Below are 57,671 nucleotides of genomic sequence, written 5' to 3'. Positions count from 1 at the left end.
ACGACGGTGACTATCAGTCGATCGAACAGTTAGCCCATCGCTACGTCGAAGAGGTGGAGGCCGTTTCGCCGGACGGGCCGTACGACTTACTCGGGTGGTCCCTTGGCGGAGTCATCGCGCACGCCATGGCCGTCGAACTGCAATCGTCCGGCCGCGACGTCGCCACACTGGCGATCATGGACAGCTACCCCGACAACGGCGATGCCCCTGCGTCAGCCGAACTCGACGTCCGAGACATACTGCGAGGACTCGGCCTCGAGATCGAGACCGACCGAGATCTGACCTTCGACGAGGCGGCGGCCGTGTTGGCCCGGAGGCTCGGGCCCGAGACGGGAGTCGACGGTCGGGACCTCGAACGGATTGCCCGAGGGTACGAGACTTCGCAGAGAATCACGCACCAGTTCGTTCCCCAGGTCTACGAAGGAGATCTGCTGATCTTCCTGGCATCCGGAGACGACGACACGATTCCGCGCGACAGGTCGCCGCAGGAATGGAGCCCACTCGTGACGGGCCGGATCGTGGAGGTGCCCGTGCGCTGCGAACACAACGAGATGATCGAACCTCCGGCCATGGCGGTCATCGGACCGGTGCTCGCCCGGGTGCTCTCGATGTTTTCCGGATACCCCGAACGGGCATGACAACTTCAAGCCACCAAGCCGCACGCCCGCGAAGCGAGCGCCACCGAGCTGTTGCCGGGCACCGCAATCGAGCACGAGGAGCGGCAATGAGAAGAATCGGACGTACTCGGGCCATGCTTGTCGTCGCCCTCGTCGCGTGGACGGGACTGTTCGGCGAAGCAGCGTTGGCCTCGGCTGACCCGGCCCCGACATCCCCTTCAGGCGGTTCAGCTCTCGATCACGTCGAGGAGATCAACGCCCGTCAGCTGACTATGTACGTCTACTCGGCTGCGATGGACAAGGTGATTCCGCTCGAGGTGATTCGGCCGGCAGACACAAGTGCGCCCCGGCCGACCCTCTATCTACTCAATGGCGCCGGCGGAGGCGAGGACACGGCGACGTGGCAGACACGGACAGACGTCGTCGACTTCTTCGGCGACAAGAACGTCAACGTCGTCAACCCGATCGGCGGTGCCTACAGCTACTACACCGACTGGGAGAAGCCCGATCCTGTTCTCGGACTGAACAAGTGGACCACCTTTCTCACCCAGGAGTTGCCACCGATCGTCGATGCCACGCTCGGGACTACGGGTACGAATGCCGTTGCCGGATTGTCGATGGCAGGTACCTCGGTTCTGAGCCTGGCCGAGGCGGCGCCATCCGTTTACCGTGCCGTCGGTGCTTTCAGCGGGTGTGCCGAGACGAGTACTCAACCCGGTCAGGACTACGTGAGATTCGTGGTCGGATTCCGCGGCGGCAACGTGGACAACATGTGGGGTCCTCCCGGCGGTCCGGGCTGGGTAGCCAACGATCCTGTGGTCAATGCCGAGAGATTGCGGGGGGTCGACCTCTACATCAGCAATGGATCGGGCCTGCCCGGCCCACACGAGAATCTGGGCGGACCGATGGTCAACGGCGACCTCGGCGTTCTGGCGAACCAGGTGATCGTGGGTGGAGTCATCGAGGCCGGGACGAACCAGTGCACCCAGCGTTTGGCCGAGCGGCTCGACTCCTTGGGCATCCCGGCCACCTATGATTTCCGGGCAACTGGCACTCACTCTTGGGGTTACTGGCAGGACGATCTTCACAACTCGTGGTCGATGATTGCCGCGTCGATCGGTGCGCGTTAGCCGGCGAACCCTGGGGTCGGTGGCTGAGTTGTTTCTCACTCCGGGACACTCTTGCCGAACCTAGCCGACCGAACTGCAGGTCAGCGGCGTTATAGTCGCCTCATGAGTTCAGAAACACTCGCTCCCCTCGACACCGACGTACTTGCGCGCAGGTTTGCGTGCCTGGGTGATCCGACGCGGCTGCGAGTGCTCCGACTTGCTGCCGGCGGTCCGATCGACGTCGACACGATTGCACACGCCGCATCACTCGAGCCGTCGGCGTTGAGTGCCCACCTCGAGGCCTTGATCGAGGTCGGTTTTGTCGAGGCTTCGGTGCGTGAAGGCACTTCGGTTGTCAGTGTTGCCGGAACGGCATACTCCGATCTGATGGCAGCGGCCGCCGTCGTGGCTGCTCGTGGTCCGGTCGAAGACACACTGGGAGTTCTTCCCGATGACGTGGTGGTGCGCCGCATGGAATCCGGCGACTGGGATGCCGTCCGCTCGATCTACCGCGAAGGAATCGACACCGGAACCGCGACGTTCACCACCTCGGTGCCATCCGCCGAGAAGCTCGACGCGCAATGGTTACCCGATCATCGATGGGTGGCCGAGATCGACGGCCGCGTCGAAGGCTGGGCGAGCCTCAGCCCGGTGTCCTCGCGAGACTGCTACCGCGGGGTCGCCGAGAACTCCATCTACATCGGTAGCGGCGCTCGCGGGCGCGGCGTGGGCAAGCTGCTGCTTCGCCGACAGGTGCAAGCCGCCGACGCCAGTGAGATCTGGACAGTGCAGTCGTCGATTTTCCCGGAGAACCGGGCAAGCGTCGCCTTGCACCAGGCCGTCGGATTCCGAGTCGTCGGCACTCGGTCGCGTATCGCTCAACTGGGTGGGCGGTGGCGTGACACGTTGTTCCTCGAACGTCGCAGCGAGGACGCTGACATCTGAGAAGAGACGCTCAGCCCTTGGCAGCGCTGACTCCGGCGCGTCGCCCGTAGAAGCTGCCGTCACCGAGGGACGTTCCGGAGGCGTATCCACCGGCGCAGACGCCGGCGGTGCAGCGTCCAGCGGCAAACAAACCCGGGATCGGTTCGCCGGAGACGTGGATGACCTCCGAGTTGATCGACGTGCGCAGGCCGCCGAGCGTGAATCCGGCGGTGAAATTGCGAAGATCGAGCGCAGCGACGGGTGAGCCGATCGGCTTGACCCACTCCTTCTTCTTACCGAGTACCGGGTCTTCACCACGGGCGGCGTGCCGGTTGTAGACCTCGACCGTCGACTGAAGGGTGCCTTCCGGCAGGCCCATGTCGGATTCGAGTTCCTCGACGGTCTCGGCCACCCACTTGGGCTGGAATCTGAAGAACGGTGTGGAACTGTCGGCGGCGCAGCCCTCTTCGTAGGAAGCTTCGTCGATGATCAGGTAGGCCTGATTCTCGTTGCGCAGCAGCGTCTCCTGGCCGATTCTTCCCGGATACGTGTCCTCGTTGACGTAGCGCTGGCCGCGTCCGTTGACGAGAATGCCGCGGATCATCAACTGGGGGTCGCCGAAGAATGCGACCTCGGTGGCGTCCATGTGCGCGAGGTCGGCCCCGAGAGCCTGCGCCATCTGGATGGACTTTCCGTCGTGCTCTTCGATAGCCGCACCGGGGCGCCCGATCAGCCGTGGGGCGTACGACTGAATCATCGCTTCGTTGTAGGCGAAGCTTCCCGTCGCCAGTACGACACCCGTGCGTGCTCGAACTGCCACTTCCTTGCCGTACTGCTTGGCGATGATGCCGACCACTCGATCTCCGTCGACGACCAGGCGCTGGACTCGCATGTCGTATTCTGCTCGTACGCCGAGGCTTTCGGCCGTCTCGATCAGTGGCTTCATCAACATGAAACCACCGCCCTTCTCCCCGGTGCGCTTGCCGCTCATCTGTGGAACGTGCCCGCGAGGGGCCGGTGTCGCGATCGTGTTGAACGGTGCCGAGTTCTCGCCGCCGGAATACATGAGTCCGTCGTCGAAGGGTGTTTCCCAGCCGGGTTGGCCGTAGAAACTCTCCTTGAACGGCACACCGTTGTCGACGAGCCAGTTGTAGTGCTCGACGCTGCCTTCGCAGTAGTCGGTGATCTTCTCCTCGTCGGCGCCGGGACCGAGTGCGGCCATCATGAACGATTTCATGTTGGCGGGGGAGTCCTCGAACCCGAGTGCCTGCTGCAACGGGGTCCCGCCGCCCAGATAGATGAATCCGCCTGCCAGCGCCGCAGCGCCGCCCCAGCCGCTCGTGCGCTCGAGCACCAACACGTCGGCGCCCGCTCGCGCGGCCTCGATCGAAGCACTCACTCCGGCAATGCCGTAGCCGGCGACGACGACGTCAGCCTCGAAGTGCCACTGCTCGATGTTTGCGGAGGACTGCGGACGGATTGAGCTGGCCTCGGCCATGGATTCGGATCCTTCGTTCTTCTGGTTGGTTGGTGGGGGAATCGGTGGGTGTGATCGATGCCCTGATGGCAGTATCTCGACCGAAAGTCAGTCGGTGTCCGTTTTCGCGGAATCGGCCGCGGCCTTCTCCTTGGCGCGCGCGGCCTTACGTCTGTCGGCCTTCACGGCGATCAGCGCATTGTTGAGCCCGGTGGCCAGCGGCCAGCCGACGTAGTGGCACAGGAAGATTGCGGCCTCTTCGAACTGCTGCTCGGTCAACTCCTCGTTGTGGAGAGCAGCGTTGATCTGGATCTTCGCCACATCGTTCTGCCCCTGGGCGGTGATGGCACCGATCAGGAGTAGTCGTCGATCACGTACCGACAGTCCCGGTCGCGTCCAGATGTCGGCAAAGAGGTGGTCGGCGGTGACCGCGAAGAAGTCGCCGGGAACGTCGGCGGGAAGCTCCCAGCCGTACACCTCGTTCATCTTCGCGACGCCACGAGCACGGGCCTCGGAGATGCGGCTTTCGTCGGTTCCACCGGCATCGGTCATGTGAGTGGTGTCGGTCATGCGTGCTCCCGAATAGTAGATGCCGTTGAAGGTTCGGCCGACCTGTCTTCGCTGTCATTCCCGACGCCCAGACCGGCACCGAGTCCGGCGAGCGCAAGGTGCGCGAGCGGCAGGTCGAGATTCAGCCGATCACCGAGGTCGATGGCCAAGGCCAAGTCCTTCTCCCCGAGATTGCGAACATGCCGCAGTATCGAGAACCACGGGTCGTCCTCCGAGACCGGTGCGGTGGTGTCGCGGAGCATGATCGCGCCCGCGCCACCGGTGATCGCATCGGTGTGCCTGACGACCTTTCCGAGCGTGCGGAGATCGAGTCCTGCTGCTTCGGCGAGTCGCGCGGCCTCGGTCGTGGCGGTGAACGAGACGAAGTGAAGAAGGTTGCGTGCGAGCTTCATTCGCGTTCCCGCGCCGACGTCACCGGCGTGAACCACCAGCTCGGCCCAGGATCCGAAGGGCTCGCGGACGGCTTCGAACGCCTCGTCGGAGCCGCCGATCATCACTGCCAGCCTGCCCTGCGCTGCGCCGCCGGCACCGCCACTGATCGGCGCGTCGACCAGCAGAACACCACGCTGTTGACAGATGTCAGCGAGTTCCACCGCCGTGGTGTCCGAGATAGTGGAGTGAATCGCGACGACAGTGCCTGGCTGTGCGGTCGACAGAATCCCGTGCGGCCCGCACACAACCTCGCGTACCTGCGCGTCGTCGAGCACCGTGACGGAGATGATGCTCGCCTGCGCTGCAACGTCGGCGGGCGTCGATGCTGCGCTCGCGCCCGCAGCGGTGAACGGTTCGAGCGCTTCTGCGCGGGCATCACACACCACCAGTCCGCCCGGCCAGTCCAGGAGGCGCTGCGCCATCGGCGCGCCCATGTTGCCTAGGCCGATGTATCCCAGTCTGGTTTTCGAAGCGCTGGCTTTCGGCGCCGATTGCGTCATGACCGGTACACCTGGCCTCCGTCGACGTTGAAGATCTGCCCGGTCACCCAGCCTGCGTCGTCGGAGAGGAGGAACAGGCACATGCCGACGAGATCGTCCGGTGTTCCCATGCGCTGCAACGGGATTCGTTTCACCATGTCCTTGACGATGTTGCCGGGGGTGACGGTTCGAGTCGCCTCCGTGTCGATAGGGCCGGGAGCGATGGCGTTGATCCGGATGTTCGACCAGCCGAGTTCGGTCGCGAGTTGTTGTGTCAGGCTGTTGACGCCGGCCTTCGCGAGTCCGTAGTAATTCGAGTACAGCCAGGCTGCTGTGGAGGACTGGTTGACGATCGAACCGCCCTTCGCTCGCATGTGAGGTACTACCGCCCGGCACACGTGCAATGCGCCGTCCATGTTGACGCTCATGAACTTTCGGTAGTAGTCCCAGTCCACCGTCAACAGGGAATCGATCTTCATTCCGCCGTAGATGGCAGCGTTGTTCACCAGGTGCTCGATGCTGCCGAACTGCTCGATCGTGAAGTCGGCGAGTGCCGCAGTCGACTCCCCGTCGGCGACGTCGACGTCCTTGAACACGGCATTTCCGCCGTCCGCGTTGATCTGCTTGGCGACTGCTTCACCGAGTTCGCGATTGAGGTCCGCCACGACCACGTTGGCCCCCTCCGCGGCCAGAGCGCGGGCATACGCCTCTCCGATACCCTGCGCTGCTCCGGTGACTATCGCGGTGCGACCGTCGAAACGTCCCATGTCGACCTACTTTCGTGGTGATCATTCTGTGGTGAGGGTGTGGGGTGAGGGTGTGGAATGTCAGGAAGGTGAAGCGACGAGCTTGGTTTCGAGGTATTCCTCGAAACCCGCGAGGCCCATTTCGCGGCCGATCCCGGATTGTTTGTAGCCGCCGAACGGTGCGTCGGCCGAATACCAGACGCCGCCGTTGACGCTCAGCGTTCCGGTTCTGACACCGGCAACGACGTGCGCGACGCGATCGGGATCGGTGCCCCACACCGACCCGGACAGGCCGTATGGGGAATCGTTGGCAATCCGGATAGCGTCGTCGTCGTTGTCGTACGGAAGGATCACGAGGACGGGCCCGAAAATCTCCTCCTGCGCTACGCGAGACGAGTTGTCCAGCCCGGCAATGAGAGTGGGTTCGACGAAGAAACCCCTCTCGCGATCGTCGGGACGGCCCCCACCCGTCACGATCGTGCCGCCCTCTTCGACCGCGAGGGCGAGGTAGCTCTCCACCCTGGCGCGCTGGCGCGCCGAGATGACCGGGCCACACACCGTTCCGCGCGCGCTGGGGTCGCCGGCTCGGATACCCGCCATCGCGGCAGATGCCGCGGCCAGAGCATCGTCGTACCGAGAGCGCGGCACCAGAAGTCTGGTACTGAGCGCGCATCCCTGACCGGCATGAACGCAGACGGAGAACGCGGCAACCGAGCATGCACCCTTGATGTCCGCATCGTCGAGGACGATGAATGCGGACTTACCCCCGAGTTCGAGGAAGACCTTCTTGAGAGTTTGCGCGGCCGTGGCCATCACTGTGCGTCCGGTGGCGGTGGAACCGGTGAAGGACACGAGATCGACGCGCGGATCGCTGCACAGCTGCGCGCCTAGGGAGTGATCCGTCGACGTCACGACGTTGACTACGCCGGCCGGGATCTCGGTTTCTTCTGCAATCACCTTGGCGACCAGCGCGGCGCACCAGGGCGTGTCCGGCGCGGGTTTGAGAACGATGGTGTTGCCGGCTGCGAGGGCGGGACCGAGCTTGGCGAAATTGATCTGGTGCGGAAAGTTCCACGGTGTGATTGCGCCGACGACGCCGACGGCTTCCTTGAGCAGTCGGCGATGGGTCGGAATCCCCATGGGTGACGCGTGCCCGAGATCTTGTTCCCACGAATAGGTTTCGATCAGATCGGCCCAGTAGCGAAGATCTTCGATCGGGCCTTCGAGTTGCGGACCGCTCGTCAGCATGACCGGTGCGCCGACCTCGGCGACGGTGATCTCACGCAACTCCTCGATGTGGGACTGGAGTGCATCGCACAGTTGGCGCAGGCAGCGAGCGCGAAACCCGTGATCGCGTGCCCATTCGGTGTCGTCGAACGCACGGCGCGCAGCGGCGATGGCCGCGTCCATGTCCGCGGCGGTGCCTTCGGCCGCACGGCCGATCAGTTCCTCGGTCGCCGGGTTGAAAACTTCGAAGGTCCCGCCGGATCCGGGAACCAGTTTTCCGTCGACGAGAAGTGCAGAACTGTCTGCGGGTCGAAGCGTCATAGCGCAAACCCTCTCTTTCTGGACATGTGTCTGGACTCTAGTTCACACTTGTGGTTGAGGCAATGGTTTTTGGGGCATAAGAGATTTCGAGAGCCCAGCAGTCTCGAGAGGGTCTCGGATCTGCTTCGACGAAAAGCGCCTCGTGTCCGGTGCGGCGCCGCTACGGTTCACCGCACATTCACAACCACGTCTTCACATCCACAGGAGAGAGGTCGAAATGAACAGAGTTGACGGAAAAGTGGTGTTGGTGACCGGCGCTGCTCGAGGTCAGGGGCGCAGTCACGCCGTCCGTCTCGCGCAGGAGGGCGCGCACATCATCGCCTTCGATCTGTGCGCAGACATCGCCAGCAACGAATACCCGCTCGCCAGTCCAGCCGATCTGGAGGAAACCGCTCGCCTGGTAAAAGAGGCCGGGCAGCAGGTGGTGACGGCGCGTGTCGACGTCCGTGATCGCGCCGGACTCGAAACAGCACTTGCCGAGGCGGTAGGGCAGTTGGGCGGATTGCATGTCGTCGTGGCGAACGCCGGTATCTGTCCGCTGGGCAAACACGTGTCGACCGCCGGTTTCGTCGACGCCTTCGATGTGAACTTTCTCGGTGTCGTCAATACAGTGCACGCGTCGATGGAATACCTCGGCGAAGGGGGTTCGATCATCGCGATCGGCTCTGTTGCCGGTTTGGTGCCGCAGACCGGATTCAACGGGCAACAGGCGCTCCAGGGTCCGGGTGGCGACGGATACGGGTTGGCCAAGAAGCTGATTCAGGCCTACACCAGTTCGTTGGCGCTGACCCTCGGGCCGAGTTCCATTCGCGTCAACGCGATTCATCCGACCAATGTGAACACCGACATGTTGCAGAGCATGCCGATGTACCGGACGTTCCGTCCCGACCTCGAGAATCCGACCGCCGAGGATGCGGCTGTGACGTTCCCGTTCATGCAGGCGATGCCGATCCCGTGGGTCGAACCCGCGGACATCTCGCATGCAGTCGTGTACCTGTCCTCGGACGAGTCGCGATTCGTCACCGGCCAGCAACTGCGCGTGGACGCTGGTGCCGGGATGAAGATCGGTCTGTAGTAGAACTTTTCGCGTCGCTGCTGCCTGTTCGTGGTGAATTTTCCAAGTTTCCCCATTTCGTTGCCCTGGACAGGACGCTGTAGTAACGTCCAGACACGTGTCCAGCAAACGGGGCGATTCAAGTGGCGGGGGATCGATTGTCTACGAATCCACTCGCAGGCGCCTCACGGGCAAACAGGCGGAAACTGTGGCCAGGCTTGCCGAAGCAACAGTGAAAGTTCTACGCAAACAAGAGTTTTCCGGACTGACTGTCCGTTCGGTTGCGGCCGAAGCGGGCGTAGGAACTGCGACCGCCTACACGTATTTCGCGTCCAAGGAGCATCTCGTCGCAGAGGTTTTCTGGCGAAGACTTCAGAACTCGTCGGCGCCTGATGGCTCAGGGTTGGATCGCACCGCGCACGTGCTGTCTGTACTTCGAAATATCGCGCTGCTTCTCGCGGACGAACCGGAGGTATCGGCCGCCGTGACCAATGCACTGCTCGGATCCGACCCTGAAGTGGAACATCTTCGCGGCCGGATCGGGCTCGAGATCCATCAACGACTCGCCTCGGCGTTGGATCCGAATGGCGAACCCGAAGTGTTGGAAGCGCTCGAAATGCTTTATGCCGGGGCGCTTCTGCGGGCAGGGATCGGCTACGGAACCTACGCGCAAATCGCTGGACGCCTCGAGGCCTCAGCTCTACTGATCCTGGAGAAATCATGACAGAAGCTTTGATCGATCCGGTGGTCTTCAATCCGTACGACTACCACTTTCACGACGATCCGTATCCGACGTACAAGCGTCTGCGCGAAGAATCACCCCTGTATCACAATCCGGACGTGGGCTTTTGGGCATTGTCGCGATATGCGGACGTGGTCGACGGATTCAAGGACAACAAGCGTCTGTCGAGCGCAAACGGAGTATCACTCGACCCCGCTGCATACGGTCCACACGCGCATTATGTGATGTCGTTTCTCGCTATGGATGATCCCCGCCATATGCGGTTGCGCCAGTTGGTTTCTCGCGGATTCACACCGCGGCGTGTTGCGGAGCTCGACGGCCGGATACTCGAACTGACGAAGCAACATCTGATACCCGCGCTGGGCGCGGGGGAGTTCGACTGGATTACGGAGGTGGCGGGAAAGCTGCCGATGGACGTCATCTCCGAACTCATGGGTGTCCCCGAACCCGACCGAGCCGAACTGCGGCGCAAGGCGGATCTGGTGGTGCATCGAGAGGCGGGTGTTCTCGACGTGCCGCAACCTGCGGTGGAGGCTTCGATCAGTTTGATGGGCTACTACAAGGAGATGATCGCGCAGCGTCGCCGATCGCGGACGGACGATCTGACCTCGGCCTTGCTCGACGCCGAGATCGACGGAGACAAGCTTTCGGACCAGGAGATCCTCGGATTCATGTTTCTGATGGTCGTGGCCGGAAACGAGACCACGACCAAGCTTCTCGGAAACGCTCTGTACTGGGGTTCGCACCACCGGGAGCAGATCGCACCGGTCCTCGACGATCCCGAACGAGCCTCGGAATGGGTGGAAGAGACTCTTCGCTACGACACGTCGAGTCAGATCGTGGCTCGGACTTCGGTTGTCGACCTCGAATACCACGGGCGCACCATTCCAGCGGGGGAGAAGGTCCTGCTCCTGATCGGATCGGCCAACCGAGACGCCGACGTCTTCGACGATGCCGACAGCTTCCAGATCGGCCGGAGTTCGTCGGGAAAACTCGCGAGTTTCGGTGGTGGCGTGCACTTCTGCCTCGGTGCCCACCTTGCCAAGCTCGAAGCCAAGATCGCCCTGGCGGAGTTGGGGCGTCGGGTCAGCGACTACGAAGTCGTCGAGTCCGGAATCGAGCGTGTTCATTCGACAAATGTCCGGGGCTTTGCGGCCCTGCCGGTGAAAGTGCAGGTGCGCTGATGCCTCGTTTCGAACCCAATCCTGTTCGCCGGCCGGCACTGATCAGTGGTGCGTCGTCGGGAATCGGCACAGCCACCGCGTATGCCCTGGCCGAACTCGGGCATCCGGTTGCACTCGGTGCGCGTCGAGTCGCCGAATGCGAAGCCATCGCCGAGAAGATCCGCAGCAACGGTGGTGAAGCGTTCGCCCACTTCCTCGACGTCACGGACGGTGATTCGGTCGACGGGTTCGTCTCGGCCGCAGAGGCAGTCCACGGCCCCGCGGAAATCGTCGTCTCCGGTGCCGGAGACCTCGAATTCGGGGCTGCGGACGAGATGAATCCTGAGGCGTTTCTACGGCAGATCCAAGTTCACCTCGTCGGTGCGCAGCGATTGGCGCATCGCGTACTCCCCGGCATGAGGCAACGACAGCGCGGTGACTTCGTACTGATCGGCTCGGATTGTGCCGAGCGCCAGCGTCCACTCATGGGTGCGTACGACGCGGCGAAGGCCGGGCTCGAGGCAATGGGGCGTCAGATGCGAATGGAGCTCGAGGGAACAGGCATTCGCGCGTCGATCGTGCGACCCGGGCCGACACTGACCGGCATGGGGATGGACACGACGCCGGAGATCATCGGACCGGTCGGGGAATCGTGGAGCAAGTGGGGGTTCGCCCGCCATGGTTACTTTCTGCGCGCCTCGGACATCGCCAATGCCATCGTCGCCGTTGTGTCGGCGCCGCGAGGAGCACACATCGTGCTCGTCGAAGTTCAGCCCGAGGCGCCACTGGACAAACTTCCCACTGCGAACTCACAGGAGACGACATGACGCACGGAGTGCAAGAGACGTCGCGAACACTGCCAGAGCCGCCGCGGGTGTCCGGCGGGGATCTCCCGCACGGGCATCTCGAGGAACTGCGAACCGACCCGATAGCGCTCATGCGCCGGGTGCGTGAGGAATGTGGTGACGTCGGCGCCTTTCAACTTGCCGACCGCACAGTGATCCTGCTGTCCGGAGCCGAGGCAAACGAGTTCTTCTTCCGCTCCACCGACGAGGATCTCGACCAACAAGCGGCTTACCCCTTCATGAAGCCGATATTCGGTGAAGGCGTCGTCTTCGACGCCAGCCCGGAGCGGCGTAAAGAGATGCTGCACAACTCGGCTCTGCGCGGCGAACAGATGCGCGGGCACGCCGCCACGATCGGCCGGGAAGTCGAGGCGATGGTCGCGCAGTGGGGAGACGAAGGCGAGATCGATCTGCTCGACTTCTTCGCCGAGCTGACCATCTACACCTCGTCGGCGTGCCTGATCGGCAAGAAGTTCCGCGACGAACTGGATGATAGCTTCGCCAAGCTGTATCACGAGCTCGAACAGGGAACGGATGCATTGGCTTTCGTGGATCCGTACGCGCCGATCGAGAGTTTCCGCCGCCGCGACGAGGCCCGGTTGGCGTTGGTCGCTCTGGTACAGGACATCATGAACGGGCGCATCGCGAATCCTCCGCAGGGCAAGGATGACCGCGACATGTTGGACGTGTTGGTCTCGGTCAAGGACGAGAACGGCGACCTCCGGTTCAGTGCCGACGAGATCACCGGAATCTTCATCTCGATGATGTTCGCCGGCCACCACACGACTTCCGGCACGGCAGCGTGGTCGCTGATCGAGATGTTGCGGCATCCCGACACCATGACGGACGTCGTCGACGAACTCGACAATCTGTACTCCGACGGCGCCGACATCAGTTTTCATGCCCTGCGCCAGATTCCGGTTCTGGAGGCTGTGGTCAAGGAAACCCTTCGACTGCATCCGCCGTTGATCATCCTGTTGCGGGTGGCACGTGGAGATTTCGAAGTGGGCGGCTTCGAGATCCGAGAGGGCCATCTTGTCGCCGCGACACCCGCGATCTCCAATCGAATCGCCGAGGACTTTCCCCGGCCGGACACCTTCAATCCCGGGAGGTACATCGACCCGAATCAAGAGGACATCGTCAACCGCTGGACGTGGATTCCGTTCGGAGCCGGCCGGCATCGCTGCGTCGGCGCTGCGTTCGCCCAGATGCAGCTCAAAGCGATCTTCTCGATCCTGCTGCGGGACTTCGAGTTCGAGATGGCGCAGCCGTCGGAATCCTACCGAAACGACCACAGCAAGATGGTCGTCCAGTTGCAGCAGCCGTGCGCGGTGAGGTACCGGCGCAGAACACGTCCCGGGCGTGAGGGGTGATCATGCACGTCGAAGTCGACCTCGACCTGTGCCAAGGCCATGCGGCATGCGAGCTGGAGGCACCGGAGATCTTTGTCGTCCCGAAGCGGGGGAAGGTCAGTCTTCTGGACTCCGACCCACCCGAGTCGCTCCGCGGTGAAGCCGAGATGGCGGTCAGGTACTGCCCGACCGGCGCCCTGAGAATTGTCGATTGATTGCAGCGAATTCATGTGCTCGAGGGAGGAAGTTCAGATGACGGGTTTCGACCGCGCAGAGCTCGACGAGATGGTCCAACGCTGGATCGAGGCGAACAAAAAGGCCGAAGCCGCCGGCGATTGGAAACCGTTGGCGGACATGTATACCGAGGACGCCACGTACGGGTGGAACTACGGCCCCAAGCAGGATTTCATGGCGGTGGGGCGCGGGGAGATTCGTGAAGTCGCGCTCGGTCTCGAGATGAAGGGCCTCGAAGGCTGGGAGTATCCGTATCAAGACTTTGTGATCGACGACCGTAGCGGAAACGTGATCGGCTTGTGGAAGCAGATTTCCGATGCCAAGCGTGAGGACGGTAGCAACTACTCCGTCTACGGTATCGGTGGTAGTTGGTTCCGCTACGGCGGGGATTTCCAATGGTCCTGGCAGCGTGACTTCTTCGATTTCGGGAACGTGTCGGCACTGTTCATGGAGATGATCGGCAACAATGCTCTCTCGAAGGGGATGCAGGGGCGGATCCAGCGATCGATCTCGGGCGACCCGCTACCGGGCTGGTATCCGGTGGGCACCGCGCCGGTCCCGCTGTGGTGAGTCCGATGACGGTGCGCGATTCCTTCGAGACACTCTCGCAGCGCGACCTTGCCGTGTTGGTGCCCGAGTTGCTCCTGTGCGGGCAGCTGATCGATCGCTCGGGCATGGCGCATCTGATCGTCGAATTCGGACGCGAGGGTATGGCGCAGGTGGCCGTCGAGGAGTGGGAATCGGCCAGCCCCTGGTACACCCGCCGCATGCAGAAGGCTCTCGGATACGAGGGCGACGACGTCGTGACGATCTTCAAAGGGTTACAACTCGACATCGGCGCTCCGCCACAGTTCATGGACTTTCGATACCGGGTCGACGATCCGCTGCACGGTGAGTTCTGGCTCGATCATTGCGGAGCACTCATGGACGTCGAGCCGTTGGGTGATGAGTTCGTGACCTCGATGTGTCACGACATCGAGGATCCGACTTTCGATGCGACAGCCATCGCGACCAACCCGCACGCCCAGATCCGGCCGATTCACCGACCACCGCGCAGGCCCGCGGACCGACATCCGCACTGCGCCTGGACCGTTTCCATCGACCCGTCGCACACGCCTCCCGTGATGACCGCGCACACCGAGCAGATCGGACGCACCGCCGCGGTGACGGTCGAGCTGAGCCCGATCGATCACGGTGGGGACGGTAGGGCGGACTACTCGGGTCCGTTGTTGTCCGACCTGAGGTTTTCCGACTTCTCGCGATCAGCCTTGGTTCGCATCGCAGAGGAGATCTGCGTGCAGCATCATCTATTGGCGTTGGGCTTTCTGGCAGCGGTTCGCCGCCGTGCCGACGAAGGCAAGGCTCGCGAGATCACGCGAAAGCAATTGACCGGAATCGCGGGAGTTGCGGCACAGCGTATTCGAGATGCGCTCGGGCTTCCTTCGACGCTGGAATCGTTGGCATTGGTCCTGTCCGTGCATCCCTTGCTGAATCCGAAGCAGTATGTGGAGAGCGAGGTCCGACAGGACGGCGGTGCTCTGGAGCTGCGGATCTCGCGAGAAGCTCTTGTCGACCGCGACGGCGGTTGGCCGACCTTGCTCGGCAGCGAGCACCTCGATCCCCTCCAGGCTTTGGTCCGCGGCGTGAATCCGCACTTCACCGTGAGAGTGGTGGCCGAAGATGCCGCGGGGCTCCTTCTGGCCGTCGACATCACCGAAGCTCCCGCTCCGGAATGCGTCGAAGTCGCCATCACGAAGGTCAGTACCGGCGCGGCATTCGTATTCGAAGATCGCGGAATCCCTTTGCCTCTCTTCGTCGTCTGACCGGCCGAACCCGAAGGACTCAACCTATGGCGTACACGTTTGCAGACCTGTTCGAGCATTCCGTCGATGCGATGCCCGATCGCCTCGCGCTGATCGTTTCCGGCGAGGAGGTGACATACCGTGAGCTCGACGAGCGGGCCAACCGATTGGCGCATTACTTCCAGTCCGTCGGGTTAGGTGTCGGTTCGCACATCGGTATTCAACTGCACAACTCGATCGAGGCGATGGTTGCTGTCCTCGCGGCCTTCAAGATCCGCGGGGTTCCCATCACGGTGAACTACCGCTACACGAGCGACGAATTGGTTTACCTGTACGAGAACGCGGATCTCACGGCGTTGGTTTTCCATCGTGGTTTCGCTGAGCGGGTCGCCGAGGCGTTGGTGGCCACGCCGCGGGTCAAGTACGTGATCGAGGCGGCGGACGAACTCGCTCTCGGGAACGAACCGTCGATTCCGGGGGCAGTGGCGTACGAGGATGCGCTCGGCAACCAATCCCCGCTGCGCACAGGTGAACATGCATTTCCCGAGCGTTCCGGCGACGACGTCTACGTTCTCTACACCGGCGGAACAACCGGACGACCGAAAGGCGTCGTCTGGCGGCAGGAAGACATCTGGCGCGTATTGGCCGGCGGTTACGACTTCTATTCGGGTGAGCCGATCGCCGACGAGTACCAGCAGTCGCGCGGTGGCGCCGCGGCAGCCGAACCGATGCGGTGGTGCATGCTTCCACCGCTGATCCACACCTCGGCACTGATGCCGACGTTCAACGCTCTGTTCTCTGGTAACACCGTCATCTTCGAACCTAAATTCGATGCGGCACAGGTCTGGAAGGTCGTCGCCGAATATCGCCCGCAGGTCATGGTCATCACCGGCGACGCCATGGGCCGTCCACTGGTCGAAGCCCATCACGAATTGCAGCCGGACGCGTCGAGCCTGGCTGTGCTCGCCTCCGGCGCTGCGCTCTTCTCCGGATCGGTCAAAGATGCGTTCTTCGACGTCTTTCCGAATCTGATGATCTCCGATTCGGTTGGATCGTCCGAAACAGGCTTCGGCGGAATCGGATTCGCAACCAAAGGGTTGGAGCAGCGTGGCGGACCCAAAGTGGGTGCCAACAGATTCACGGTCGTCGTCGACGATGACAACCGAGTGTTGGAGCCGGGCTCGGGCGCCGAAGGATGGCTGGCGAAACTCGGAAACGTTCCACTCGGCTACTACAAGGACCCGGTGAAGTCGGCCGAGATATTCCGAGAGGTGAACGGCGCACGGGCAGTGGTGACCGGAGACCGGGCGCGGATCGAGGACGACGGCTCGGTCACCCTCCTCGGACGGGGAAACATGGTGGTCAACACCGGCGGCGAGAAGGTCTTCGTGGAAGAAGTCGAAGCCGTGGTGAAGGCCAATCCCGACATCTACGACGCGACAGTGATCGGTGTTCCGGACGAGCGGTGGGGCAATCGGGTGGCGGCGGTGCTTCGCATCCGCGACGGTGTGGAACCGGATTTCGAATCCATCGAGAAGCACGCCCGCAGTCACCTCGCCGGCTACAAGATTCCGCGTTCCTTCTGGATCGCCGACGAGGTCGTTCGAGCGCCGAGCGGCAAGCCGGACTACCGCTGGGCCAAGGAGTTCTCACAGAACAGCGACCCGGTCCACCGGATCGACTAGCGCTCACACGCAACACCCGGCACCCGGCACCCATCCGTAAAGGAGCATCTGCAATGCCTGAGATCGACCTTCCCGACGGGTTCGACGTGACCGACCCGCATCTGTACGGCGAGCGCGTCCCGCTTGCCGAGTTCGCCGAACTACGACGATGCGCTCCGGTCTGGTGGAACGCCCAGGAACCGGGTACCGGCGGATTTCACGACGGTGGTTGCTGGGTTGTCTCCCGCCACGCAGACGTCCGCGACGTCTCGTTGCGCAGCGAGGAGTTCTCGAGCAACGTCAACGGCTGCATTCCGCGGCATGAAGACAACATCTCGGCGGAGGAGTTGGAGGCGACAAAACACGTCCTCATCAACAAGGACGCCCCTGAGCACACACAGCTGCGCAAGTTGGTGGCACGCTTGTTCACTCCGCGGTCGGTGGAAGCGATGCGGGCCGGGTTGGAAGCGCGGGCAGAAGACATAGCGTCGGCTGCCGTGGCGGAAGGTAGCGGTGATTTTGTCAGCCAGGTCGCCAGCGAGTTACCCATGCAGGCGATCTCGGAGCTGATCGGTGTACCGCAGGACGGGCGCCGTCAGCTGTACGAATGGTCGAATCAGATGACGGGATACGACGACGAGTCACTCGCCGGCGAGTCTCGGATGGCGTCGGCGCAGATATTGGGCTACGCCTATCAACTGGCTGAGGTGAGACGGGAGGAACCGCTCGACGACATCATCTCGCGCTTGGTGCATGCCGACATCGACGGGCAGAAACTCACCCCGGAACAGTTCGGTTTCTTCGTCATCATGTTGGCTGTCGCAGGCAACGAAACGACGCGAAACGCAACGACACTCGGCATGATGGCATTCCTCGAGCATCCGGATCAGTGGGAACTGTACAAGCGCGAGCGTCCGCGCACCGCCGCGGACGAGATCATCCGCTGGGCTTCGCCACTGACGTCGATGCAACGAACAGCAGTGGTGGACACACAGATTGCCGGCACTGCGATTGCGAAGGGGCAGCGCGTCGTACTGCTCTACGGCTCGGCGAACTTCGACGAAACCGTCTTCGGGAACCCCGACGTCTTCGACATCACCCGAGACCCGAACCCGCACCTCGCGTTCGGAGGAACCGGGCCGCACTACTGCGTCGGCGCCAACCTGGCCAGAATGGAGGTCGATCTGATCTTCGGCAAGATCGCCGATCACATGCCCGACATCAGCAAGCTCGGCGATCCGAGCAGGCTCTCGTCCGGTTGGCTCAACGGGATCAAGCAATTCAAGGTCGACTACGGCAACTCCACGTCATGCCCTTCGGGGCATTGACGTGTACAGCGGAAGAGTTGCACTTGCGGGCCCGATGCGCGAACTCGGCCAGTTCTACCGGATGGGCGCCGATGTCGCAGTGGGCTTGTTCCGCACCCGCTTTCAGGTGCAAGAGTTTCTCGAGCAGAGTTGGATGATCGCCCGGGTGTCGATCGTGCCGACAGTGTTGGTAGCCGTGCCGTTCACGGTCCTGGTGAGTTTCACCCTCAACATCCTTCTCCGCGAGATCGGTGCCGCCGACCTCAGCGGCGCCGGGGCCGCGCTCGGCGCCGTGACTCAGGTCGGTCCGGTGGTGACGGTGCTGATCGTGGCAGGTGCGGGCGCGACAGCCATCGCCGCCGATCTGGGATCGAGAACGATTCGTGAAGAGATCGACGCCATGGAGGTGCTCGGGATCGATCCGATCACTCGGCTGGTGATTCCTCGGGTGGTCGCGTCGACCGTGGTGGCTTTGCTGCTCAACGGACTCGTCTGCGTCATCGGCATCGCCGGCGGTTACGCCTTCTCGGTGTTTCTCCAGGGCGTGAACCCTGGCGCCTTCGTCGAGGGAATCACGTTGCTGACCGGCCTGCCCGAGGTGGCGTTGTCGATGGTCAAAGCTGCACTGTTCGGGATGCTGGCGGGATTGGTGGCCTGCTATCGCGGACTGTCGGTACGGGGTGGGCCGAAAGGCGTGGGGGAGGCCGTCAACGAAACGGTGGTGTACGCATTCATGGCGTTGTTCGTCGTCAACACCATCGTCACCGCGGTCGGCATCCGATTGACGGCGGGGTGATCGAGGTGACGCTGTCGGATTCGCTGGCACAAATCGGCAAGTTCGGACGCACGCGGGCGCGGGTGGCTCGAACGTCACGCTCGATCGACGACGTCGGGCGACAAGCTGTCTTCTTCGCGCGCGCCATCGCTCACATCCCGTGGGCAATTCGCAAACACCCTAAGGAAGTGTTGAGACTGGTAGCCGAGATCAGCATGGGCACCGGAGCTTTGGCAGTGATCGGCGGCACGGTTGCGGTCGTAGGATTTTTGACTCTCGCCTCGGGCGGCACCATTGCGATCCAAGGTTTCAGCTCACTGGGAAATATCGGAGTCGAAGCGCTCACCGGATTCTTCTCCGCCTTCATCAACGTTCGTATCGCTGCGCCGGTCATCGCGGGAATCGGCCTGTCGGCCACGATCGGCGCAGGTTCGACCGCGCAGATCGGTGCCATGCGCATCAGTGAGGAAATCGACGCCCTCGAATCGATGGCGATCAGTTCGGTCCCGTACGTCGTCAGCACCCGCGTCACCGCAGGGATGATCGCGATCTTGCCGCTGTACTCATTGGCGCTCGTAGGATCTTTTCTGGCCGGAAGGTTCACCACGGTGGTGCTGTTCGGTCAGTCCTCCGGTCTTTACGACCACTACTTCACGACGTTCCTCGATCCGGTCGATGTCGCATGGTCCTTCGTTCAAGTGCTCGTGATGGCACTACTGGTGATGCTGATCCACACGTACTACGGATACAACGCGTCCGGGGGACCGTCGGGCGTGGGAACTGCAGTGGGCCGCGGGGTTCGGCTCTCGCTGATCTGCGTCGTGGCGGTGACCCTGCTCGTCTCACTCGCGCTCTACGGCGGTTCCGGCAACTTCAATCTGTCCGGTTAGGGGGACTGCGTGCACAGATACGGCTACAAGTTGGCTGCTCTGGGCTTGGCTGCGGCGATCGTCGGGGTCATCGCGTTGTCGGTCGCGTCTTTCAACCAGGTGTTTGTCGCTCGCGTCCCGATCACGGTGATCGCGGAGCGCGCGGGGCTCGTGATGGATCCGGGCGCGCGGGTGAAGATGGCCGGGGTGACCGTGGGCTCGGTGGAGTCCATCACGCCGACTGACGACGCCACCGCACAACTGTCGTTGTCGATCGATCCCGAAGCGCTCGAATCGATTCCGTCAAACGTGAATGTGGCGATCACGTCGAACACGGCCTTCGGCGCGAAGTTCGTCAGCCTGTCCTCGCCGGAGCAGCCGAGTAGTGCGCGACTTGCCGCCGGAGCGACGATCGACGCATCCCGGGTGACCGTCGAGCTGAACACGGTGTTCGAGAAACTCACCACCGTGCTCCGGACGGTGGACCCGGGCAAACTCGATTCGACATTGGGTGCCCTCTCGACTGCTCTGCAAGGACGCGGCGAACGGCTCGGGGTCGCACTCGAACAAGCAGATTCCTCCTTGCTCGAATTCAACACTGCACGTGAGGCTCTCGATCATGTGTTGACGGACCTGCCAGCCGTCACGCAGACCTACCGCGACGCTGTTCTCGACTTGACGGACACCCTCGACTCGCTCACGACGACGGGATCCACTGTTCTCGACGAGCAGCAGAATCTTGATCTCCTCTTGCTCAACGTGATCGGGCTGGCCCGCACCGGCGAGGACATACTGGGAGCCAACGCCGACGGCGTCGACACCGTTCTGTCGTTACTGCGGCCGACCACCGCACTGCTCGAGGAATACTCCCCGGTGATTCCCTGCATGTTCCACGGACTGCAGGAGAGCAAGAAGATCGGCGACGGCGCCTACAACGGACAACCAGGAATCAAGATGTCGATCGGTCTGATCGCCGGAACCGAACCGTACCGATATCCCGACGACCTCCCGAAGGTCGCGGCAACAGGTGGCCCGCAGTGTATGGGCCTTCCACTGCGCGACCCGAACGTCAATGCTCCGTACCTGGTGACCGACACCGGGGTGAATCCGTTTGCGCCCGAGCGTCAGCCGAATGGTGGGCAACCGATGAACACGGTCCCGGATCTGATGAGCTACCTGTTCGGGACGGAGATCCGATGAAAGTTCGTGGGTACACCGTCAAGTTCGGAATTTTTGTTCTGGTGATGATCCTCGTCAACGCCGGGCTGATCCTCGTGTTCGGCCAGATGCGAGGTGGCGACGCGAGGTCGTACTCGGCGGAGTTCGTCAACGCCTCCGGGCTCAGAGCCGGCGACAAGGTGCGCATCGCCGGTGTGCCGGTCGGTTCTGTCGGCTCCGTCGAATTCGGTGGGAATCACCGTGCCCACGTGAGTTTCAGTGTGGATACGGGTGACACCGTGACCGTATCGACCAGAGCCGCTGTTCGATATCAGGATCTGGTGGGTAATCGATACCTCGAATTGCTCGACGATCCGGGGATCGCGGAACCGCAACCGGAGGGCGAGAGCATCCCCGTCGATCGCACCGCACCGGCACTCGACCTCGATGCGCTACTCGGTGGTTTCAAGCCGCTGTTTCAAGCCCTGGACCCGGAGCAGGTCAACGCGTTGTCGATGTCCTTGCTCGAGGTGTTTCAAGGCCAGTCCGGAACTGTGGCATCGGTGCTGGCGCACACCGGATCGATTACGAACACTCTCGCAGACCGCGACCAACTGATCGGTCGAGTGATCGGCAACCTCGACGGTGTGCTCAGCGAATTGCGCAGCCGCGGTGGTCAGTTCAGTGACACTCTCGATCACCTACAACAGCTGGTCAGCGGGCTCGCGGCGGACCGGGAGATGATCGGGACTGCCGTCGAGAGTGTGAACACCGCATCAGGCACCTTCGCCGATCTCCTCGCCGGAGTTCGCCCGGACATCGCGGGAAACCTGTCGAAGCTGGACGCAAGCCTGAATCCGCTGATCGAGCAACAGAGTGAGCTCGATCGGATTCTCGCGTCCATGCCCTCGAACTACAAGCAGCTGATCCGAGTCGGCTCGTACGGGTCGTTCTTCAACTTCTATCTGTGCGGAATCGCACTGAAGGTCGACGGTGCCGACGGTACGCCGCTCACTGTCGACCTGGTGGATCAGACGACCGGAAGGTGCGCACCACGATGAGAGAGATGGCACAGAGCCAGGCCGTACGCGTGGGGGTCGTGGGATTGGTCGTCACGGCCGCCGTCGTATTGGCATCGCTCCAGTATCAGAATCTGCAGTTCCTGAAATCGAGTGTCGGGTACAGCGCGGTGTTCGCCGACGCCAGCGGTCTCGCGCCGGGAGACGAAGTCAACGCCGCCGGAGTGAAGATCGGAACGGTGGATCGGATCGAGGTCGAGCACGGACTCGCGCGCGTGGATTTCACACTGGAAGGCTCGATCGGTTTGGGAGAAAGCACATCGGCGGCCGTCACCACGATGTCGTTGCTCGGCAAGCGAGCGGTATCGCTCGATCTGGACGGTCCGGGAAGGATCGCGGTCGGCGGCGAGATCCCGGTCGAGCGAACAAGATCGGCGTACTCGCTGCCCGACGTGCTCGGTGACCTCACCACGACGGTCGAGGACATCGATCTCGACCAACTCTCCGAATCGCTCGACGCAGTGGGGCAGGTGATGTCCGACAGTGCGCCGAACCTGAGGCCGGCGCTGGACGGTGTCGCACGGATCTCCGACAGCGTCAATAGACGCGACGACATGTTGCGCACCTTGCTGTCCGATGCAAACGACGTCGCCGGGACGCTGGCCGAGCGTGGACCACAGGTCAACGCGCTACTCGTCGACGGCAACGCCTTGTTGGGAGAACTGGATCGGCGACAGGCGGCGCTGGGGGAAGTGATCACGAACATCTCGGCGTTGTCGACCCAGCTGAGCGGACTCGTCCACGACAACGAGGCGCAATTGCAGCCGGTCCTCGGCAAACTCGACACGGTTGTCGGAATTCTGCAGAACAACAAGGACAACCTTTCTCAGGGAATCGACGGTCTCGGTACGTACGTGGGCACGCTCGGTGACACCGTGGCCAGCGGCCCCTTCTACTACGCCTACGTTCAGAACCTGGTGCCAGCGCAATACACCCAACCGTTGATCAACGCGATGTTCGGGCTACCACCTGCGCCGCTACCGATTCCGGAGGTTCGATGATGGGTGCCTTACGAGTTCGCAAACCGGTGAACTGGCGTCGAATCGCCGTCGTTGGTGGAAGCGTCATCGGTGCGGCGATCGTCGTCGTGTCGGGATACCTTGCGGTGCAACATCTGCGCTACTACAACGTGACGGCCTACTTCACCTCGACGACCGGTCTGTATGTCGGTGACGACGTTCGTGTCGTGGGAGTCGACGTCGGCCGCGTCACCGCGATCGCCCCACAGGGAGATCGAATGCGCGTCGAACTGAAATTGGCGCGCGAGGTTCCCGTCGCCGAGGACGCGAAAGCGGTGATCGTTGCCCAGTCGCTGGTCTCGGCCCGCTTCGTGCAGTTGACGCCGGCGGTGACGGACGGCGCCGACGCACTGAATGACGGTGCGGAGATCCCACTCGACAGAACGGCCGTCCCGGTCGAGTGGGACCAGATCAAGGAACAGCTGGGCCGGGCTGCCGATGCTTTGGGTCCCGTCGGGGACGATCGCGGTCCCGCCGCCAACTTCCTCGACGGTGCCGGATCCGCACTGGCCGGCAACGGGGAAGCGCTGGGGCGCTCGGTGACCGAACTCTCGGAGGCTATGAGCACACTCGACGAAGGCGGAGCCGATCTGTTCGGCACCATCCGCGGCCTGCAGACCTTCACGACCGCACTCGCCGCAAGCGACGAACAGATCGTTCAGTTCCAAGGACGACTGGCAAATGTCTCGAGTGTGCTCGCCGAGAGCCGGACGCAATTGGCTCCGGCTCTCGCCGATCTGGACGCCGCCGTCGTCGACGTACAGCGGTTCGTCGAACAGAACCGAACCGGCTTGACGGAGCAGATCGCGAAGTTGGCCGACGTGTCCCAGGTACTGGTCGACAAGCGCGCAGGCCTCGAGAAGGTACTGCATCTGGCTCCGACAGCGTTGTCGAACTACTACAACGTCTACCGGCCGGCCCAAGGAGCGATGGTGGGTGTGCCCGCATTCCAGAACGTCGGCAACCCGATCGACTTGATCTGCGGCGGAATCGCCGGCCTGGCCAACGACACCTCGAAGAAGGGCGCGGATTTGTGCATCGAATACCTCGGCCCGTTGCTCAACACGATCAAGGCCAACTACCCGGACCTGAGCATCAATCCGACCCGGGCGCTCGGCGCTCTTCCGGACCAACTGGTGTACAGCGAGCCTGATCTGGAACCGACTGGCGCCTTGAGCTTTCCGATCATGCCCCCGGCGCCTGACCTGGCCGGACTGCTCATGCCGTCGACAGGATCACGATGACTGGCCGCCGGTGGGGAACAGTGTGTGTGGCGGCGAGCACCGTGCTCGTTCTGGCGGGTTGCCAATGGAGCGGGCTGAATTCGGTTTCGCTGCCAGGCGCGGCCGGGCGCGGTGAGGGGAGTTTCGCAGTCGTGATCGAGATGCCGGACGTCACGTCGATCAGTCCCAACTCTCCGGTCATGGTCAACGACGTGACAGTCGGAAGTATCAGTGCGATCGAGACCGACAACTGGCACGCACGGGTGACGGTTGCGCTCGACGGCTCGGTGTCGCTGCCGGCCAACGCGACTGCCACGATCGGCCAAACCAGTCTGCTCGGATCCAAACACGTCGCGCTCGCGCCGCCCACCGAGGTGGCGCCGGAAGGGCGGTTGTCGGAGGGATCCGTGATTCCCCTTGCATCGGCCAGTGTCTATCCCACCACCGAGGAAGCGTTGACCGCACTGTCCTTGGTGCTCAACGGCGGTGGGCTGGCCCAGATTCACAGCATCACCACGGAACTGAACACTGCTCTCGGCGGACGGACGGATGCGGCGCGCGACCTGCTGAGCCAGATGGACACCGTGACCGAGACACTCGACCGTCAACGCGAGGCGATAGTCACGACCATGGAGAATCTCGACGTGTTCGCCGGCGAGATCACGGCTCAGCGAGACGTTCTCGGTGAGGCGTTGGAGACCCTCGATCCAGCCTTGGCGGAACTGAGCGCCCAACGAGTCGACCTGACCACCGCCCTCGATGCGGTCGGCAGGTTCGGGGACGTCGGGACCGATCTGGTCGACCGGACCCGCGACGATCTGAAAGCCAATTTGAGCTCCTTGGAATCGACGCTGCAGAAGGTGGTCGAAACAGGACCGGACCTGATCAACAATTTGGGCAACCTGAGTACCTTCCCCTTCCCCCAGACGACCATCGACGACGGAATGCGCGGCGATTACACCAATCTGTGGGCGCTGATCGACCTCACGAGTAATCGTCTCCAGTCGGGGCTCGGCTTCGGCACTCCGTTCGGGGCGCCGCAAACACCCGTGGAGAGCGGAATCCTGGTAGATCCCTTGACCGCCCCACTCGGCACAGGGCAGCCCGGCCCACTTGGCACAGCGCAGCCCGCCCAGGGAGGTGGACGATGATTCTCACGAAGCTGGTGCGAAGGCAATTGACGATCTTCGCGATCCTGGCGGTGATAGGCATGAGCGCAGCGGCTATCTCGTACCTGAGAGTTCCGACCATGCTCGGAATCGGGCGCTATTCGGTGACAGTCGAACTGCCGGACGCCGGTGGCCTGTATCGGAACGCGAACGTGACCTATCGCGGCGACACCATCGGTCAGGTCAGGTCGGTGCGTCTGTCTCCGGGAGTGGTACGCGCCGAATTATCTTTGGAGAGTGCGGTTCCCGTTCCCTCCAGCGGGCTCGCAGTAGCGGTGCGAAGTGTGTCGGCCATCGGCGAGCAATACGTCGACATGCAACCGAGAACCGCGGACGGACCCTTTCTGGCCGACGGAGACGTGATCGGCCCTGACGCTGTCACGATCCCGACCGAGATCGGACCGGTCCTCGATCAGGCGCAGGCGATGCTCGCATCGGTACCGCAGGACAAGTTGCGGTCGGTGATCGACGAGTCCGCGGCAGCATTCGGTGGCAGGGGAGAGGACCTGGCTCGTCTGCTGGATTCGACCACCTCGTTCGTCGATCAGATGTCTGCTGCCACAACCCCGGCCACGACGCTCGTACAGCAGTTGGATCCGCTCCTGCAGACACAGGTGGTGACGGGCGATCAGATTCGCCAGTGGGCGTCCAGTGTCGCTCAACTCAGTGGACAGTTGGAGGTCGCCGACGGGTCCGTGCGCAATATCCTCGAGACCGGACCGGGCTTCGCGACTGAAGCCGACCTGCTGTTTCAAGGCCTCAAACCCACTTTGCCTGTGCTGCTTGCCAATTTCACCAGCACCGCTCAGGTGGCTTTGACGTACAACGCCGGTTTGGAGCAGGTGCTCGTCATCTTGCCGCCACTGGTCGCGGCACAGGAAACCGTCGTACAACGCGGGCAGGTGGACGGCGCCGCGAACGTCAACTTCCATCTCCAAGCGCAGGACCCTGCGGCGTGCTCGACCGGTTACCTTCCTGCCGATCAGCGACGGGACCCGACCCAGACGAGTGTGCCGGACACCCCGGCTGATCTGTACTGCAAAGTGCCACAGAAGTCGGTCTTCGCCGTTCGTGGATCTCGGAACATTCCCTGCATGGAGGTACCGGGCAAACGAGCACCGAGCCCGGAGATCTGCCGGAGCCCCGAAGCGTACGTGCCGTCGGGGACCAATGCGCCCGGCGAGTTGTACACCGGGCCTGACGGAGTCGACTATCAACACACGGAGTTGGCTCCGGCTGACTCCGGCCCGGGGGAGGGTGAGCCGTGGCAACAGTTGCTGACGCCGACGAATCGCTGAGAGGTGAGGTGCTGGATCCGGTCGGAGGGAAGCGCGGTGTACTCACTGCCCTGGTCTGGATTGCACTCGCGGCTCTGAGCGTCGTTGTCGTCTTCGGTTGTCTGGCAGTTCGATCGGACCGCGCGCGAGAGTCCCAGCGTCAAGAGTACGTCGACGGTGCGGTCGCAGGAGCCCTCGCTCTGATCGACGTTCACTCCGCCACAGTCGACGAGGACCTCGAGACACTGCAGTCGCTGAGTACGGGAACCTTTGCCGACGAACTGAAGTCCGGCGAATCTGCGTTCGTCGCGTCCATCCGTGATTTTGCCGTCGATTCCGACGGGCGTGTCGACACCGCAGCCTTGGCATCGGAATCCGGTAACTCGGGGGTGGTGCTGATCGCGGCATCTGCTCAGGTCGGCAATTCAGCGGGAGAGTCTTCGGCGCGCACCTACCGTCTGCGCGTCGGTGTCGAGGACGTCGACGGGCGGGTACTGATGTCGAGTGTGGAGTTCGTGCCGTGAAGCGCATGGTCATAGCGCTTGCAGCGTTGGTCTTGATGGGAGTCGGCGGCACTGCGATCTGGAGTCACCACCGTTCGGGGGACGCTGAAACCGCACGTGCCGAGGTGATCGGTGTGGCGCCCACGCTCGTCGAGAAGCTCTTGAGCTACAACAGCGATACCGTCGACGACGATCTCGCACGAGCGGCCGAAGGCGCCGGCGGATCGTTTCAGGACAGTTTCACCGAATTCGGATCGAAAACAGTTGCCCCACAGTCGAAGGAGCAGGGAATCAGCACGAAAGCCCGAGTCGTCGATGTCGGTGTGCTCTCCGTTGCCGCGGACCGCGCGGAAGTGCTCGTGTTCGTCGATCAGATCACGACGAGTACCGCGCGGCCGGCACCAGCGTCGACGTCGAGCCGAGTCGAGGTGACACTCGATCGAGTCGACGGCACATGGCTGGTGAGTGCCATGACCCCCATCTAGTGAAGGTTGTCGCGGCCCGCCATGATCAGCCTGGCAGTGACTTCGAGCCGGTCTGCGATCTGCGAATAGGACTCGTAACCCATGCCGGCTCGAACAAGCGCTCCGGACCAGGAGATTTCGAGTGCTTCGAGTACGTCGGGATCGTATGACGGCCCCAGCGCCTCGATGAGCCGCTCGCGGATGTTCTTGCCGATACGTCCCCGAAGGTGTTCGACGTCGGGATCATTGCCCATCATCGCCGTGGTCACGGCCGCGGCCAGCTCCGGTTCGTCGGAAACGAGGAGTGCGACGCTTCGAAGGACCGAGCAGACCTGCGCTTCTCGTTCCGCCTCGGGGGAGGGCTCGTGCGGTACCGCGTCGAGTCGGCGCCAGAACAGTTCTGCCACAAGGTGACTCTTGGACGAAAAATAGGTGTATGCCGTGGCTGCGGCGACACCGGCTTCCGCTGCCACCATTCGTACAGTCAGATCGGCAAACCCTTTGTCGCGCAGGACCGTGATCGCTGCCGCGGTCAATCGATCGACGGTTTCGGCTTGCTGCTGTGTGAGCCGTCGACGAGTGGACTCGAACTTGGTCTTACCAGACATGTGTCCAGACACTACGGGATCAGACCGGTGCGAGCAAAGTGTGCGCTATCGCTGCTCGTTCTCGCTCCCGCTCGGTGTCATGTCTCGCTCCCGCTCGGTGGGACAGAATTTCGAACCCCCGCGATCGCTAAGTCCATGTGTTAGAACGATTTCTAGAACATGTTCGGAAACTGTGCCCAGAATCAGAGAGGCTGACGATGACGAAGTGGGACGAGACGTGCGACGTACTCGCTGTGGGATCAGGCGGCGGACTCACCGGCGCGTACACGGCAGCCCGCGAAGGCCTCGACGTCATTGCGATCGAAGCAACCGACAAGTACGGCGGAACAACGGCGTACTCGGGCGGCGGCGGAATGTGGTTCCCGTGCAACGCCGTTCTTCGTCGGGGCGGGGACGACGACACCATCGAGGATGCGCTGGAGTACTACCGATCAGTGGTGGGTGATCGTACGCCCGCCGACGTTCAGGAAGCCTACGTTCGAGGTGGCGCCGGGTTGATCGACTACCTCGAAGAGGACTCGAACTTCGAGTTTCAGATACTGCCGTGGCCCGACTACTTCGGTGAAGAGCCCAAGGCTCGAGCGAGTGGACGGCACATTGTTCCCAAGCCGATGAACGCGAACAAGATGGGTGCCCTTCGTGATTCGCTTCGTCCGCCGCTGGCGACGGAACGGCTGGGGGAGAAGTTGCCGAAGTACCTCGTCGGCGGCCAGTCGTTGATCGGTCGATTCCTGTTGGCTCTTGCGGAACTCCCGAACGCCACCATGCACCTGAAGACCACTCTCGAAGAATTGGTCGTCGAGGACGGATCGGTCGTCGGCGCGGTCGTCGACCGAGATGGTCGGCGTCGAACCATTCAGGCACGCAGAGGAGTGATCCTCGCCGCCGGTGGATTCGAGCAGAACGAGACCATGCGTGCCGAATTCGGTGTCCCCGGATCCGCTCTCGACACGATGGGCTGCCCCGGCAACCTCGGGAAGGCACACCAGGCGGCCATCGCCGCGGGCGCCGACACCGACCTCATGGGAGAGGCCTGGTGGTCGCCGGGACTGACCCATCCGGATGGCCGCTCCGCGTTTGCGCTGTGGTTCACCGGCGGAATCTTCGTGGACGACGACGGTCGCCGATTCGTCAACGAATCAGCGCCGTACGACCGCTTGGGTCGCGCGGTCATCGAACACATGCGGGCAGGGAAAGTAACCACGCCGTACTGGATGATCTACGACAACAGCGAAGGCGCAGTGCCGCCGGTGAAGGCGCCCAACGTACCCATGGCACAGACGGAGCAGTATGTGGATGCGGGGTTGTGGAAGAGTGCACAGACACTCGAAGACCTCGCTGCCCAGATCGATGTTCCCGCAGCGGAACTGGTGGAGACCGTGAAGCGATTCAACGCGTTTGCGGCGACTGGCGTCGACACGGACTTCGGTCGAGGAGACGCTGCGTACGACCGCGCCTTCTCCGAGGGGGCTTCGCCGCTCGTACCGATCGACCAAGGGCCGTTTCACGCTGCCGCGTTCGGCATCTCCGACCTCGGGACCAAAGGTGGTCTACGGACCGACGCGACCGGGAGGGTGCTCAAAGCCGACGGTACGGCGATTGCCGGGTTGTACGCGGCGGGGAACACGATGGCAGCGGCCAGCGGGACTACGTACCCCGGCGGTGGAAACCCGATCGGAGCGAGCATGCTGTTCAGTCACTTGGCTGCTCTCGACCTCGCGAAGCTGCCGTCTTGATCATCAGTCGCGCGTCTCGGGGATGGGGTCAGGCCTTGCCGAGTCCGGCGGCGATTCCCTTGTCCAGTTGGGTGAGCATTGCTGTACCCAACGACGAAAGCTGGGCGACCTGGCGATCGTCGAGGCCCTCGAAGAGGAGACCTTGAACTGAGGCGACGTGCGGCGGTGCGGCCGCGACCACCTTTGCCATTCCCTCGTCGGTGAGCACTGCGTTGGAGCCGCGGCTGCCACGAATGACTTCCCGTTTCACCCAGCCGGCCTTCTCCATCTTCGTGATCACGTGCGAGAGGCGGGACAGGGACGCGTTCGCGCGCTGGGCCAGTACCGACAACTGGAGCTTGTGGTCGGGGGCGTCCGAGAGTGCCGCGAGTACGAAGTATTCGAAGTGTGTGAGTGCCGAATCGCGTTGTAGTTGAGTGTCGAGTGCGGCAGGCAACCGTGTCACGAGAGCGATCAGTGTCAGCCATGCTTCTTGCTGCTCGGCTGTGAGCCACTTCGTCTGAGACTGCGCGTCGGGCTGCGCGGTCGGTTCACTCATCGGTGACTTCTCCTTCGGGTCGAGCATTCTTCGTGCACGGAGCGTGCTTGTGTACAGCGTCTCAGACGCATGTCCAGAAGAATCCTGCGGGGAATAGTTGCGGGACGCAAGTGTTGAGTTCTATATTAGGTTGAACCTTCAACTTACGACGAATGTCTATCCCGAGGAGTCCGTATGTCCACCACAACCATGCCTGCGCTGTATCTCAGCCACGGTGCTCCGCCGCTGGTGGACAGCGCGTTGTGGGTCGACCAGTTGGGGGCGTGGGCCGGCGATCTTCCGCGGCCGACGGCAATCCTCGTCGTATCGGCGCACTGGGAATCAGCACCGCTGACGATCGGATCGACGACCACGGGCACCCCGCTCATCTACGACTTCGGTGGTTTTCCCGAGAGGTTCTACCGCGCGAAGTACAACTCTCCCGGCGCTCCGGAACTCGCCGCCCAGGTTGCCGCGTTGATGCCGGACAACGAACGCGTGGTTCAGCAGCCGAATCGGGGCCTGGATCACGGTGCCTACGTGCCGCTCACGGTGATGTACCCGGACGCAGACATCCCGGTACTGCAAATTTCGCTGCCCACCCTCGATCCCGAGCGTTTGCTCCATCTCGGACAGCGCCTACGGCCACTCCGTGAGCAAGGTGTACTGATCGTGGGATCCGGATTCACCACGCACGGGCTACCGTTCCTGCGCGATCCGTCACCGGAGGCGCAGGCCCCGGGATGGTCGGCGGAATTCGACGCGTGGGCAGGGGAGAGGTTCGCTGCCGGTGACGTCGATTCCTTGATCGACTTCCGCGCTCAAGCTCCCGGGATGCCGTATGCGCATCCGACCATCGAGCACTTCGCCCCGTTGTTCGTCACGCTCGGTGCGTCATCCGATCCGGAACAGGTGCCCACCCAGGTGATCGACGGATTCTGGATGGGGCTTGCGAAGCGCTCGATTCAGGTCGCGTAGAGATTTCAAATCGCGCAGAGAATCAGGTCGCCCAGGTGGGTCAGCTTCGATTGCGAAGGAACTCGAGCGCCTGGTCGCCGTGGGTGTTGGCGCGTAGTTCACTCGAGATGACTTTGAGGACGGTGCGGTCGGTGTCGATCACGAAGGTCGAGCGTTTGACCGGAGCCAACTTGCCCAGGAGTCCGCGCTTGACGCCGAACTGTTCGGCTACCTTGCCGTCGGTGTCGGCGAGTAGGGGGTAGTCGAAGGATTGTGCGGTGGCAAAGGTGGACTGAGCTTCGACCGTATCGGTGCTGATGCCCGCTCGCGAAGCGCCCACCGCGGCGAATTCGCTGCCGAGGTCACGGAAGTGGCACGCCTCGGCGGTGCACACCGGCGTCGAGGCTGCCGGGTAGAAGAAGAGGACCAGGGGTCCGTTCTCGAGCAGGCTCGTCAGCGAGCGCGGAGTCCCGTCCTGGTCGGGCAGTGAGAAATCGGGAGCGAGTTGGCCTGGTTTCATTCGGCCGAGGTTACCCGCGCACGACGGCCACATGGGGGAGCCTGGGATGATGGAGGCATGCACGGCGAGCCCACCTCCATGTCCGCACGGTCATCCGACACCGCGATCGTCGGTGACGCGTCCGATTCCACCACGACCCGGGAGCAGTTCCGAGCTCTCGCAGCTGAGCACCGGGTCGTTCCGGTCACTCGGAAAGTGTTGGCGGACTCCGAAACTCCGCTCTCGGCGTACGAGAAGTTGGCCGGCAATCGTCCCGGCACCTTCTTGCTCGAGTCGGCCGAGAACGGTCGTTCGTGGTCGCGGTGGTCGTTCATCGGCGTCGGGAGTCCGGCTGCACTGACCGTCGTGGACGGAGAGGCGGCCTGGTACGGCAACGTTCCGGCCGGCGCTCCGGCCGGCGGCGACCCGATCGACGCGCTCGGTGCCACCCTCGAGCTGCTTCGTTCGGAGCGGCTGCCCGACCTGCCCCCGCTGACCGGCGGAATGGTCGGATTCCTCGGCTACGACGCGGTGCGGCGCCTCGAGAGATTGGGTGACTCCGCGGTCGACGACCTGCAGATCCCCGAGATGGTCATGCTGCTTGCCGCCGACATCGCCGCAGTCGATCACCACGAAGGGGCGATCACCCTCATCGCCAATGCCGTCAACTGGGACGGCACGGACGAGCGCGTCGACACGGCGTACGACGACGCAGTCGCCAGGTTGGACGCGATGACTCGTGCTCTCGCGGCGCCGGCGAAATCGACGGTGTCGACATTTTCGAAAGCGACTCCGAACTACCGTCGTCAGCGCACCACCGAGAGCTTCGGTGTCGATGTCGAAAAGTTGATCGGCGACATCGAAGCGGGCGAGGCATTCCAGGTAGTTCTCTCGCAGCGATTCGAGATCGATTGCACTGCAGCACCGATCGACGTGTACCGGATGCTGCGAGCGTCGAACCCCAGCCCGTACATGTATCTGCTCAACGTGCCGAACGGTGATGGAGAGACGGCGTTTTCGATCGTCGGTTCGAGCCCGGAAGCACTGGTAACCGTCGCCGAGGGCGTCGCGACAACACACCCGATCGCTGGAACCAGATGGCGCGGTGCCACAGAGGAGGACGACATCCTGCTCGAGAAAGATCTCCTCGCCGACGAGAAGGAAAACTCCGAGCACCTCATGCTCGTCGATCTGGGGCGAAACGATCTGGGTCGTGTCTGTCGCCCGGGCACGGTGAAGGTGCACGACTACCGGCACATCGAGCGGTACAGCCACGTGATGCATCTCGTATCGACGGTCACCGGACATCTGGCCGAGGGAAAGCACGCTCTCGACGCCGTCACCGCATGCTTCCCCGCTGGAACCCTCTCGGGGGCACCCAAGGTCCGAGCGATGCAGCTGATCGAAGAACTGGAACCGACCAGGCGCGGTATCTACGGCGGCATCGTCGGCTACCTCGACTTCGCCGGCGACGCCGACACCGCGATCGCGATCCGAACGGCATTGATCAAGGACGGGATCGGATACGTCCAGGCGGGCGCCGGCGTCGTCGCCGACTCGGATCCGGTCTACGAGGACACCGAGGCCCGCAACAAGGCGATGGCAGTGCTGAGCGCGATTGCGTCGGCGCACACCCTGCGCACCATCGGAGGTGACGATCAGTGAGTGAGAACGAGTCGAGTGCAGCGGAGCCTACAAGCGCGTCTCGTGGCACCGCCGTGCCGAGAACGCTTCTGCTGGCGTTGTCGGCAGCAGCTCTGTGGGGCAGCTCACGAATGACGTGGGTTCATCTGACCTCGAGCGACGGCAAGACGCTGGAGAGGACGACGGATCTCGACGGCAGCACCTGGGCGGCGGCGATGACTCCGCTCGCGCTCGCGCTTCTGGCGGCGATCGCGGCGTCGTTTGCGGTGCGAGGTTGGGCACTTCGGGTAGTCGGACTGTTGGTTGCCCTCGTCGCCGTCGCGGTAGCGGTTCCGGCAGTGCAGTTGTTGGTGTCCGGAGCCTCTGCGGACCGAGCGGTGGAGTTGGCCGAGTTGTCCGGTCACCCGGAAGATCTCTCGACGACTGTTTCGGTACTGCCTGCCTTGCTTGCGTTGCTCGGAGCGGTGGCGGCGCTCGGCGCGGCAGTACTTCTGATGCGCAAACCTCCAGTGCGAGGCGGGTTGTCGTCGAAATACGACAACCCTGCCGCGCGCCGCGAGGCCGCGGCCAAGCTTGGTCAGGGAGACAAACCTGCATCGGACGAGCCTGTGACACAACGGATGTTGTGGGATGCGCTCGACGCCGGAGAGGACCCGACAGCGACTGACAGGGACGACGGAGTTGGGGGAGACAACGGCGCGAAACCGGGGTCGTCCCACTGAGTAAGACTGAACCCTCACCTGCGTGGGTACCCCGACGGAGTAGCAAAATTTCGTCCCACTAGGCTGAGACCACCCTGATGACGTATCTCACATCGGGCTCTTGCCCAGAAAGGATTCGGGCCACGATGACCGTACTCGACTCGATTCTCGACGGGGTGCGCGCTGACGTCGCCGCCCGCGAAGCCGTACTCGACTTCGCTGCAGTCAAGGCTGCTGCGGCCGCTGCACCGCCTGCACTCGATGCTGCAGCAGCACTTCTGGAATCGAGCATCGGCGTCATCGCCGAGGTCAAGCGAGCGAGCCCGTCAAAGGGTGCGTTGGCCGACATTGCCGATCCCGCTGAGCTTGCCGCGGCGTATCAAGCCGGTGGCGCACGCATCATCAGTGTTCTCACCGAAGAGCGCCGTTTTCACGGCTCGTTGGCCGACCTGGACGCAGTCCGTAAAGCGGTCACCATTCCGGTGCTCCGCAAGGACTTCATCGTGGGGCCGTACCAGATTCACGAGGCTCGCGCTCACGGCGCCGACGTCATCTTGCTGATCGTCGCGGCACTCGAGCAGCAGGCGCTCGCCTCGTTGATCGATCGCACCGAATCTCTGGGAATGACTGCCCTCGTCGAGGTGCACACCGAGGAAGAAGCCAACCGCGCGCTCGAAGCCGGCGCCAAGGTGATCGGTGTGAACGCCCGCAATCTCAAGACTCTCGAGGTGGACAAGAACACCTTCGGTCGCATCGCTCCCGGTCTTCCGACCGAGACGATCAAGATTGCCGAGTCCGGTGTTCGCGGAACTGCCGATCTGTTGGCGTACGCCGGGGCGGGCGCCGACGCAGTGCTCGTCGGTGAAGGCCTCGTGACCAGCGGCGACCCTCGCAAGGCCGTCGCAGATCTGGTCAATGCAGGTGCGCACCCGTCCTGCCCCAAACCGTCTCGATAAATCGCTTCACCCGCCCGGCGTGCTTTGATGCACCCGGGCGGTGACCAGCGACACCGTTGGGGCAGACTGGTGGGGTGACTTCACGTACTCAGGAACCAGGCTCCGGTGCAATATTCAAGGGCGGCAATCTGCCGCCGGCCAGCGCGGGACTCACCGAGCGCTCCCACGATCCCGACGCCGGAGGCCATTTCGGCGTCTACGGCGGACGGCATGTGCCGGAAGCCCTCATGGCGGTTATCGACGAAGTCACTGCGGAGTACGAAAAGGCTCGAGCGGACGACACGTTCTTGAACGAACTCGACCGCTTGCAGCGCGATTACACCGGGCGCCCGTCGCCGATTTTCGAGGCAACGCGAATGAGCGAGTTCGCCGGCGGTGCGCGCATCCTTCTCAAGCGTGAAGATCTGAACCACACCGGTTCTCACAAGATCAACAACGTTCTCGGTCAGGTTCTGCTGGCAAAGCGTATGGGCAAGACCCGCATCATCGCCGAGACCGGAGCGGGCCAGCACGGTGTGGCATCGGCCACCGCCTGTGCACTGCTCGGTCTCGAGTGCGTCATCTACATGGGTGCTGTCGACACCGAACGTCAAGCACTGAACGTCGCGCGCATGCGACTTCTCGGCGCGGAGGTCGTCTCGGTCGAGACCGGTTCGCGCACGCTCAAGGACGCGATCAACGAAGCCTTGCGCGACTGGGTTTCCCACGCGGACAACACCTATTACTGCTTCGGTACCGCGGCAGGCCCGCACCCGTTCCCCACCATCGTTCGGGACTTCCAGCGAGTGGTCGGCCTCGAAACACGCGTCCAGGTTCAGGCACTGACCGGCCGCCTGCCCGATGCAGTCACAGCCTGCGTCGGAGGCGGCTCCAACGCAATCGGAATCTTCCACCCGTTCATCGACGATCTGTCGGTACGGCTGGTTGGCTACGAAGCAGCCGGCGACGGTGTCGAAACCGGAAGGCATGCAGCAACGTTCGCCGGCGGTACCCCTGGCGCATTCCAGGGTGCCTACTCGTACCTGCTCCAGGACGAAGACGGTCAGACCATCGAATCGCACTCGATCTCTGCTGGTCTGGACTACCCGGGCGTCGGACCCGAGCACGCTTACCTGAGCGATATCGGGCGCGCGACCTACGAACCCGTCACCGACAGTGAAGCCATGGATGCGCTGCTGCTGCTCTCACGCCGCGAGGGCATCATCCCGGCCATCGAATCGGCCCACGCCGTCGCCGGCGCACTCCGACTGGGCAAAGAACTCGGTGAGGGCGCGATCATCGTCGTCAATCTCTCCGGTCGCGGTGACAAGGACATGGACACCGCCGCAAGCTGGTTCGGTCTTTTCGACGGCGCCTCAGGTCAGGCAGCCGCTCCGGATGATGCAGCAGACGAGAACGACAACACGGAAGGCTCGGACAAGTGAGCGAACGACCATCACGCCTCGCACCCACCTTTGCCGCGTGCAAGGCTGACAAGCGTGCCGCCCTCGTCGGTTACCTGCCTGCCGGTTATCCGACCGTTCCCGAATCGATCGACGTGTTCAAGGCGATGGTCGACGGCGGCTGCGACATCATCGAAGTCGGTGTCGCGTATTCCGATCCGGTCATGGACGGTCCGACCATCCAGCGTGCAGCCGAAACCGCACTCACCAACGGCGTTCGCCTTCGCGACATCTTCACCGTGATCGAGCAGATCAGTTCGGTCGGCGGCAAGGCCGTCGTGATGACCTACTGGAACCCGGTACTGCAGTACGGCGTCGACAAGTTCGCACGAGACCTCGCTTCCGCCGGCGGGCTCGGACTGATCACCCCCAACCTCATTCCGGAAGAAGCCGGCGCCTGGATGGAAGCATCCGAGGAGCACCACCTCGACCGGATCTTCCTTGTCGCTCCGTCCTCGACGGAAGAACGACTCGCGATGACACTCGATGCGAGTAGTGGATTCATCTACGCGGCCTCGACGATGGGTGTCACCGGCGCTCGCGACGCCGTGTCTTCGATGGCTCCGGAACTGACCGCACGAATCCGCGCGCATTCCGACATTCCCGTCGGCGTCGGATTGGGAGTTCGCTCCGGCGCACAGGCTGCCGAAATCGCGGCATACGCCGATGCCGTCATCGTCGGCTCGGCTCTGGTCTCCGCCGTCGAGAACGGCCTGGGAGCGGTTCGCTCGCTCACCGAAGAACTCGCCGAGGGCGTCCGCTCGGCTACCGTGGCGTCGTGACCTCAACTGTGGACCTGCTGGCCTATATCCCCAGCCCGCCCCAAGGCGTCTGGTACGTCGGACCGGTGGCGCTTCGCGCCTACGCGCTCTTCATCATCCTCGGAATCATCGTCGCGATCGTGTGGGGAGATCGTCGTTGGGTCGCCCGCGGCGGCGAGAAGGGGACCGTTCTCGACATCGCGATCTGGGCCGTTCCCTTCGGTCTGATCGGTGGCAGGCTCTACCACGTTTTGACCGACTGGCCCGCTTATTTCGGCGAGAACGGTCAGCCACTCGACGCACTCAAGGTGTGGCAGGGAGGCCTCGGAATCTGGGGAGCAGTGTTCCTCGGCGGCATCGGTGCGTGGATCGGCTGCCGTCGACGCGGCATTCCGGTGTCCGCGCTCGGTGATGCGATTGCGCCCGGAATCTTGCTCGCGCAGGCCATCGGTCGTATCGGCAACTACTTCAACCAGGAGTTGTACGGTCGCGAGACCACCGTCCCGTGGGGCCTCGAGATCTTCGAGCGTGTGAACTCTTCCGGCCAGCTCGATCAACTGGCAGGTGTCTCCAACGGAGAAGTCATTCGGGTCGTTCATCCGACGTTCCTCTATGAAGCTGTGTGGAACGTCCTGATCGTGATCCTGCTGGTCCTCGTCGACCGCCGATTCAAGATCGGCCACGGACGCCTATTTGCTCTGTACGTCGCGGGCTATTGCCTGGGCCGGTTCGTCGTCGAACTGATGCGCGACGATTTCGCCTATGAGATCGCCGGCATTCGCGTCAACACATTCACTTCGGGGATCGTGTTCTTCGCCGCACTGGCCTACTTCTTCCTGGCGAAGAAGGGTCGTGAGGATCCGGCTGATTTGAAGTCGAAGGACTACGTCGCTGCGGTAGCTGCCGGCGAAGCAGGAGTCGCGGCGCCAGTTACCGAAACTGATTCGGCGAAGGCCGATGCTGAAGATTCTGAATCCGATGCTGCTGAATCCGCTTCCAGTGAGGCAAGCGCCTCCACGGCAGCGTCGGATGAGTCGTCGGACGCGGTGAAGCTGTCGAAGAAAGACAAGCCGTGACAGGTCCCTATTCGCAGGGGGGATTCCCCGAGGATCAGGGACCGGTCTACGGCGCGCCCAATCCGTACGGATATCAGCAGCCATTGCCGCCTCCATCGATGTACGGGTTCGGAGATCCCTACGCCCCGTACGGTCGGCACCCGGTAACCGGGGAACCGTATTCCGACAAGTCGAAGGCCACCGCTGGACTGTTGCAGATCTTGCTGGGCTTCTTCGGAATCTGTGGAGTCGGGCGCCTCTATATCGGAAGTGTCGGCATCGGATTGTGCCAACTGCTCGGCATGTTCTTCGCGCTGTTCATGTCGGCGTTCCTCATCGGAATTCCATTTGCGATCGGAATCTGGATCTGGGCGTTCGTCGACGGCATCGTGATACTTTCGGGCAATGCGCGGGACGGTGCTCGCCGGCCATTGCGAGGATGAGTCGCGAGCGCGAACCGAGGAAACATGTGTGGGGGACTGGCCTCGAGAAGGTCGAACCTTCTCGAAGTCCGATAACAAAAGCTATTACGTACCGTCGTCGAATCGAAGGAAAGTACGTTGCCTAACTTGAACAAGAATCCGGAACCTTCCGAGTCGGGGGACTCGTCTGGATCACAGCCGCCGGTTCCACCGCAGTTCGGGTCGCCGTTCGACTACGACGCGACGGCGGATGCGTCGTTGACGGAAACCTCGGCACCCACCGAAAAGACGCCGTCGACGGAGACCACCGGCACCGGTCCAGGCTGGGACACGTATTCGGGAGTCGGAAACGGTCCGGGGTGGGGAAACCACCCCATCTACCCGCCGCCGACCGGAACCGAATCGACCACAGCGTTTCCCGCTGCCGATTCTGATTCCACCCCGAATCAGCCGACAGCGCCGTACACGTCGCAGGAAAGTTACGCCGCCCAGAACTATCCGGCGCCTGACTACTCGAGCCCGACCCAAACCCCGACGGACGGTCCCGTCTACGGTGCACCGGCAGATCAAACTCCGAATCCCTACGCGGCTCCGCCGCAGGGCTACCCCCAGCCGGGATACTCACAGCCGGGATACTCACAGCCGGGTTACGGTCAGCCTCAGGGGTACCCACAAGCTCAGGGTTATCCTCAGCCTGGCTACGGCCTGGTCGACCCGTCCGCACCATACGGACGTGACCCGATGACCGGTGAACCGTACTCGGACAAGTCGAAGACGACTGCCGGATTGCTGGGCATTCTGCTCGGCGGATTCGGTGCAGGACGTTTTTATCTCAACCAGCCCGGCATGGCTGTCGCACAGATCGCGGTCACTTGGTTGACGTGTGGAATCGGTGGCATCTGGCCGCTCATCGACGGAATCATGATGTTGACCGGCAGTGTGCGCGATCAGTACAACCGCCCTTTGCGTAGCTGATCGAAACGACCGTCGGCAAGTGTGACCCCCTGATGCCTCGGTATCAGGGGGTCACCGTTTTGCTCTCGCGACCTGCGGTTATGGGCTGATAAACTAGCGCACGTCGGCTGCATGTCCGCGTGGAGGTCGCCGAGTGCCGTTTTCTCGAATACCTGAACCTCGGGGCCTGTACGACCCCGATCAGGAAACCGATTCGTGTGGTGTAGCCGTGGTAGCAGACACCTCTGGACGCCACCTGCATTCCATTGTCGACGATGCGCTCGCGGTCCTGGGCAATCTCTCCCATCGCGGCGCAGTTGGGCGCGAATCCAACAGCGGAGACGGCGCGGGCATTCTGATTCAGCTGCCGACGGAGTTCTTCGACGCGGTGACCGAGTTCGAGCTTCCACCACCCAACGCGATGGGTGAGAACACCTACGCGGCCGGAAACTGCTTTCTCCCGGTGGATCAGGAAGCACGTTGGCGCGCGGTAGTTCGAATACACCGGTACGCAGCGGCAGAAGGACTGCAGATTATCGGGTGGCGAGAGGTGCCGGTCGACCGAGACTGCGTCGGAACCGTTGCCGCGCAGTGCGCTCCGTACATCAGTCAGTGTTTTGTGACGTGCGCCGAGTCGCGAGATCGTAGTGTGGGCGGAATTGCCTTGGACCGACGAGTGTTTGCGCTCAGGAGACAAGTCGAGCGAATTCATTCGGCCGATGATGCGGTGTATTTCCCCTCGTTGTCCGCCCGAACCATCGTGTACAAGGGCATGCTGACGCCGGCGCAGTTACCCGGTTACTTCACCGACCTACGCGACGACCGAATGCGAACTGCGTTGGCAGTCGTGCACAGTCGATACTCCACGAACACATTTCCGTCGTGGCCACTCGCTCAGCCGTATCGCTGCATCGCCCACAACGGCGAGATCAATACGATTGTGGGAAACAGGAATTGGATGCGCGCTCGCGAGCCGATGCTGCGGAGCACACTTTTAGGTGGGGACATCGATCGCCTGTTTCCGATCTGCACCCCGGGAGGATCCGACTCTTCGTCGTTCGACGAAGTACTGGAGTTTTTGACGCTCGGGGGCCGCAGTGTGCAACACGCCATCGCGATGATGATTCCCGGAGCCTGGGAGAACGATTCTTCGATGCCCGACGAGATAAAGGCCTTCTACCAATTTCACGGTTGTCTGATGGAACCGTGGGACGGTCCTGCGTCCGTGACGTTCAGCGACGGCATTGTTGTCGGGGCCGTGTTGGATCGCAACGGTCTTCGCCCAGGGCGATGGTGGCGGATGAAGAACGACCGTATCGTGTTGGCCAGTGAGAGCGGCGTGTTCGACGCTCCCACGTCCGAGGTGTTGGAGAAGGGGCGCCTCGAACCGGGACGCATGTTTCTCGTGGACACCGCTCGCCATCGCATCGTTTCCGATGCGGAGATCAAGTCCGAACTCGCGAGCACAGCCCCCTACCGGGACTGGCTCGACGGGGGATTGGTCGACCTCGAGGACATCCCCGAGACTGCGCCTGCCCGAGGCGATCCGGCTCCGCTGTTGCAACGGCAGTTGCTCTTCGGATACCACGCCGAGGACCTGCGGGACATTCTTGTCCCGATGGCAAGCTCAGGATCGGAGCCGTTGGGGTCGATGGGTGTCGACACGCCTCTCGCCGTTCTTTCGGATCGGCCGAAGCTGTTGTACGACTACTTTATTCAGCTCTTTGCTCAGGTGACCAACCCGCCTTTGGACGCGATTCGCGAGGAAGTCGTCACTACGCTTGGTGTCACCCTCGGCGCTGAGCAGAACTTGTTCGAAGCGTCGGCGCTGTCGTGCCGAAGGATTGTTCTCGACAAACCGGTGATCGGACCGGGAAAGATGGCGAAGGTCGCCGAACTATACGGCGCAAGAACTCCGAGAAGCGCTGTCCTTCGCGCAGGTTTCGATCCGAGGGGCAGTCTCACCGAAGGCGTCGAGAGGCTTCGTGAGTCCGCGCGAACAGCCGCCGCAGCCGGAATCGAGATTCTGGTGATCTCCGACCGTGGATCAGGCCCTGAGCAGGCTCCCATTCCGTCATTGCTCGCAGTATCAGCCGTGCACCACGATCTGGTTCGTGATGGCCTGCGGACCAAGGTTTCCCTCGTCGTCGACTCGGGTGACGCGCGCGAAGTTCATCACATCGCGCTGCTGATCGGCTACGGTGCGGCGGCTGTCCACCCGTATCTTGCTCTCGAATCTGTCCAAGCCCTCAGCGAGCAGGACGAACTTCCCGGGATAGATCCGAAGACTGCGTCGGACAACTACCTGAGAGCAACAAATTTCGGCGTGCTCAAAGTGATGTCGAAGATGGGAATCGCTACGGTTCACTCCTACACGGGCGCACAGGTATTCGAGGCCGTGGGCTTGGGTCGAGAGTTGGTCGACGAATACTTCTGCAACACACGGAGCCGGATCGGCGGGATCGGTATCACCGAAGTCGCGCGCGAAGTTCTGATGCGCCACACGGCTGCGTTCTCGTCGTCCGCAGTGCAGCATCGTCAGTTCGACAATCGTCAGTTGACCGACAGCGGACAGTACCGGTATCGCCGCGATGGTGAATTGCATGTGTTCACACCCGAATCCGTGTTCTTCCTTCAGCACGCGACCCGGACGGGGCGAAGTGAAATCTTTCGCCGCTACAGCGCTGAAGTCGATCGACTGAGCGCGCAGGGCGGAACACCGCGGGGATTGTTTCGATTTCGGTGTGAGGTTCGTCCGCCGATTCCGCTCGATCAGGTCGAACCCGTCGAGATGATTCTCGCTCGATTCAACACCGGTGCGATGAGCTACGGCTCCCTCTCTGCGGAGGCGCACGAGACGATGGCGGTTGCGATGAATGCTCTCGGCGGGCGTTCCAACACCGGTGAGGGCGGAGAGTCGCCGGAGCGGTTGCGTGACGACAAGCGTCGAAGCGCAGTCAAGCAGGTCGCGAGTGGGCGCTTCGGGGTGACCAGCGATTACCTGGTCAATGCCACCGACATTCAGATCAAGATGGCCCAAGGTGCCAAGCCCGGTGAAGGAGGGCAGCTTCCGGGGTCCAAGGTGTACCCGTGGATCGCGGAAACCCGGTACTCGACGCCTGGGGTCGGGCTCATTTCTCCGCCCCCGCACCACGACATCTATTCGATCGAGGATCTCGCCCAATTGATCTACGACCTCAGATGCGCAAACGATCGTGCGCGGATACACGTGAAGTTGGTCAGCGCAGTCGGAGTCGGGACTGTTGCGGCAGGTGTGGCCAAAGCGCACGCCGACGTGGTGCTGATCTCCGGTCACGACGGTGGGACGGGTGCTGCGGCACTCTCGTCCATCCACCACGCGGGTACGCCGTGGGAGATCGGGCTGGCCGAAACTCAGCAGACCCTGGTGCTCAACGGGTTACGCGATCGGATCGTCGTCCAGTGTGACGGGGGTTTGCGCACGGCGCGGGACGTCGTCGTCGCCGCGTTGCTGGGGGCGCAGGAGTACGGGTTTTCCACGGCGCCACTCATCGCGGCCGGGTGCGTCATGATGCGGGTATGTCACCTCGACACCTGCCCTGTCGGAGTCGCGACGCAGAATCCCGAACTGCGCGAGCGATTCACCGGCCGGCCCGAGTACGTCGAGAACTTCTTTCGCTTCATCGCCGACGACGTACGACGGCTGTTGGCAGAACTGGGGTTTCGAAGTATCGACGATGCTCTGGGGCACGCAGACGTATTGGAAATGTCTCCGGCGGTGGCACATTGGAAGAGTCGCACGTTGAATCTCTCACCACTCTTCGACGTTCCGGCCGCGCCGGCCGGCGCGGCCTTCCAACCGTATGTACCTACTTCGAGCGAACTCGAACACACCCTGATCAAGTTGGCTGCGAACTCCCTCGAGGACGCTCGACCCGTGCATATCGAACTGCCAGTACACAATACGGATCGAGCGGTGGGAACGAGGCTGGGCGCTGAGGTGACCAGACGCTACGGCGCCGTCGGGCTACCTGACGGCACCATCGACGTCGTGCTCCGTGGAACGGCAGGCCAGTCACTCGGTGCGTTCCTGCCACCGGGCATCTCGCTGGTCGTCGTCGGCGATGCAAACGATTACGTGGGAAAGGGGCTCTCGGGTGGACGAATCGCGCTTCGGCCGAGTGAGGACGCACCCTTCGTGGCCGAGGAGCAGGTGATTGCCGGCAATACGCTGCTGTACGGCGCTACGAGCGGTGCGCTCTATGCCCGGGGGCGTGTCGGGGAACGATTCGCGGTGCGCAACTCGGGTGCGGTCGCTGTGGTGGAAGGCGTCGGCGACCATGCGTGTGAGTACATGACCGGGGGTCGCGTCGTCATCATCGGCCCAACTGGTAGGAACCTTGCTGCGGGAATGTCGGGCGGAATTGCCTTCGTACTCGATGTGAAGGCAGAGAAGGTCAACCGCGACATGGTCGTGCTGGAGCGGCCTTCGGCGGAAGACTGTCGTCAGCTGGTCGACATTCTCGGCGAGCATTTGGCTGCGACCGGCTCGCCGGTGGCTGCGAAACTTCTCGACGACTGGGTTGGCCAGAGTCCGAGATTCACCAAAGTCTTGCCTGTCGACTACCGGAAGGTCGTGGGAGAGAACGAACTGGTGGAGCCGGCTCATGCCTGACGCACGCGGGTTCCTCAACGTGAAACGATCCGACGCACCGACCAGACCGCCCGATGTGCGTGTCGGCGACTGGGCGTCGGTATACGAGTCGCTGGATCCCGTCGTGCGAAATCGAGACGTATCTGCACAGGCCTCGCGTTGCATGGACTGCGCTGTGCCGTACTGCCATTCGGCCGACGTAGGGTGTCCGCTCGGCAATCTCATTCCGGAATGGAACGACCTGGTTCGGCGTGGACGGTGGTCCGAAGCCTCGGAGAATCTGCATTCCACCAACAATTTCCCCGAGTTCACCGGACATCTGTGCCCCGCACCGTGCGAAACGGCGTGCGTTCTCGCACTCGACGACGAGCACACGTCGGGGGGTGTCACCATCAAGCGCATCGAACAGGCGATTGTCGACAACGCCTGGGAGTCGGGTTGGTTGGGGCCGCAGGCTGCGGTAGTTCACAGCGGAAACCGTGTTGCGGTTGTCGGTTCGGGACCGGCGGGACTGGCCGCGGCTCAACAACTGACACGAGCCGGACACAGTGTCACGGTGTTCGAGCGGAGCGATCGGATCGGGGGACTGCTTCGCTACGGAATTCCTGAATTCAAGTTGCCCAAGGCCCTCATCAACCGGCGGCTGGACCAACTGACCGCCGAGGGGACCCGATTCGTCACTGACTGCGCCGTCGGAGTGAACGTGAGCGCGCACGACCTCCTGACGGATTTCGAGGCGGTAATCCTGGCGGTCGGGGCTGATCGTGTCAGAGACACCGACGTACCGGGTCGTAGTCTTCGCGGAATCCATCCTGCGATGACGTACCTGCGGGCGGCCAACCTCGAATGCGAGGGTGATGGTGCGTCGAGCATCTCGGCGCGAGGTAAAAACGTCGTGATCATCGGTGGCGGCGACACGGCCGCCGACTGCCTCGGCACGGTGCATCGCCAGGGTGCGCTCTCGGTGACGGAATTGGACTACCACGTCCCACCTCCGGCACGCCGCGATCGAGATCGCGACCCATGGCCGTTGTGGCCGCGGGTCCTGCGCACCTCGCCGGCGGACGAGGAGGGCAGTGACAAACGATTCCGATGGGCGGCGCAGGAATTTCTCGACGACGGTGGGGGTGCGGTCCGCGCAATCCGGATGGTTCCAGTAGCCGTGTCACGAGCGAAGGACGGACAACGGACCCTGGTGGAGACCGGCGACACGACGGATCTGGTGTGCGAGATGGTCCTGCTCGCTCTGGGTTTCGACGGCGTCGAAACCGCTCCACTGCTCACCGACCTTGATGTCGGCACCGATCCACTCGGCAGAATCGAGTGTGATGTCGGGTGGCAGACCCGGACACCCGGCGTATTCGTCTGCGGCGACGCGCATCGCGGGGCGTCGCTGGTCGTGTGGGCGATTGCCGAGGGACGGTCGGCCGCACGTGCCGTCGACATGTTTCTCACAGGCGAGTCGGCGCTTCCGGCTCCGGTTCATCCAAAGGCATTTCCGCTGTTCGTGAGCTGACCAACTGAATCGAGTAAGTACAGAAAGTGCAGGTCGCAAATGCCGGATAGAAGTGCGGTGGGGTAGCGACTAGGCTCGAGCCGTGAACCGACGGACAAAAATTGTATGCACACTTGGACCTGCGACAGCTTCTGGCGACCGCATCCGTGAGCTCGTGGAGAGCGGCATGGACGTGGCGCGCCTCAACTTCAGCCACGGCGAGCATGCCGATCACGAAGAAAACTACATTCGCGTCCGCGCCGCGTCGGACGCCACCGGAAAGGCCGTCGGTGTTCTCGCCGACCTTCAGGGGCCCAAGATTCGCCTCGGCCGATTCAAGGACGAGCGGACCACCTGGGCCAACGGTGAAGAGGTTCGTATCACCGTCGACGACGTCGAGGGAACGCACGATCGCGTCGGCACCACGTACAAGGAATTGGCGCGCGACGCCAAGGCCGGCGATCGACTGCTGGTCGACGACGGAAAGGTCGGCCTGGTCGTCACGTCCATCGACGGCAACGACGTCGTCTGTCGGGTCACCGAAGGCGGTCCGGTCAGCAACAACAAGGGCCTCTCACTGCCCGGTATGAACGTCTCCGTTCCAGCCCTGTCGGGCAAGGACATCGCCGACCTCGAGTTCGCTCTCAAGTTGGGCGTCGACTTCATTGCACTCTCCTTCGTTCGCTCACCGGCGGACGTGGAATTGGTTCACGCCATCATGGATCGAGTCGGGCGCCGCGTTCCCGTCATCGCGAAGCTCGAGAAGCCCGAGGCCATCGACAATCTCGAAGCCATCGTGCTCGCGTTCGACGCCGTCATGGTCGCCCGCGGTGACCTCGGTGTCGAGTTGCCGCTCGAGCAGGTCCCGCTCGTTCAGAAGCGCGCAATCCAGATTGCTCGTGAGAACGCGAAGCCGGTCATCGTCGCGACGCAGATGCTCGAGTCGATGATCGAGAACTCACGTCCCACTCGCGCAGAGGCATCCGATGTCGCCAACGCCGTTCTCGACGGCGCCGACGCAGTCATGCTCTCGGGCGAGACTTCGGTGGGCAAGTACGTCATGGAAACCGTTCGCACCATGGCCCGCATCGTCGAGGCCGTCGAGAACGAATCAACCCGTGTCCCACCGTTGACCCACGTCCCGCGCACCAAGCGCGGTGTCATCTCGTACGCAGCACGCGACATCGGCGAACGTCTCGACGCCAAGGCCTTGGTTGCGTTCACTCAGTCCGGTGACACGGTGCGTCGACTGGCTCGTCTGCACACGCCGCTGCCGTTGCTCGCCTTCACACCGCTGCCCGCGGTGCGCAGTCAGCTGACGCTGACGTGGGGAACCGAGACGTTCCTGGTCGATGCGGTGGCCACCACCGACGAGATGGTGCGTCAGGTGGACAGTGCGTTGCTCTCCCTCGGGCGGTACGTCAAGGGCGACCTCGTGGTCATCGTTGCCGGATCCCCTCCGGGAACTGTCGGTTCCACCAACCTCATTCACGTCCACCGTATCGGCGAAGAGGACCACTGAGTGACCCACGCGAACGCGTCCACCGACCTCGGTACTCTCCTCGGTTTGTTGGATCTGGAGCAGATCGGTGAAGACGCGTTCCGTGGATACCACCCGAAACAGGTAGGTTCGCGGACGTTCGGCGGTCAGTTGGTGTCTCAGGCACTGATGGCCGCCGGGCGGACCGTCGACGGTGATCGCCCCATCCATGCGGTGAATGCCCATTTCATTCGCGGCGGAGATGTCAAGGCGCCCATCGAGTATCGGGTGGATCGTCATCGCGACGGGCGGGCGTTCGCCAACCGTCAGGTGACTGCCTATCAGGGTGAGAACGAATTGTTCGTGATGCTCGCGGCGTTCCAGGACTCCGGCAAGGGGCTCGACCATGCTGTCGAGATCCCGGATGTTCCACTTCCGGAGTCGTTGCCTCCCATCGGCGATCATCTGGTGGGGTACGAGGAGAAACTGCCGCATTTCAGTGCGGCGCTCAAGCCGATCGACATGCGGTACGCCAACGATCCGGCGTGGATCCTCAAGGGCACCGGCGAGAAACTCAACCACAATCGGGTGTGGATGCGCCCCGACGGTGATCTGCCGGACGATTCGCTCATTCACGCTGCGACGCTGGCATATTCGTCCGACACCACCGTGCTCGATTCGATTCTGACCACTCATGGTTTGTCCTGGGGTCATGATCGTATCGTCGCGGCGACGGTCAATCATTCGATCTGGTTCCATCGCCCGTTCCGGTTCACCGACTGGGTCCTGTACGCCACCGAATCGCCGGTCGCCGCAGGTTCGCGCGGTCTGGCAACCGGACGGTACTTCTCGGTGGAAGGACTGCTGTTGGCGACGGTGGTCCAAGAAGGAATGATCAGGCATTTCCCGCGTAAAGGGGAATGAGATGCGGGCCCGAGACTGAACTCGGGCCCAGAATCAAGCAGACTTGCGATATTGCGGTGAGAGTTCGTCGGCGCGGTCCCACGGAGACCAGTCGACTTCGCGTCCATCGAGTTGGGCCGCAACAACTTCCAAGCCCGCGTGCCAACCGGCGGCGTGCGCGTACGCGGACTCTTCGTCTTCCATCGTGTGGGTGAGAGTCAGCCAACAGCCGCCGGTGCCGTCCGGTGCCAGTTCCCAATGCAGAGTATCTGCGTCCCAGAGGAATTCGAGAATTCGGTGCGGGTGGACGCTGATGACCGTCCCGCGCGTCACGTGATCTGCGGGCAGTCCGAAACGCTCGACTTGTTCCGGTGTCACCTTGAACAGTAGATCCGCGCCGGGAGTGAGATCGAAATCGACGTCCGCCGGGAACCAGGCGTCGAGGTACTCGCGTTCCGTTATCACTTTCCAGACCTTGTCCGGTGCGTGCGGAATCGCCAGTTGGAAGCTCAGTGACACCCGACCGTCATAGGTCAGGTTTATCTTGCCGTTGTCCATCGGTGCCTCCAATGCTTGGTGCCCGTGCGGTTGCCCCCATCGTGCCATCTAATTGCACAGGATGGAATAACTGCAGGTCAGATCGTTACCTATTGATAGGTTATGTCGATTTGTCTCGTTTTGTGAGTTGCGTTCTCGATGCGTTTCGTGGCGCTGAAAGAACCGCGCGGTACGCTGACCACGCACGACTGGCGCGGGTGGGGATTACCACCGGGGAGTGCACATCGCGAGGCATCGACCGCCTGGGTGCTTCACACATCTTGTGTGAAGGGGATCCATGTCTACCGAGAATCGGCCTACCGAAAACGTCTCTACCAAGAATCTGTCGACCCAGACCGCGCCCGCTCGAATAATCGACGGACGCGCAATTGCCGATGCTGCGCTCGCGGACCTGTCAGTGCGCACCAGGCAGTTTCGTGATGAGGCGGGGCACGTTCCTTGCCTGGCCGCCGTCATCGTGGGAGCGGACCCGGCCTCGAAGGCGTATGTACAGATGAAGGTCAAACGATCTGTCGCGGCGGAATGACGTCGCGGACGGTCGAACTCCCGGTGAGTACAACCACCGAAGAACTGGTCGACGTGCTGAGAGCGTTGTCGGCGGACCCTTCGATCGACGGCATACTGCTGCAACACCCGGTGCCAGGCCGCATCGACGAACGGGCCGCGTTCGATGCCATCTCGGCCGACAAAGACGTTGACGGCGTTACCTCGGCAGCGTTCGCGGCAATGGCGTTGACCGGTGGGGGATTCGAATCATGTACACCGAGTGGCATCCTGCGCCTCCTCGACGCCACAGGCGTCGAACTCTCCGGAAAGCATGCCGTCGTGGTCGGCCGAAGCCCGATACTCGGATTGCCGATGGGAATGCTCCTCCTGCGTCGAGGCGCAACGGTGACATACTGCCATTCGCGCACCGTCGACCTGGCCGCACACGTCGCCTCGGCAGACGTCGTCATCGCGGCCGTCGGTGTTCCGGAACTGATCAAAGGGACGTGGATCAAGCCTGGGGCAGTGGTGATCGATGCGGGGTACAACGAGGGCAACGTCGGAGATGTGGAGTACGCCGCTGCGCTCCCACATGCCGGTGCGATCACACCGGTGCCGGGTGGCGTCGGCCCCATGACGGTGGCAGTCCTGCTGGAACAAACACTGGCAGCAGCAGTTCGAGCAGCGGAAGTTCGGGCATGCAGTGAGAATCATGACAGTCGTGTTGAACCGGACCCCGCAATCGCCTCGGATCGATTGTGAGACCTCGGTTTCGAGACGGAGTATTCATCCGCCCCGCGATAACCGAATTACCGCGTCGAGCACCGCTGCGCTGGAATGGCTGAGCTGAGCGCGCAATTGGGTATTCGACAGTCAGCTGTCTGCCTTGGGGATGTCGATCGTCAACTGGGACGGTGAATCGGATGTCGATACGGTGTATGCCGGACGGATGTCGACCGTGCCGACAAACGACTGCAGGATCGCACTGTTCCTGGCTGCACTGTCTATGCGCGTGATGTTTTCGCCCTCGTGAGATACGGAGTTGAGCGACGAATCCGATTGGACTCCCATCAGGTCGACTTGAAGTATCGATCGACTTCCGACGTCCACGACTGTGCTGTCACCCGCTCGGATTGCTTCACTGACGTATTCGGTTTTCCAGAACACAGATCCGCTTCCGTCGAAGCGATAGGTGATGCGGGTGAAACCATCGTGATCGATCACGTCGATCTCGGTCACGTCGACGCGCGGAGTCGGTGAAGGGACCTCCGTGTCGTTCGGGAGCGGAGCAAGCGTGGAGATCTCGGTGGATGGGGCATCGATCGGGGGAGAGCCGACCTGAAGGGTGCCGGTCTGTGTTGCAGCATCGAGCGCGGCCTGGGTGGAAGATTCGCCGGCAGCGCTGGATTCGCCGGCAGTATTGGATTGGCCGTCTGTTTGACACCCGGTGAGCAGCGCGAGAATCGATATGGCTCCGAGCAGAGCAATCAGCCGGTGACCGTTCATGGATCGAATCTAACGGCGGTCGATCTGGGGTACAGCCGAATGCCGAAACCTTGCAGTGCGGCCAGCTGCGGCAGGTGGTGCCCTCGGTGAGACTCGAACTCACACTGGACGGGTTTTGAATCCGTTTCCTCTGCCAATTGGGATACGAGGGCTTGTTGCGATGACTACATTAGAAGATGCGATTTCAATGTCAAACACCGGTACCCTCTAATCGTTCGCGTCTCGTGTCGGGGCGGTTCGATGGAGGAGGATGGTGGCCATGAATTCGCCGCAGCCGCAAGGCAATCAGCTCGCACCCCGTCGTGTTGTCGTCGCTGAAGACGAGGCGTTGATCCGCATGGATCTGGTCGAGATGCTCCGCGAAGAGGGCTACGACGTCGTCGGTGAGGCGGGTGACGGGCAGGTCGCGGTGGAGTTGGCCGAGTCGCTCAAGCCTGATCTGGTCATCATGGACGTGAAAATGCCCAGGAGAGACGGCATCGACGCCGCTTCGGAGATTGCCGCCAAACGCATCGCTCCTGTTGTCATTCTCACAGCGTTCAGTCAGCGCGAGTTGGTCGAGCGCGCACGCGATGCCGGCGCCATGGCTTACTTGGTCAAGCCGTTCTCGATCAGTGACCTCGTTCCCGCTGTCGAATTGGCGGTCAGTCGTTTCCGCGAGGTGACGGCGCTCGAGCGTGAGGTCGCTGATCTTTCGGACCGGCTCGAAGCGCGCAAGCTGATCGAGCGAGCCAAGAGTGTTCTGATGGTGCGCCAAGCGCTCACCGAACCTGAGGCGTTCAAGTGGATTCAGCGCGCCGCGATGGATCGGCGCTCCACGATGAAGGCGGTCGCACAGGTCGTACTGGAAACTCTGGGCGGTGAACCGGACGCTTGAGCAAAGTGTCCGGGTTACCCGGTTGCTGCGTCGACCGTCGAAACGTCGCGCAGCGCTACAGCCGTGTAAACACTGTGCACCTTCAGATAACAGTCAGGTCACAGGGCTTTCTTGAAGGATCGCGAAACGGTTCCAAGGTCTAGCGTCTGATCCCACAGCGAGCGCCAGTTCGGGTGGCGCGAGCACCGGCTGATCTTAGGAGCGTGGGATGGCTAGACGAACACTTGTGCGTACTGCTGCAGTTCTCGGCGCGGCATCACTGGCACTTGCAGGCTGTAGCTCGGACAAGTCGGATGACTCGTCTTCGAGTGGCTCTACGTCCGGCGCTTCTGCCGCGACGACATCCGTCACGACTGATTGCACCCCGGAGCAGGCCAAGGCCGGCGCCACCCCGTCCACGGAAGCGCTGCGCATCGGCACGCTTCTTCCCGATACAGGCAGCTTGTCGTTCCTCGGGCCGCCGATGGTCGCGGGCACCCAGCTGGGAGTCAACGACGTCAATGCAGCCGGAGGCGTTCTCGGCCAACCGGTCCAGCTGATTCCCGGCGATTCGGGTGACACCACAACGGACACCGCCAATACCACCGTCGACCGCGAATTGGCTGCAGGCACTCAGGTCATCGTCGGCGCCGCGTCGTCTTCGGTCTCGCTCAAGGTGATCGACAAGATCGCCAGCGCAGGCGTCGTGATGTTCTCGCCTGCCAACACCTCGGACCAATTCGTCTGCTACCCAGACAAGGGCATGTACTTCCGCACCGCTCCGACGGACGTACTGCAGGCTCAGGCCGTCGCACAGCTCATTTCGGACGACGGTGGTCAGCGCGTAGCGATCATGGCCCTCAACGACCCGTACGGGACGGGTCTGGCGGACAACATCGAAAAGAATCTGATCGATTCGGGTGTCCCCTCCGATCAGATCGAGAAGATCATCTACGACCCGAACGCGCAGTCGTTCAACTCCGAAGTCGATCAAGTCAAGAACTTCAATCCGGATGCAGTGGCACTGGTGGGCTTCGAAGAGTCGGCGAAGATCATCACGCGCATGCACGAAGTGGGCATCGGCCCGTCGGACGGAATGGCGATGTACGGCGTCGACGGCAACATGGGCAACGCTCTCGGCGAATCCGTGGCGAAGCCGTTGCTCGACACCATGCAGGGAACGACGCCCCTGACGGACGTCGGAGCTGCCTTCCAGGATCGTCTGAAGGCTGTGAACCCCTCTCTGATCGACTTCAACTACGCCGGAGAGTCATACGACGCGGTGGTGATCTCAGCGCTCGCTGCCGAGCAGGCGAAGTCGACGGCCGGTACCGACATCGCGGCCAACATCAACAGCGTCACCGAAGGCGGCACCAAGTGCACGTCCTACGTCGAGTGCCTGCCGTTGGTGAAGGCGGGAACCGACATCGACTACGACGGCATCACCGGTGAGTTGGACTTCAACGATTCGGGGGAGCCGTCCATCGGTTCGTACGGAAAGCTCAAGTTCGGCCCTGAGAACACCCTGACCACAGAAGGATTCGTGGTGGTGGGCAAGTAAGTCGTGGGCAGGTAAGCAGCCAACGAGAATGGGCCAGGGTCTCGCGACCCTGGCCCATTCTCGTGTCTGTACTACTTCTCTTTGCTTCCAGCGAGCGTTCCCAAGTACAACTCGATCACCTTGGGGTCGTTCATCAGATTGGCGCCGGTGTCGGTGTACGCGTTCTTACCCTGATCGAGTACGTAACCGCGGTCGCAGATCTGAAGGCAGCGGCGCGCGTTCTGCTCGACCATGATGACCGAGACACCCGCAGCATTGATCTTCTTGCAGCGGATGAACACCTCGTCCTGGAACATGGGGGACAGGCCCGCGGACGGTTCGTCGAGCAGCAGCACCGACGGATCCATCATCAGGGCCCGGCCCATCGCGACCATCTGGCGTTCACCACCCGAGAGTGCGCCGGCCTTCACCTTTCGTCGTTCACTCAGAAGAGGGAACAGTTCACTCACGAAGGCGAATCGTTCCGCGAATGCCTTGGGACGCAGATAAATGCCCATTTCGAGGTTTTCTTCGATGGTCAGAGTCTGAAAGACGTTCTGCGTTTGAGGGACGTACCCGACTCCCTTCTGAACGAGGACGTGAGCGGGCGCAGACGTGATGTTGTCCTCGCGTAGAGTGACCGACCCTTCGCGTACCGGTATCAGTCCGAACAGTGATTTCAGGAGTGTCGATTTGCCTGCGCCGTTCGGTCCGATGATCCCGACGATTTCCCCTTCCTTCAGGAAGAAGTTGCATTCACGCAGGATGTTGACGCCGGGAATGTAGCCCGCGACGAGGCTGTCGGCGCGGAGCAGGGCACCTGCCGACAGTCGCTGATGCTCCTCGGCCGTCGCGGCGAACTCTGCAGGCGTGAGTGAACGTGCGTGGTTCTCGCTCATGGCTTCTCGTGCCTTCCGCGCGGTTCCTCGGGACTCGATTCCAGCGTCGCGGCGAGATCGGCCGGAAGGTTGTCGACGTCGGGTTCCGACAGGTCCCCGCCCGACTCGAGGGTTTCGACCTCGGCTTCAGCCAGGGCGGCGGCCAGAACGGCCGTCTCGCCCACCGGATTTCCGTTGTCGTCGAACTCGAGAGCCTGGTCATGGTGGCTGCCCAGATATGCGTCGACGACGGCTGCGTTGGACGAGAGTTCGTCCGGGGTGGATTCGGCGATGACGCTGCCCTGCGCCATGACCACCACCCAATCGCTGATGTCTCGGATCACGTCCATGTCGTGCTCGACGAACACCACTGTCATTCCGTCGTCGCGCAATGACTTGATGTGTCCGAGCAGGCTTTGCGTCAGAGCAGGATTGACCCCCGCCATCGGTTCGTCCAGCATCACCACCGAGGGCGAAGTCATGAGTGCGCGAGCCATTTCGAGCAGTTTGCGCTGCCCACCGGAGAGTGAACCGGCGAGGTCGTCGGCCTTGGTGTCGAGTTTGAATCGTGCGAGGAGTTCGTTGGCGCGTTCGGTGATCTCGCGTTCCTGGCCTTTCCAGATCCACGGGACGAGAGATGCAAAAATGCGTTCACCACGTTGGCCGGTGGCACCGAGACGTACGTTGTCCAGCACGGTGAGTTTGGAGAGCGCCTTGGTCAACTGGAACGTCCGTACCACTCCTTTCCTGGCTACCTGGTGGGGATACATGCGGCCCAGCGATTGACCGTCCATCGACCACGTACCGGTGTCCGGCCGGTCGAATCCGGTAAGGAGGTTGAAGAGCGTCGTTTTTCCGGCACCGTTTGGACCGATCAGACCCGTGATGCACCCTCGTTGAATCTCGAGGTGATCGACGTCGACGGCCTTGAGACCGCCGAACGTCCGCGAGACGTTGTCAGCGACCAACACCGGGTCGGGTTTCGCCGATCCGGGAAGGTGAGGAACGTCGGCAAAGATCTGTGCTCTGGTATCGGCGTCAAGCATTGAGTTGCACCTCCCGCTTGTTACCCAGTATTCCCTGCGGTCTGAAGACCATCAGGAGAGCAATCATCAATCCGAGCAGGACATACCTGGTGGCTCCGACCTGTTGTTCGGACAGCGAGAGCAGCGGATTCTCGCCGGAGATCGCCTGACGCAGCAAGGCATCAGGGATGGCGAGGAGGAACCAGAACAACATTGCGCCGACCACCGGGCCGAATACCGTTGCCGCCCCGCCCAGAATCAGTGCGCCGAACGCGAAGAACGTCTGCGCGGTCGAGTAGAAGTCCGGGTTGATGGACTTGGTCTGCAAAGCGTTGAACACCCCGGCCAGACCACCGATCACGCCGCCGAGAACCAGCGCCTGCATCTTGTACACGAACACGTTCTTGCCCAACGATCGCGCTGCGTCCTCGTCTTCGCGTACCGCCTTGAGGACGCGCCCCCACGGGCTGTGCGTCAACAGGTAGACAAATCCGCACAAGATCAAGACCAGGGTCCACCCGACGACCATCGACCAGAGATCGTCTCCGTAGAACTTCACGCCGATAAACGAGTATTGCTTGGCCGAGTCGAACGGGCTCAGTGCGGTGAACGGATCTGCGAAACCGAAGAGGCCGTTGGTGGAACCGGTCACCGAATCCGACGCGGTCGAGCGGAAGATCAGACGCAAGATCTCCGAGGCCGCGATGGTGACGATGGCGAGATAGTCGGCGCGCAGACGCAGCGTCGGAATACCGAGCACGAGCGCGAGAAGGCCGGCTGCGGTGAGTCCGACGAGGATGCCGAGCCAGAGCGGCTGGTCGTAGGTCACGGTCATGATGCCGACGCCGTAGCCGCCGAGAAGGGCAAAACCGATCTGACCGAAATTGAGCAGTCCGGCGTAGCCGAAGTGCAGGTTCAACCCGATTGCCAACAGTGCGTAGAAGATTGCCGACGGCCCGATCAGCTGGGCGAAGGAAACCTGGAAAGCTCCCATGATGTCCATGTTCGTCACCCGATCCTTTGTTTGGATCCGAGGATGCCCTGGGGGCGAACCACGAGGATCACGATCAAGACGAGAAGTCCGCCGATGTATTTGAGGTCTGGGTTGATGATGAGCGTCGAGAGTTGGACCAGAAGTCCCACGATGACGCAGCCGAGTAGCGCCCCGTACGCGGTTCCCAGACCACCGAGGGTGATTCCGGCGAACATGAGCAGCAACAGTTTGAAGCCCATTTCCCACTGGACGCGTCCGCCGAGCTCGGAGATACCGAACAGCACACCGCCGAGGGCGGCCAATCCGCCGCCGAGACCCCAGACGAACATGATCACCCGCTCGACGTTGATACCGGACGAAGCGGCGAGGTCACGATTGTCGGAGACGGCACGCATGGCCTTTCCGATGCGAGTCTTCTGCAGAAGCAGTGCGACGCCGACCAGGACGACCAGACTGACGATCATGACTATCGCGTTGGCGTCGGTCAGTGCGATCGGGCCCCAGTTCTTCTCGACCTGGCCCTGGTAGTCGTCGAACGGTTCGGCGCGGTCGGAGAAGAAGATCAGGATCAAGTAGCGCAATGAAATCGCGAGACCGATCGAGACCACCAATTGCGCGATCAACCCGGTCTTGCGCTTACGCAGTGGTTTCCAGACGATTCCGTTGGTCAGCAGGCCGATGCCGATGCCGACGAAGATCGCGAGGATCGTGGCGGGAATCAGCGGAACGCCGAAGGACGTGTTGATCACCCAGGCAGCAACGGCTCCCAACGTCACCATCTCGCCGTGAGCGAAGTTGGTCAGGCCAGTGGTGCCGTAGATCAGGCTCAAACCCACACCGGCGATCGCGATCACGAGGCCGAACCGCAGACCGTCGACCGTCGTGCGGATCAGCTTCTCGCCGAAGCTGACATTCGAGGCGGTACGTACCTCGCCGAACGAGAAGATCACGGTGTTCGCGCGGCCGGCCACCACCTCGCGTTCGACAGCGGCTTGCACACTGACCCCGTCGGGAAGTGTGTCGGCAACGATCTCGAAGGTGTAGGTGCCCGGTGCCACGGCCAGTTCCCAACGGCCGTTCGATGCCGATTCTCCGGTGGCGACTTCCGTGCCGGAAGAATCGAGTGCACGGACGGTGACGCCCTCGAGGCGTGTGCCGCCGTTGTTGAGATTGCCGCTGACGGGGACAGCGTTGTCGGGAACCGGTGCTGTCGGTGTTGCGGATGCTGTCGGGGTCGGCGGTGTAGGGGAAGTGGTCGGTTCCTGAGCCGAAGCAGTTCCGGCCAGGCTGAGTAATGCGAAGAACGTCAGTAATGCAAAGGCCAGTAGTCGGCTGAGTGTCGCGAGGGTCTGCCGTTTCACTACGGGTGGGGCCACGTACGTCCTCCGAGCGGGTCGGGAATAGCGCGTCTGGACAAAGGTGCCGCGCAGCAGAGGGATTGTTTCGCTGCTGCGATTTCCGGAC

General features: G+C 62.5%; 53 protein-coding genes, 1 tRNA gene, 1 pseudogene and 1 riboswitch (1 of these 56 only partly in view). Of the genes and pseudogenes, 40 read left to right on the top strand and 15 right to left on the bottom strand.

The genetic code is table 11. From position 1 onward, the window contains the following. The 3 genes from PCS43_RS29480 to PCS43_RS29470 all read left to right on the top strand — a co-directional run. Window positions 1-638: the end of a non-ribosomal peptide synthase/polyketide synthase gene (locus tag PCS43_RS29480; RefSeq protein WP_209908833.1), read on the top strand. It extends 26,155 nt beyond the left edge of the window; the window shows 638 of its 26,793 coding nt (coding positions 26,156-26,793); its start codon lies beyond the left edge, outside the window; the stop codon is at window positions 636-638. Between the two features lie 86 nt (window positions 639-724). Continuing rightward, a complete protein-coding gene (locus tag PCS43_RS29475) occupies window positions 725-1,747 on the top strand; it encodes an alpha/beta hydrolase (protein ID WP_003944025.1) in 1,023 nt (340 codons plus the stop codon). A 102-nt stretch (window positions 1,748-1,849) separates the two neighbouring features. Next, on the top strand, window positions 1,850-2,671 hold the full coding sequence (locus PCS43_RS29470; RefSeq protein WP_003944042.1) for a helix-turn-helix domain-containing GNAT family N-acetyltransferase: 822 nt from the start codon (window positions 1,850-1,852) through the stop codon (window positions 2,669-2,671). 10 nt (window positions 2,672-2,681) lie between these two features. Here PCS43_RS29470 and PCS43_RS29465 read toward each other — a convergent pair whose 3' ends face one another. The 5 genes from PCS43_RS29465 to PCS43_RS29445 all read right to left on the bottom strand — a co-directional run bounded on the left by PCS43_RS29465 (window position 2,682) and on the right by PCS43_RS29445 (window position 7,902). After that, complete coding sequence (locus PCS43_RS29465) at window positions 2,682-4,148, bottom strand: FAD-dependent oxidoreductase (RefSeq protein WP_050656861.1); 1,467 nt, start codon at window positions 4,146-4,148, stop codon at window positions 2,682-2,684. Window positions 4,149-4,235: 87 nt separating this feature from the next. Beyond that, window positions 4,236-4,697 carry a carboxymuconolactone decarboxylase family protein gene (locus PCS43_RS29460; RefSeq protein WP_003944075.1) on the bottom strand — a complete coding sequence of 154 codons (462 nt, stop codon included), beginning with the start codon at window positions 4,695-4,697 and terminating at the stop codon, window positions 4,236-4,238. Continuing rightward, complete coding sequence (locus tag PCS43_RS29455; protein WP_054187433.1) at window positions 4,694-5,629, bottom strand: NAD(P)-dependent oxidoreductase; 936 nt, start codon at window positions 5,627-5,629, stop codon at window positions 4,694-4,696. Before PCS43_RS29455 ends, PCS43_RS29460 begins: the two co-directional genes overlap by 4 nt. After that, window positions 5,626-6,375 carry an SDR family oxidoreductase gene (locus PCS43_RS29450; RefSeq protein WP_030536773.1) on the bottom strand — a complete coding sequence of 250 codons (750 nt, stop codon included), beginning with the start codon at window positions 6,373-6,375 and terminating at the stop codon, window positions 5,626-5,628. Before PCS43_RS29450 ends, PCS43_RS29455 begins: the two co-directional genes overlap by 4 nt. Before the next feature lie 60 nt (window positions 6,376-6,435). Then, a complete protein-coding gene (locus PCS43_RS29445) occupies window positions 6,436-7,902 on the bottom strand; it encodes an aldehyde dehydrogenase (protein WP_030536772.1) in 1,467 nt (488 codons plus the stop codon). A 217-nt stretch (window positions 7,903-8,119) separates the two neighbouring features. Between PCS43_RS29445 and PCS43_RS29440 the strand changes: the two genes are divergently transcribed. From PCS43_RS29440 to PCS43_RS29345, 20 genes are all read left to right on the top strand, one after another. Continuing rightward, the gene (locus PCS43_RS29440) at window positions 8,120-8,977 is read left to right on the top strand and encodes a mycofactocin-coupled SDR family oxidoreductase (protein ID WP_047272231.1); all 858 of its coding nucleotides are present in this window, start codon (window positions 8,120-8,122) and stop codon (window positions 8,975-8,977) included. A 136-nt stretch (window positions 8,978-9,113) separates the two neighbouring features. After that, entirely contained in the window at window positions 9,114-9,680 is a 567-nt protein-coding gene (locus tag PCS43_RS29435) for a TetR/AcrR family transcriptional regulator (RefSeq protein ID WP_024487471.1), read from the top strand. Continuing rightward, the gene (locus PCS43_RS29430; protein ID WP_065454977.1) at window positions 9,677-10,882 is read left to right on the top strand and encodes a cytochrome P450; all 1,206 of its coding nucleotides are present in this window, start codon (window positions 9,677-9,679) and stop codon (window positions 10,880-10,882) included. Before PCS43_RS29435 ends, PCS43_RS29430 begins: the two co-directional genes overlap by 4 nt. Further along, the gene (locus PCS43_RS29425; protein ID WP_003944110.1) at window positions 10,882-11,688 is read left to right on the top strand and encodes an SDR family oxidoreductase; all 807 of its coding nucleotides are present in this window, start codon (window positions 10,882-10,884) and stop codon (window positions 11,686-11,688) included. Before PCS43_RS29430 ends, PCS43_RS29425 begins: the two co-directional genes overlap by 1 nt. Beyond that, the gene (locus tag PCS43_RS29420; RefSeq protein ID WP_270923160.1) at window positions 11,685-13,079 is read left to right on the top strand and encodes a cytochrome P450; all 1,395 of its coding nucleotides are present in this window, start codon (window positions 11,685-11,687) and stop codon (window positions 13,077-13,079) included. The genes PCS43_RS29425 and PCS43_RS29420 overlap by 4 nt, the downstream gene beginning before the upstream one ends. Before the next feature lie 2 nt (window positions 13,080-13,081). Further along, a complete protein-coding gene (locus PCS43_RS29415; RefSeq protein ID WP_020907945.1) occupies window positions 13,082-13,273 on the top strand; it encodes a ferredoxin in 192 nt (63 codons plus the stop codon). 37 nt (window positions 13,274-13,310) lie between these two features. Then, window positions 13,311-13,862 (top strand): hypothetical protein, encoded by a 552-nt coding sequence (locus tag PCS43_RS29410; protein ID WP_054782107.1) that lies wholly within the window; start codon window positions 13,311-13,313, stop codon window positions 13,860-13,862. A gap of 5 nt (window positions 13,863-13,867) precedes the next feature. After that, the gene (locus PCS43_RS29405) at window positions 13,868-15,115 is read left to right on the top strand and encodes a hypothetical protein (RefSeq protein ID WP_209908812.1); all 1,248 of its coding nucleotides are present in this window, start codon (window positions 13,868-13,870) and stop codon (window positions 15,113-15,115) included. 26 nt (window positions 15,116-15,141) lie between these two features. After that, window positions 15,142-16,779, top strand: a complete 1,638-nt coding sequence (locus PCS43_RS29400) for an acyl-CoA synthetase (RefSeq protein WP_209908808.1) — start codon at window positions 15,142-15,144, stop codon at window positions 16,777-16,779. Window positions 16,780-16,832: 53 nt separating this feature from the next. After that, window positions 16,833-18,086, top strand: a complete 1,254-nt coding sequence (locus tag PCS43_RS29395) for a cytochrome P450 (RefSeq protein ID WP_209908804.1) — start codon at window positions 16,833-16,835, stop codon at window positions 18,084-18,086. Window positions 18,087-18,120: 34 nt separating this feature from the next. Next, entirely contained in the window at window positions 18,121-18,861 is a 741-nt protein-coding gene (locus PCS43_RS29390) for an MlaE family ABC transporter permease (RefSeq protein WP_030536769.1), read from the top strand. Then, on the top strand, window positions 18,858-19,730 hold the full coding sequence (locus PCS43_RS29385; protein ID WP_003944051.1) for an MlaE family ABC transporter permease: 873 nt from the start codon (window positions 18,858-18,860) through the stop codon (window positions 19,728-19,730). Before PCS43_RS29390 ends, PCS43_RS29385 begins: the two co-directional genes overlap by 4 nt. 9 nt (window positions 19,731-19,739) lie before the next feature. Continuing rightward, on the top strand, window positions 19,740-20,909 hold the full coding sequence (locus PCS43_RS29380; RefSeq protein ID WP_209908790.1) for an MCE family protein: 1,170 nt from the start codon (window positions 19,740-19,742) through the stop codon (window positions 20,907-20,909). Then, a complete protein-coding gene (locus tag PCS43_RS29375; protein WP_007728666.1) occupies window positions 20,906-21,928 on the top strand; it encodes an MCE family protein in 1,023 nt (340 codons plus the stop codon). Before PCS43_RS29380 ends, PCS43_RS29375 begins: the two co-directional genes overlap by 4 nt. Before the next feature lie 5 nt (window positions 21,929-21,933). After that, a complete protein-coding gene (locus PCS43_RS29370) occupies window positions 21,934-22,947 on the top strand; it encodes an MCE family protein (RefSeq protein ID WP_116058133.1) in 1,014 nt (337 codons plus the stop codon). After that, complete coding sequence (locus PCS43_RS29365; protein WP_209908786.1) at window positions 22,947-24,209, top strand: MCE family protein; 1,263 nt, start codon at window positions 22,947-22,949, stop codon at window positions 24,207-24,209. The genes PCS43_RS29370 and PCS43_RS29365 overlap by 1 nt, the downstream gene beginning before the upstream one ends. Then, window positions 24,206-25,339 carry an MCE family protein gene (locus tag PCS43_RS29360; protein ID WP_193604548.1) on the top strand — a complete coding sequence of 378 codons (1,134 nt, stop codon included), beginning with the start codon at window positions 24,206-24,208 and terminating at the stop codon, window positions 25,337-25,339. The genes PCS43_RS29365 and PCS43_RS29360 overlap by 4 nt, the downstream gene beginning before the upstream one ends. Next, complete coding sequence (locus tag PCS43_RS29355) at window positions 25,336-26,655, top strand: MCE family protein (protein ID WP_209908783.1); 1,320 nt, start codon at window positions 25,336-25,338, stop codon at window positions 26,653-26,655. The genes PCS43_RS29360 and PCS43_RS29355 overlap by 4 nt, the downstream gene beginning before the upstream one ends. Beyond that, complete coding sequence (locus PCS43_RS29350; RefSeq protein ID WP_257216604.1) at window positions 26,622-27,158, top strand: hypothetical protein; 537 nt, start codon at window positions 26,622-26,624, stop codon at window positions 27,156-27,158. Before PCS43_RS29355 ends, PCS43_RS29350 begins: the two co-directional genes overlap by 34 nt. Window positions 27,159-27,163: 5 nt before the next feature. Next, on the top strand, window positions 27,164-27,622 hold the full coding sequence (locus PCS43_RS29345; protein ID WP_202427395.1) for a hypothetical protein: 459 nt from the start codon (window positions 27,164-27,166) through the stop codon (window positions 27,620-27,622). Here the strand turns inward: PCS43_RS29345 and PCS43_RS29340 are convergent. Then, window positions 27,619-28,209 (bottom strand): TetR/AcrR family transcriptional regulator, encoded by a 591-nt coding sequence (locus PCS43_RS29340; protein ID WP_003943994.1) that lies wholly within the window; start codon window positions 28,207-28,209, stop codon window positions 27,619-27,621. The genes PCS43_RS29345 and PCS43_RS29340 overlap by 4 nt on opposite strands. Before the next feature lie 197 nt (window positions 28,210-28,406). On the opposite strand from PCS43_RS29340, the gene PCS43_RS29335 reads away from it, so the two are divergent. Then, entirely contained in the window at window positions 28,407-29,945 is a 1,539-nt protein-coding gene (locus PCS43_RS29335; RefSeq protein WP_209908780.1) for an FAD-binding protein, read from the top strand. A gap of 28 nt (window positions 29,946-29,973) precedes the next feature. Here the strand turns inward: PCS43_RS29335 and PCS43_RS29330 are convergent, their stop codons facing one another. Next, window positions 29,974-30,483, bottom strand: a complete 510-nt coding sequence (locus tag PCS43_RS29330; RefSeq protein WP_030536759.1) for a MarR family winged helix-turn-helix transcriptional regulator — start codon at window positions 30,481-30,483, stop codon at window positions 29,974-29,976. A 174-nt stretch (window positions 30,484-30,657) separates the two neighbouring features. On the opposite strand from PCS43_RS29330, the gene PCS43_RS29325 reads away from it, so the two are divergent. After that, window positions 30,658-31,440 (top strand): dioxygenase family protein, encoded by a 783-nt coding sequence (locus tag PCS43_RS29325; protein WP_003944012.1) that lies wholly within the window; start codon window positions 30,658-30,660, stop codon window positions 31,438-31,440. Between the two features lie 40 nt (window positions 31,441-31,480). Here PCS43_RS29325 and PCS43_RS29320 read toward each other — a convergent pair whose 3' ends face one another. Further along, entirely contained in the window at window positions 31,481-31,939 is a 459-nt protein-coding gene (locus PCS43_RS29320; protein ID WP_007728696.1) for a peroxiredoxin, read from the bottom strand. A gap of 57 nt (window positions 31,940-31,996) precedes the next feature. On the opposite strand from PCS43_RS29320, the gene PCS43_RS29315 reads away from it, so the two are divergent. The 12 genes from PCS43_RS29315 to PCS43_RS29260 all read left to right on the top strand — a co-directional run bounded on the left by PCS43_RS29315 (window position 31,997) and on the right by PCS43_RS29260 (window position 48,385). Further along, window positions 31,997-33,583, top strand: a complete 1,587-nt coding sequence (locus PCS43_RS29315; protein ID WP_007728697.1) for an anthranilate synthase component I — start codon at window positions 31,997-31,999, stop codon at window positions 33,581-33,583. After that, entirely contained in the window at window positions 33,580-34,284 is a 705-nt protein-coding gene (locus PCS43_RS29310; protein WP_209908776.1) for a TIGR02234 family membrane protein, read from the top strand. Before PCS43_RS29315 ends, PCS43_RS29310 begins: the two co-directional genes overlap by 4 nt. A gap of 125 nt (window positions 34,285-34,409) precedes the next feature. Further along, the gene (trpC, locus tag PCS43_RS29305; RefSeq protein WP_003944016.1) at window positions 34,410-35,219 is read left to right on the top strand and encodes an indole-3-glycerol phosphate synthase TrpC; all 810 of its coding nucleotides are present in this window, start codon (window positions 34,410-34,412) and stop codon (window positions 35,217-35,219) included. A 74-nt stretch (window positions 35,220-35,293) separates the two neighbouring features. Further along, window positions 35,294-36,643, top strand: coding sequence for a tryptophan synthase subunit beta (trpB, locus tag PCS43_RS29300; RefSeq protein ID WP_007728699.1), 1,350 nt, complete (start codon window positions 35,294-35,296; stop codon window positions 36,641-36,643). After that, complete coding sequence (gene trpA, locus PCS43_RS29295) at window positions 36,640-37,443, top strand: tryptophan synthase subunit alpha (protein WP_003944010.1); 804 nt, start codon at window positions 36,640-36,642, stop codon at window positions 37,441-37,443. The genes trpB and trpA overlap by 4 nt, the downstream gene beginning before the upstream one ends. Beyond that, window positions 37,440-38,498, top strand: a complete 1,059-nt coding sequence (gene lgt, locus PCS43_RS29290; RefSeq protein ID WP_172403549.1) for a prolipoprotein diacylglyceryl transferase — start codon at window positions 37,440-37,442, stop codon at window positions 38,496-38,498. Before trpA ends, lgt begins: the two co-directional genes overlap by 4 nt. Then, complete coding sequence (locus tag PCS43_RS29285; protein WP_030536756.1) at window positions 38,495-38,920, top strand: TM2 domain-containing protein; 426 nt, start codon at window positions 38,495-38,497, stop codon at window positions 38,918-38,920. Before lgt ends, PCS43_RS29285 begins: the two co-directional genes overlap by 4 nt. A 126-nt stretch (window positions 38,921-39,046) precedes the next feature. Continuing rightward, window positions 39,047-39,874: a TM2 domain-containing protein gene (locus PCS43_RS29280; protein WP_058037526.1), complete on the top strand. Its 828-nt coding sequence runs from the start codon at window positions 39,047-39,049 to the stop codon at window positions 39,872-39,874. 133 nt (window positions 39,875-40,007) lie between these two features. Beyond that, complete coding sequence (gene gltB / locus PCS43_RS29275; protein ID WP_209908772.1) at window positions 40,008-44,507, top strand: glutamate synthase large subunit; 4,500 nt, start codon at window positions 40,008-40,010, stop codon at window positions 44,505-44,507. Beyond that, window positions 44,500-46,002 (top strand): glutamate synthase subunit beta, encoded by a 1,503-nt coding sequence (locus PCS43_RS29270; protein ID WP_209908768.1) that lies wholly within the window; start codon window positions 44,500-44,502, stop codon window positions 46,000-46,002. The genes gltB and PCS43_RS29270 overlap by 8 nt, the downstream gene beginning before the upstream one ends. 82 nt (window positions 46,003-46,084) lie before the next feature. After that, complete coding sequence (gene pyk / locus PCS43_RS29265; protein ID WP_003944038.1) at window positions 46,085-47,503, top strand: pyruvate kinase; 1,419 nt, start codon at window positions 46,085-46,087, stop codon at window positions 47,501-47,503. After that, on the top strand, window positions 47,504-48,385 hold the full coding sequence (locus tag PCS43_RS29260; protein ID WP_003944096.1) for an acyl-CoA thioesterase: 882 nt from the start codon (window positions 47,504-47,506) through the stop codon (window positions 48,383-48,385). Window positions 48,386-48,418: 33 nt separating this feature from the next. Here PCS43_RS29260 and PCS43_RS29255 read toward each other — a convergent pair whose 3' ends face one another. After that, entirely contained in the window at window positions 48,419-48,922 is a 504-nt protein-coding gene (locus PCS43_RS29255) for an SRPBCC domain-containing protein (RefSeq protein WP_042923025.1), read from the bottom strand. 174 nt (window positions 48,923-49,096) lie between these two features. Further along, a riboswitch (ZMP/ZTP riboswitch) is annotated at window positions 49,097-49,177 on the top strand. Between the two features lie 22 nt (window positions 49,178-49,199). On the opposite strand from PCS43_RS29255, the pseudogene PCS43_RS29245 reads away from it, so the two are divergent. Then, window positions 49,200-50,170 (top strand): annotated as a pseudogene (locus PCS43_RS29245) (bifunctional 5,10-methylenetetrahydrofolate dehydrogenase/5,10-methenyltetrahydrofolate cyclohydrolase). 111 nt (window positions 50,171-50,281) lie between these two features. Here the strand turns inward: PCS43_RS29245 and PCS43_RS29240 are convergent. Then, window positions 50,282-50,914 carry an AMIN-like domain-containing (lipo)protein gene (locus tag PCS43_RS29240; protein ID WP_065454988.1) on the bottom strand — a complete coding sequence of 211 codons (633 nt, stop codon included), beginning with the start codon at window positions 50,912-50,914 and terminating at the stop codon, window positions 50,282-50,284. Between the two features lie 75 nt (window positions 50,915-50,989). Then, window positions 50,990-51,066, bottom strand: a tRNA-Leu gene (locus tag PCS43_RS29235). 107 nt (window positions 51,067-51,173) lie between these two features. Between PCS43_RS29235 and PCS43_RS29230 the strand changes: the two genes are divergently transcribed. Both PCS43_RS29230 and PCS43_RS29225 read left to right on the top strand, forming a co-directional pair. Further along, window positions 51,174-51,791: an ANTAR domain-containing response regulator gene (locus tag PCS43_RS29230; RefSeq protein WP_003944029.1), complete on the top strand. Its 618-nt coding sequence runs from the start codon at window positions 51,174-51,176 to the stop codon at window positions 51,789-51,791. A 208-nt stretch (window positions 51,792-51,999) separates the two neighbouring features. Then, complete coding sequence (locus PCS43_RS29225) at window positions 52,000-53,331, top strand: ABC transporter substrate-binding protein (RefSeq protein ID WP_003944031.1); 1,332 nt, start codon at window positions 52,000-52,002, stop codon at window positions 53,329-53,331. 71 nt (window positions 53,332-53,402) lie between these two features. Here PCS43_RS29225 and PCS43_RS29220 read toward each other — a convergent pair whose 3' ends face one another. The 4 genes from PCS43_RS29220 to PCS43_RS29205 are packed head-to-tail and all read right to left on the bottom strand — an operon-like array spanning window position 53,403 to window position 57,532. Then, the gene (locus PCS43_RS29220) at window positions 53,403-54,209 is read right to left on the bottom strand and encodes an ABC transporter ATP-binding protein (RefSeq protein ID WP_007728720.1); all 807 of its coding nucleotides are present in this window, start codon (window positions 54,207-54,209) and stop codon (window positions 53,403-53,405) included. After that, window positions 54,206-55,234 (bottom strand): ABC transporter ATP-binding protein, encoded by a 1,029-nt coding sequence (locus tag PCS43_RS29215; protein ID WP_054187416.1) that lies wholly within the window; start codon window positions 55,232-55,234, stop codon window positions 54,206-54,208. Before PCS43_RS29215 ends, PCS43_RS29220 begins: the two co-directional genes overlap by 4 nt. Further along, a complete protein-coding gene (locus PCS43_RS29210) occupies window positions 55,227-56,216 on the bottom strand; it encodes a branched-chain amino acid ABC transporter permease (protein ID WP_065352944.1) in 990 nt (329 codons plus the stop codon). The genes PCS43_RS29215 and PCS43_RS29210 overlap by 8 nt, the downstream gene beginning before the upstream one ends. Window positions 56,217-56,221: 5 nt before the next feature. Continuing rightward, on the bottom strand, window positions 56,222-57,532 hold the full coding sequence (locus tag PCS43_RS29205; RefSeq protein ID WP_231917464.1) for a branched-chain amino acid ABC transporter permease: 1,311 nt from the start codon (window positions 57,530-57,532) through the stop codon (window positions 56,222-56,224). Window positions 57,533-57,671: the final 139 nt, after the last annotated feature.

This window comes from Rhodococcus sp. C-2 (assembly GCF_027854095.1).
GTDB classification, from domain to species: Bacteria; Actinomycetota; Actinomycetes; order Mycobacteriales; family Mycobacteriaceae; genus Rhodococcus_F; species Rhodococcus_F qingshengii.
This window is presented reverse-complemented; position numbering and strand designations above follow the sequence as displayed.

Excerpts from the sequence above, each read along its gene's own strand:
- PCS43_RS29255 (WP_042923025.1), bottom strand. The coding sequence starts at position 48,922 with ATGGACAACGGCAAGATAAACCTGACCTATGACGGTCGGGTGTCACTG.
- PCS43_RS29215 (WP_054187416.1), bottom strand. The coding sequence starts at position 55,234 with ATGCTTGACGCCGATACCAGAGCACAGATCTTTGCCGACGTTCCTCAC.
- trpC (WP_003944016.1), top strand. The coding sequence starts at position 34,410 with ATGACCGTACTCGACTCGATTCTCGACGGGGTGCGCGCTGACGTCGCC.
- PCS43_RS29335 (WP_209908780.1), top strand. The coding sequence starts at position 28,407 with ATGACGAAGTGGGACGAGACGTGCGACGTACTCGCTGTGGGATCAGGC.
- PCS43_RS29390 (WP_030536769.1), top strand. The coding sequence starts at position 18,121 with ATGCGCGAACTCGGCCAGTTCTACCGGATGGGCGCCGATGTCGCAGTG.
- PCS43_RS29465 (WP_050656861.1), bottom strand. The coding sequence starts at position 4,148 with ATGGCCGAGGCCAGCTCAATCCGTCCGCAGTCCTCCGCAAACATCGAG.
- PCS43_RS29420 (WP_270923160.1), top strand. The coding sequence starts at position 11,685 with ATGACGCACGGAGTGCAAGAGACGTCGCGAACACTGCCAGAGCCGCCG.
- PCS43_RS29240 (WP_065454988.1), bottom strand. The coding sequence starts at position 50,914 with ATGAACGGTCACCGGCTGATTGCTCTGCTCGGAGCCATATCGATTCTC.
- PCS43_RS29455 (WP_054187433.1), bottom strand. The coding sequence starts at position 5,629 with ATGACGCAATCGGCGCCGAAAGCCAGCGCTTCGAAAACCAGACTGGGA.
- PCS43_RS29230 (WP_003944029.1), top strand. The coding sequence starts at position 51,174 with ATGAATTCGCCGCAGCCGCAAGGCAATCAGCTCGCACCCCGTCGTGTT.
- PCS43_RS29405 (WP_209908812.1), top strand. The coding sequence starts at position 13,868 with ATGACGGTGCGCGATTCCTTCGAGACACTCTCGCAGCGCGACCTTGCC.
- PCS43_RS29415 (WP_020907945.1), top strand. The coding sequence starts at position 13,082 with ATGCACGTCGAAGTCGACCTCGACCTGTGCCAAGGCCATGCGGCATGC.
- PCS43_RS29360 (WP_193604548.1), top strand. The coding sequence starts at position 24,206 with ATGACTGGCCGCCGGTGGGGAACAGTGTGTGTGGCGGCGAGCACCGTG.
- PCS43_RS29355 (WP_209908783.1), top strand. The coding sequence starts at position 25,336 with ATGATTCTCACGAAGCTGGTGCGAAGGCAATTGACGATCTTCGCGATC.
- PCS43_RS29320 (WP_007728696.1), bottom strand. The coding sequence starts at position 31,939 with ATGAAACCAGGCCAACTCGCTCCCGATTTCTCACTGCCCGACCAGGAC.
- PCS43_RS29225 (WP_003944031.1), top strand. The coding sequence starts at position 52,000 with ATGGCTAGACGAACACTTGTGCGTACTGCTGCAGTTCTCGGCGCGGCA.
- PCS43_RS29330 (WP_030536759.1), bottom strand. The coding sequence starts at position 30,483 with ATGAGTGAACCGACCGCGCAGCCCGACGCGCAGTCTCAGACGAAGTGG.
- PCS43_RS29475 (WP_003944025.1), top strand. The coding sequence starts at position 725 with ATGAGAAGAATCGGACGTACTCGGGCCATGCTTGTCGTCGCCCTCGTC.
- PCS43_RS29365 (WP_209908786.1), top strand. The coding sequence starts at position 22,947 with ATGGGTGCCTTACGAGTTCGCAAACCGGTGAACTGGCGTCGAATCGCC.
- PCS43_RS29220 (WP_007728720.1), bottom strand. The coding sequence starts at position 54,209 with ATGAGCGAGAACCACGCACGTTCACTCACGCCTGCAGAGTTCGCCGCG.
- PCS43_RS29445 (WP_030536772.1), bottom strand. The coding sequence starts at position 7,902 with ATGACGCTTCGACCCGCAGACAGTTCTGCACTTCTCGTCGACGGAAAA.
- PCS43_RS29425 (WP_003944110.1), top strand. The coding sequence starts at position 10,882 with ATGCCTCGTTTCGAACCCAATCCTGTTCGCCGGCCGGCACTGATCAGT.
- PCS43_RS29470 (WP_003944042.1), top strand. The coding sequence starts at position 1,850 with ATGAGTTCAGAAACACTCGCTCCCCTCGACACCGACGTACTTGCGCGC.
- PCS43_RS29410 (WP_054782107.1), top strand. The coding sequence starts at position 13,311 with ATGACGGGTTTCGACCGCGCAGAGCTCGACGAGATGGTCCAACGCTGG.
- PCS43_RS29375 (WP_007728666.1), top strand. The coding sequence starts at position 20,906 with ATGAAAGTTCGTGGGTACACCGTCAAGTTCGGAATTTTTGTTCTGGTG.
- PCS43_RS29210 (WP_065352944.1), bottom strand. The coding sequence starts at position 56,216 with ATGGACATCATGGGAGCTTTCCAGGTTTCCTTCGCCCAGCTGATCGGG.
- PCS43_RS29315 (WP_007728697.1), top strand. The coding sequence starts at position 31,997 with ATGCACGGCGAGCCCACCTCCATGTCCGCACGGTCATCCGACACCGCG.
- PCS43_RS29440 (WP_047272231.1), top strand. The coding sequence starts at position 8,120 with ATGAACAGAGTTGACGGAAAAGTGGTGTTGGTGACCGGCGCTGCTCGA.
- PCS43_RS29395 (WP_209908804.1), top strand. The coding sequence starts at position 16,833 with ATGCCTGAGATCGACCTTCCCGACGGGTTCGACGTGACCGACCCGCAT.
- PCS43_RS29460 (WP_003944075.1), bottom strand. The coding sequence starts at position 4,697 with ATGACCGACACCACTCACATGACCGATGCCGGTGGAACCGACGAAAGC.
- PCS43_RS29430 (WP_065454977.1), top strand. The coding sequence starts at position 9,677 with ATGACAGAAGCTTTGATCGATCCGGTGGTCTTCAATCCGTACGACTAC.
- PCS43_RS29370 (WP_116058133.1), top strand. The coding sequence starts at position 21,934 with ATGGCACAGAGCCAGGCCGTACGCGTGGGGGTCGTGGGATTGGTCGTC.
- PCS43_RS29325 (WP_003944012.1), top strand. The coding sequence starts at position 30,658 with ATGTCCACCACAACCATGCCTGCGCTGTATCTCAGCCACGGTGCTCCG.
- PCS43_RS29450 (WP_030536773.1), bottom strand. The coding sequence starts at position 6,375 with ATGGGACGTTTCGACGGTCGCACCGCGATAGTCACCGGAGCAGCGCAG.
- PCS43_RS29270 (WP_209908768.1), top strand. The coding sequence starts at position 44,500 with ATGCCTGACGCACGCGGGTTCCTCAACGTGAAACGATCCGACGCACCG.
- PCS43_RS29340 (WP_003943994.1), bottom strand. The coding sequence starts at position 28,209 with ATGTCTGGTAAGACCAAGTTCGAGTCCACTCGTCGACGGCTCACACAG.
- PCS43_RS29345 (WP_202427395.1), top strand. The coding sequence starts at position 27,164 with ATGGTCATAGCGCTTGCAGCGTTGGTCTTGATGGGAGTCGGCGGCACT.
- PCS43_RS29400 (WP_209908808.1), top strand. The coding sequence starts at position 15,142 with ATGGCGTACACGTTTGCAGACCTGTTCGAGCATTCCGTCGATGCGATG.